Source organism: Neorhizobium fuzhouense (assembly GCF_042611105.1).
GTDB lineage: Bacteria > Pseudomonadota > Alphaproteobacteria > Rhizobiales > Rhizobiaceae > Neorhizobium > Neorhizobium galegae_A.
Map to the genome: position 1 here is coordinate 1 of NZ_JBHFFP010000015.1, position 53,667 is coordinate 53,667.

General features: G+C 61.5%; 63 protein-coding genes and 1 tRNA gene (1 of these 64 only partly in view). 47 read left to right on the forward strand and 17 right to left on the reverse strand.

Features of this window, described 5'->3' with window-relative positions:
* The 28 genes from ACEXP3_RS21740 to rplQ all read left to right on the forward strand — a co-directional run.
* A partial coding sequence (locus ACEXP3_RS21740) for an EF-Tu C-terminal domain-related protein (protein WP_508436202.1) occupies window positions 1–159 on the forward strand: 159 nt, incomplete at its 5' end.
* Window positions 160–489: 330 nt separating this feature from the next.
* Entirely contained in the window at window positions 490–798 is a 309-nt protein-coding gene (rpsJ, locus tag ACEXP3_RS21745) for a 30S ribosomal protein S10 (RefSeq protein ID WP_003547547.1), read from the forward strand.
* 37 nt (window positions 799–835) lie between these two features.
* Window positions 836–1,477 carry a 50S ribosomal protein L3 gene (gene rplC, locus ACEXP3_RS21750; RefSeq protein WP_210102774.1) on the forward strand — a complete coding sequence of 214 codons (642 nt, stop codon included), beginning with the start codon at window positions 836–838 and terminating at the stop codon, window positions 1,475–1,477.
* Between the two features lie 13 nt (window positions 1,478–1,490).
* On the forward strand, window positions 1,491–2,111 hold the full coding sequence (gene rplD, locus ACEXP3_RS21755; protein ID WP_210102773.1) for a 50S ribosomal protein L4: 621 nt from the start codon (window positions 1,491–1,493) through the stop codon (window positions 2,109–2,111).
* On the forward strand, window positions 2,108–2,401 hold the full coding sequence (locus ACEXP3_RS21760) for a 50S ribosomal protein L23 (protein ID WP_137131958.1): 294 nt from the start codon (window positions 2,108–2,110) through the stop codon (window positions 2,399–2,401). The genes rplD and ACEXP3_RS21760 overlap by 4 nt, the downstream gene beginning before the upstream one ends.
* Before the next feature lie 17 nt (window positions 2,402–2,418).
* Window positions 2,419–3,255 (forward strand): 50S ribosomal protein L2, encoded by an 837-nt coding sequence (gene rplB, locus ACEXP3_RS21765; RefSeq protein WP_210102772.1) that lies wholly within the window; start codon window positions 2,419–2,421, stop codon window positions 3,253–3,255.
* Between the two features lie 15 nt (window positions 3,256–3,270).
* Entirely contained in the window at window positions 3,271–3,549 is a 279-nt protein-coding gene (gene rpsS, locus ACEXP3_RS21770) for a 30S ribosomal protein S19 (protein WP_028735901.1), read from the forward strand.
* Window positions 3,550–3,551: 2 nt separating this feature from the next.
* Window positions 3,552–3,941 (forward strand): 50S ribosomal protein L22, encoded by a 390-nt coding sequence (gene rplV / locus ACEXP3_RS21775; protein WP_306838472.1) that lies wholly within the window; start codon window positions 3,552–3,554, stop codon window positions 3,939–3,941.
* Window positions 3,941–4,663: a 30S ribosomal protein S3 gene (gene rpsC / locus ACEXP3_RS21780; protein WP_210102770.1), complete on the forward strand. Its 723-nt coding sequence runs from the start codon at window positions 3,941–3,943 to the stop codon at window positions 4,661–4,663. Before rplV ends, rpsC begins: the two co-directional genes overlap by 1 nt.
* 38 nt (window positions 4,664–4,701) lie before the next feature.
* Window positions 4,702–5,115 carry a 50S ribosomal protein L16 gene (gene rplP / locus ACEXP3_RS21785; protein ID WP_210102769.1) on the forward strand — a complete coding sequence of 138 codons (414 nt, stop codon included), beginning with the start codon at window positions 4,702–4,704 and terminating at the stop codon, window positions 5,113–5,115.
* Window positions 5,116–5,127: 12 nt separating this feature from the next.
* Window positions 5,128–5,328 carry a 50S ribosomal protein L29 gene (gene rpmC, locus ACEXP3_RS21790; protein ID WP_016553554.1) on the forward strand — a complete coding sequence of 67 codons (201 nt, stop codon included), beginning with the start codon at window positions 5,128–5,130 and terminating at the stop codon, window positions 5,326–5,328.
* Window positions 5,329–5,340: 12 nt separating this feature from the next.
* Window positions 5,341–5,577, forward strand: coding sequence for a 30S ribosomal protein S17 (gene rpsQ / locus ACEXP3_RS21795; protein ID WP_210102768.1), 237 nt, complete (start codon window positions 5,341–5,343; stop codon window positions 5,575–5,577).
* A gap of 234 nt (window positions 5,578–5,811) precedes the next feature.
* Window positions 5,812–6,180, forward strand: a complete 369-nt coding sequence (rplN, locus tag ACEXP3_RS21800) for a 50S ribosomal protein L14 (protein ID WP_007770138.1) — start codon at window positions 5,812–5,814, stop codon at window positions 6,178–6,180.
* A gap of 14 nt (window positions 6,181–6,194) precedes the next feature.
* Complete coding sequence (rplX, locus tag ACEXP3_RS21805) at window positions 6,195–6,503, forward strand: 50S ribosomal protein L24 (RefSeq protein ID WP_377299327.1); 309 nt, start codon at window positions 6,195–6,197, stop codon at window positions 6,501–6,503.
* On the forward strand, window positions 6,496–7,053 hold the full coding sequence (gene rplE, locus ACEXP3_RS21810) for a 50S ribosomal protein L5 (protein ID WP_210102766.1): 558 nt from the start codon (window positions 6,496–6,498) through the stop codon (window positions 7,051–7,053). Before rplX ends, rplE begins: the two co-directional genes overlap by 8 nt.
* Window positions 7,054–7,085: 32 nt before the next feature.
* Complete coding sequence (gene rpsN / locus ACEXP3_RS21815; RefSeq protein WP_210102765.1) at window positions 7,086–7,391, forward strand: 30S ribosomal protein S14; 306 nt, start codon at window positions 7,086–7,088, stop codon at window positions 7,389–7,391.
* Window positions 7,392–7,403: 12 nt separating this feature from the next.
* On the forward strand, window positions 7,404–7,802 hold the full coding sequence (rpsH, locus tag ACEXP3_RS21820; RefSeq protein ID WP_210102764.1) for a 30S ribosomal protein S8: 399 nt from the start codon (window positions 7,404–7,406) through the stop codon (window positions 7,800–7,802).
* 41 nt (window positions 7,803–7,843) lie between these two features.
* Window positions 7,844–8,377: a 50S ribosomal protein L6 gene (gene rplF, locus ACEXP3_RS21825; RefSeq protein WP_210102763.1), complete on the forward strand. Its 534-nt coding sequence runs from the start codon at window positions 7,844–7,846 to the stop codon at window positions 8,375–8,377.
* Window positions 8,378–8,389: 12 nt separating this feature from the next.
* On the forward strand, window positions 8,390–8,752 hold the full coding sequence (rplR, locus tag ACEXP3_RS21830; protein WP_210102762.1) for a 50S ribosomal protein L18: 363 nt from the start codon (window positions 8,390–8,392) through the stop codon (window positions 8,750–8,752).
* Window positions 8,753–8,906: 154 nt separating this feature from the next.
* A complete protein-coding gene (gene rpsE / locus ACEXP3_RS21835) occupies window positions 8,907–9,476 on the forward strand; it encodes a 30S ribosomal protein S5 (protein ID WP_210102761.1) in 570 nt (189 codons plus the stop codon).
* An 11-nt stretch (window positions 9,477–9,487) separates the two neighbouring features.
* Window positions 9,488–9,682 (forward strand): 50S ribosomal protein L30, encoded by a 195-nt coding sequence (rpmD, locus tag ACEXP3_RS21840; protein WP_210102760.1) that lies wholly within the window; start codon window positions 9,488–9,490, stop codon window positions 9,680–9,682.
* A 16-nt stretch (window positions 9,683–9,698) separates the two neighbouring features.
* On the forward strand, window positions 9,699–10,172 hold the full coding sequence (gene rplO, locus ACEXP3_RS21845) for a 50S ribosomal protein L15 (RefSeq protein WP_210102759.1): 474 nt from the start codon (window positions 9,699–9,701) through the stop codon (window positions 10,170–10,172).
* 233 nt (window positions 10,173–10,405) lie between these two features.
* A complete protein-coding gene (secY, locus tag ACEXP3_RS21850; protein ID WP_210102758.1) occupies window positions 10,406–11,746 on the forward strand; it encodes a preprotein translocase subunit SecY in 1,341 nt (446 codons plus the stop codon).
* A complete protein-coding gene (locus tag ACEXP3_RS21855; RefSeq protein WP_210102757.1) occupies window positions 11,743–12,393 on the forward strand; it encodes an adenylate kinase in 651 nt (216 codons plus the stop codon). The genes secY and ACEXP3_RS21855 overlap by 4 nt, the downstream gene beginning before the upstream one ends.
* A 240-nt stretch (window positions 12,394–12,633) precedes the next feature.
* A complete protein-coding gene (rpsM, locus tag ACEXP3_RS21860) occupies window positions 12,634–13,002 on the forward strand; it encodes a 30S ribosomal protein S13 (RefSeq protein WP_210102756.1) in 369 nt (122 codons plus the stop codon).
* Window positions 13,003–13,132: 130 nt separating this feature from the next.
* The gene (gene rpsK, locus ACEXP3_RS21865) at window positions 13,133–13,522 is read left to right on the forward strand and encodes a 30S ribosomal protein S11 (protein WP_015915761.1); all 390 of its coding nucleotides are present in this window, start codon (window positions 13,133–13,135) and stop codon (window positions 13,520–13,522) included.
* Between the two features lie 179 nt (window positions 13,523–13,701).
* Window positions 13,702–14,712, forward strand: coding sequence for a DNA-directed RNA polymerase subunit alpha (locus tag ACEXP3_RS21870; protein ID WP_210102755.1), 1,011 nt, complete (start codon window positions 13,702–13,704; stop codon window positions 14,710–14,712).
* Between the two features lie 101 nt (window positions 14,713–14,813).
* A complete protein-coding gene (gene rplQ / locus ACEXP3_RS21875; protein ID WP_137131939.1) occupies window positions 14,814–15,239 on the forward strand; it encodes a 50S ribosomal protein L17 in 426 nt (141 codons plus the stop codon).
* 95 nt (window positions 15,240–15,334) lie between these two features.
* Here the strand turns inward: rplQ and msrQ are convergent, their stop codons facing one another.
* Window positions 15,335–15,973 (reverse strand): protein-methionine-sulfoxide reductase heme-binding subunit MsrQ, encoded by a 639-nt coding sequence (msrQ, locus tag ACEXP3_RS21880; RefSeq protein WP_377299335.1) that lies wholly within the window; start codon window positions 15,971–15,973, stop codon window positions 15,335–15,337.
* A gap of 2 nt (window positions 15,974–15,975) precedes the next feature.
* The gene (msrP, locus tag ACEXP3_RS21885) at window positions 15,976–16,923 is read right to left on the reverse strand and encodes a protein-methionine-sulfoxide reductase catalytic subunit MsrP (RefSeq protein WP_210102752.1); all 948 of its coding nucleotides are present in this window, start codon (window positions 16,921–16,923) and stop codon (window positions 15,976–15,978) included.
* A 258-nt stretch (window positions 16,924–17,181) separates the two neighbouring features.
* Between msrP and ilvD the strand changes: the two genes are divergently transcribed.
* The gene (gene ilvD / locus ACEXP3_RS21890) at window positions 17,182–19,017 is read left to right on the forward strand and encodes a dihydroxy-acid dehydratase (RefSeq protein WP_377299337.1); all 1,836 of its coding nucleotides are present in this window, start codon (window positions 17,182–17,184) and stop codon (window positions 19,015–19,017) included.
* 70 nt (window positions 19,018–19,087) lie between these two features.
* Here the strand turns inward: ilvD and ACEXP3_RS21895 are convergent, their stop codons facing one another.
* On the reverse strand, window positions 19,088–20,038 hold the full coding sequence (locus tag ACEXP3_RS21895) for a LysR family transcriptional regulator (protein WP_377299339.1): 951 nt from the start codon (window positions 20,036–20,038) through the stop codon (window positions 19,088–19,090).
* Between the two features lie 91 nt (window positions 20,039–20,129).
* Between ACEXP3_RS21895 and ACEXP3_RS21900 the strand changes: the two genes are divergently transcribed.
* Window positions 20,130–20,564, forward strand: a complete 435-nt coding sequence (locus tag ACEXP3_RS21900) for a DMT family transporter (RefSeq protein ID WP_377299341.1) — start codon at window positions 20,130–20,132, stop codon at window positions 20,562–20,564.
* A complete protein-coding gene (locus ACEXP3_RS21905; RefSeq protein ID WP_210102748.1) occupies window positions 20,561–21,013 on the forward strand; it encodes a DMT family transporter in 453 nt (150 codons plus the stop codon). The genes ACEXP3_RS21900 and ACEXP3_RS21905 overlap by 4 nt, the downstream gene beginning before the upstream one ends.
* Before the next feature lie 20 nt (window positions 21,014–21,033).
* On the opposite strand, the gene ACEXP3_RS21910 is transcribed toward ACEXP3_RS21905, so the two are convergent.
* Window positions 21,034–21,405, reverse strand: coding sequence for a lysozyme inhibitor LprI family protein (locus ACEXP3_RS21910; RefSeq protein WP_377299344.1), 372 nt, complete (start codon window positions 21,403–21,405; stop codon window positions 21,034–21,036).
* Between the two features lie 285 nt (window positions 21,406–21,690).
* Between ACEXP3_RS21910 and ACEXP3_RS21915 the strand changes: the two genes are divergently transcribed.
* Both ACEXP3_RS21915 and ACEXP3_RS21920 read left to right on the forward strand, forming a co-directional pair.
* The gene (locus tag ACEXP3_RS21915) at window positions 21,691–23,091 is read left to right on the forward strand and encodes a DegQ family serine endoprotease (RefSeq protein WP_210102747.1); all 1,401 of its coding nucleotides are present in this window, start codon (window positions 21,691–21,693) and stop codon (window positions 23,089–23,091) included.
* Window positions 23,088–24,404: a replication-associated recombination protein A gene (locus ACEXP3_RS21920; RefSeq protein WP_377299346.1), complete on the forward strand. Its 1,317-nt coding sequence runs from the start codon at window positions 23,088–23,090 to the stop codon at window positions 24,402–24,404. Before ACEXP3_RS21915 ends, ACEXP3_RS21920 begins: the two co-directional genes overlap by 4 nt.
* A 19-nt stretch (window positions 24,405–24,423) precedes the next feature.
* On the opposite strand, the gene ACEXP3_RS21925 is transcribed toward ACEXP3_RS21920, so the two are convergent.
* The gene (locus tag ACEXP3_RS21925) at window positions 24,424–24,744 is read right to left on the reverse strand and encodes a DUF1883 domain-containing protein (RefSeq protein ID WP_377299348.1); all 321 of its coding nucleotides are present in this window, start codon (window positions 24,742–24,744) and stop codon (window positions 24,424–24,426) included.
* A 407-nt stretch (window positions 24,745–25,151) separates the two neighbouring features.
* On the opposite strand from ACEXP3_RS21925, the gene ACEXP3_RS21930 reads away from it, so the two are divergent.
* The 6 genes from ACEXP3_RS21930 (at window position 25,152) to ACEXP3_RS21955 (ending at window position 30,604) form a co-directional block, all read left to right on the forward strand.
* Window positions 25,152–25,508 (forward strand): hypothetical protein, encoded by a 357-nt coding sequence (locus tag ACEXP3_RS21930; RefSeq protein ID WP_377299350.1) that lies wholly within the window; start codon window positions 25,152–25,154, stop codon window positions 25,506–25,508.
* Between the two features lie 92 nt (window positions 25,509–25,600).
* Window positions 25,601–25,942, forward strand: coding sequence for a c-type cytochrome (locus ACEXP3_RS21935; RefSeq protein ID WP_377299351.1), 342 nt, complete (start codon window positions 25,601–25,603; stop codon window positions 25,940–25,942).
* 224 nt (window positions 25,943–26,166) lie between these two features.
* Window positions 26,167–26,808 carry an outer membrane protein gene (locus ACEXP3_RS21940; RefSeq protein WP_377299353.1) on the forward strand — a complete coding sequence of 214 codons (642 nt, stop codon included), beginning with the start codon at window positions 26,167–26,169 and terminating at the stop codon, window positions 26,806–26,808.
* A gap of 334 nt (window positions 26,809–27,142) precedes the next feature.
* Window positions 27,143–28,108, forward strand: coding sequence for a cell division protein FtsZ (ftsZ, locus tag ACEXP3_RS21945; RefSeq protein ID WP_210102743.1), 966 nt, complete (start codon window positions 27,143–27,145; stop codon window positions 28,106–28,108).
* Window positions 28,109–28,215: 107 nt separating this feature from the next.
* Entirely contained in the window at window positions 28,216–29,028 is an 813-nt protein-coding gene (locus ACEXP3_RS21950) for an SDR family oxidoreductase (RefSeq protein WP_377299356.1), read from the forward strand.
* 757 nt (window positions 29,029–29,785) lie between these two features.
* Window positions 29,786–30,604, forward strand: coding sequence for an alpha/beta fold hydrolase (locus ACEXP3_RS21955; RefSeq protein ID WP_377299358.1), 819 nt, complete (start codon window positions 29,786–29,788; stop codon window positions 30,602–30,604).
* 78 nt (window positions 30,605–30,682) lie between these two features.
* Here ACEXP3_RS21955 and ACEXP3_RS21960 read toward each other — a convergent pair whose 3' ends face one another.
* Together ACEXP3_RS21960 and ACEXP3_RS21965 are read right to left on the reverse strand one after the other, a co-directional pair.
* Complete coding sequence (locus ACEXP3_RS21960) at window positions 30,683–30,967, reverse strand: GIY-YIG nuclease family protein (protein WP_377299360.1); 285 nt, start codon at window positions 30,965–30,967, stop codon at window positions 30,683–30,685.
* A gap of 252 nt (window positions 30,968–31,219) precedes the next feature.
* Entirely contained in the window at window positions 31,220–35,035 is a 3,816-nt protein-coding gene (locus ACEXP3_RS21965) for a vitamin B12-dependent ribonucleotide reductase (protein WP_377299362.1), read from the reverse strand.
* Window positions 35,036–35,714: 679 nt separating this feature from the next.
* On the opposite strand from ACEXP3_RS21965, the gene ACEXP3_RS21970 reads away from it, so the two are divergent.
* Window positions 35,715–37,622 (forward strand): methyl-accepting chemotaxis protein, encoded by a 1,908-nt coding sequence (locus tag ACEXP3_RS21970; protein WP_508436201.1) that lies wholly within the window; start codon window positions 35,715–35,717, stop codon window positions 37,620–37,622.
* Window positions 37,623–37,698: 76 nt separating this feature from the next.
* On the opposite strand, the gene ACEXP3_RS21975 is transcribed toward ACEXP3_RS21970, so the two are convergent.
* The 6 genes from ACEXP3_RS21975 to ACEXP3_RS22000 form a co-directional block, all read right to left on the reverse strand.
* Complete coding sequence (locus tag ACEXP3_RS21975; protein ID WP_377299364.1) at window positions 37,699–38,373, reverse strand: spermidine synthase; 675 nt, start codon at window positions 38,371–38,373, stop codon at window positions 37,699–37,701.
* A gap of 340 nt (window positions 38,374–38,713) precedes the next feature.
* Window positions 38,714–39,292 carry a hypothetical protein gene (locus tag ACEXP3_RS21980; RefSeq protein WP_377299366.1) on the reverse strand — a complete coding sequence of 193 codons (579 nt, stop codon included), beginning with the start codon at window positions 39,290–39,292 and terminating at the stop codon, window positions 38,714–38,716.
* An 84-nt stretch (window positions 39,293–39,376) separates the two neighbouring features.
* Window positions 39,377–41,161 (reverse strand): methyl-accepting chemotaxis protein, encoded by a 1,785-nt coding sequence (locus ACEXP3_RS21985; RefSeq protein WP_377299368.1) that lies wholly within the window; start codon window positions 41,159–41,161, stop codon window positions 39,377–39,379.
* A 281-nt stretch (window positions 41,162–41,442) separates the two neighbouring features.
* The gene (gene gpt, locus ACEXP3_RS21990) at window positions 41,443–41,940 is read right to left on the reverse strand and encodes a xanthine phosphoribosyltransferase (protein ID WP_377299369.1); all 498 of its coding nucleotides are present in this window, start codon (window positions 41,938–41,940) and stop codon (window positions 41,443–41,445) included.
* A gap of 141 nt (window positions 41,941–42,081) precedes the next feature.
* Complete coding sequence (locus ACEXP3_RS21995) at window positions 42,082–42,924, reverse strand: putative universal stress family protein (RefSeq protein WP_377299370.1); 843 nt, start codon at window positions 42,922–42,924, stop codon at window positions 42,082–42,084.
* Window positions 42,925–43,087: 163 nt separating this feature from the next.
* Complete coding sequence (locus tag ACEXP3_RS22000) at window positions 43,088–43,858, reverse strand: competence/damage-inducible protein A (protein ID WP_377299371.1); 771 nt, start codon at window positions 43,856–43,858, stop codon at window positions 43,088–43,090.
* 276 nt (window positions 43,859–44,134) lie between these two features.
* Between ACEXP3_RS22000 and wrbA the strand changes: the two genes are divergently transcribed.
* Entirely contained in the window at window positions 44,135–44,734 is a 600-nt protein-coding gene (wrbA, locus tag ACEXP3_RS22005; protein ID WP_377299372.1) for an NAD(P)H:quinone oxidoreductase, read from the forward strand.
* Window positions 44,735–44,825: 91 nt separating this feature from the next.
* Here wrbA and ACEXP3_RS22010 read toward each other — a convergent pair whose 3' ends face one another.
* Both ACEXP3_RS22010 and ACEXP3_RS22015 read right to left on the reverse strand, forming a co-directional pair.
* The gene (locus ACEXP3_RS22010) at window positions 44,826–45,242 is read right to left on the reverse strand and encodes a response regulator (RefSeq protein WP_377299373.1); all 417 of its coding nucleotides are present in this window, start codon (window positions 45,240–45,242) and stop codon (window positions 44,826–44,828) included.
* Between the two features lie 127 nt (window positions 45,243–45,369).
* Window positions 45,370–45,645 (reverse strand): hypothetical protein, encoded by a 276-nt coding sequence (locus ACEXP3_RS22015; protein WP_377299374.1) that lies wholly within the window; start codon window positions 45,643–45,645, stop codon window positions 45,370–45,372.
* 236 nt (window positions 45,646–45,881) lie between these two features.
* On the opposite strand from ACEXP3_RS22015, the gene ACEXP3_RS22020 reads away from it, so the two are divergent.
* Window positions 45,882–45,966, forward strand: a tRNA-Leu gene (locus ACEXP3_RS22020).
* Window positions 45,967–45,995: 29 nt separating this feature from the next.
* On the opposite strand, the gene ACEXP3_RS22025 is transcribed toward ACEXP3_RS22020, so the two are convergent.
* Window positions 45,996–47,450 carry a TrkH family potassium uptake protein gene (locus tag ACEXP3_RS22025; protein ID WP_377299375.1) on the reverse strand — a complete coding sequence of 485 codons (1,455 nt, stop codon included), beginning with the start codon at window positions 47,448–47,450 and terminating at the stop codon, window positions 45,996–45,998.
* A 102-nt stretch (window positions 47,451–47,552) separates the two neighbouring features.
* On the opposite strand from ACEXP3_RS22025, the gene ilvA reads away from it, so the two are divergent.
* Both ilvA and ACEXP3_RS22035 read left to right on the forward strand, forming a co-directional pair.
* Window positions 47,553–48,803, forward strand: a complete 1,251-nt coding sequence (ilvA, locus tag ACEXP3_RS22030; protein ID WP_377299418.1) for a threonine ammonia-lyase — start codon at window positions 47,553–47,555, stop codon at window positions 48,801–48,803.
* A gap of 65 nt (window positions 48,804–48,868) precedes the next feature.
* Window positions 48,869–49,186, forward strand: coding sequence for an HlyU family transcriptional regulator (locus ACEXP3_RS22035; RefSeq protein ID WP_377299376.1), 318 nt, complete (start codon window positions 48,869–48,871; stop codon window positions 49,184–49,186).
* A gap of 69 nt (window positions 49,187–49,255) precedes the next feature.
* Here ACEXP3_RS22035 and ACEXP3_RS22040 read toward each other — a convergent pair whose 3' ends face one another.
* Entirely contained in the window at window positions 49,256–49,870 is a 615-nt protein-coding gene (locus tag ACEXP3_RS22040; RefSeq protein ID WP_210105200.1) for an FMN-dependent NADH-azoreductase, read from the reverse strand.
* 131 nt (window positions 49,871–50,001) lie between these two features.
* Between ACEXP3_RS22040 and ACEXP3_RS22045 the strand changes: the two genes are divergently transcribed.
* From ACEXP3_RS22045 to ACEXP3_RS22055, 3 genes are all read left to right on the forward strand, one after another.
* Window positions 50,002–50,967 (forward strand): LysR family transcriptional regulator, encoded by a 966-nt coding sequence (locus ACEXP3_RS22045; RefSeq protein WP_377299377.1) that lies wholly within the window; start codon window positions 50,002–50,004, stop codon window positions 50,965–50,967.
* A gap of 176 nt (window positions 50,968–51,143) precedes the next feature.
* Window positions 51,144–52,481 carry an extensin family protein gene (locus ACEXP3_RS22050; protein WP_377299378.1) on the forward strand — a complete coding sequence of 446 codons (1,338 nt, stop codon included), beginning with the start codon at window positions 51,144–51,146 and terminating at the stop codon, window positions 52,479–52,481.
* A gap of 174 nt (window positions 52,482–52,655) precedes the next feature.
* A protein-coding gene (locus ACEXP3_RS22055) for a D-alanine--D-alanine ligase family protein (RefSeq protein WP_377299379.1) crosses the window boundary here: on the forward strand, window positions 52,656–53,667 show its 5' portion. It continues 68 nt past the right edge of the window; only the first 1,012 of its 1,080 coding nucleotides appear in the window; the start codon lies at window positions 52,656–52,658; the stop codon falls past the right edge of the window.

Below are 53,667 nucleotides of genomic sequence, written 5' to 3' on the forward strand. Positions count from 1 at the left end.
TCGCTTCCGGAAGGCACGGAAATGGTTATGCCGGGCGACAACGTCACGGTTGCCGTTGAACTGATCGTTCCGATCGCCATGGAAGAAAAGCTGCGCTTCGCAATCCGCGAAGGCGGCCGCACCGTTGGCGCGGGCATCGTCGCTTCGATCATCGAGTAATTCAAAGCCTGCCGGGCGAGGGGTTTTCTCTCGCCCGGTGCTTTTTAACCGATGATCCACGAAATTTCATGCGCAGCGCCGGTTGGCGCTTGCGTATGACATGAAAATGTTGCAAATGGCGCGCGAGCAAGATTTGCGGCCTGCTTCGCTTTTGCGAGGCGGGTAAAACAATCCAAAAGGTGGGCTTTTGGGCCCGAAGACTGGATGAGGATGTCGCATCGCGGCGTTCTCCTCGATCTTTGACACCGGTGGTCCCGCCTTTTCAGATAAAGAACACCCCCTGCCGTGCTGTTGGCACCGGGGAGAACAAGATAACAAGGATAACGTCGAATGAACGGCCAAAATATCCGCATTCGCCTGAAGGCGTTCGATCACCGAATTCTCGATGCTTCCACGCGCGAGATTGTGTCGACGGCGAAGCGCACCGGAGCTAGCGTCCGGGGCCCCGTTCCGCTTCCGACTCGCATCGAGAAGTTTACGGTTAACCGGTCCCCTCACATCGATAAGAAGAGCCGCGAGCAGTTCGAAATGCGCACGCATAAGCGTCTGCTCGACATCGTCGATCCCACCCCGCAGACGGTAGATGCGCTGATGAAGCTCGATCTCGCCGCCGGCGTCGACGTGGAAATCAAGCTCTGAGACTCGCGTCTTGAGCTGAGTGAGAAGGATTGAACCGATGCGTTCAGGTGTAATTGCACAGAAAGTGGGAATGACCCGCGTCTATAACGACGCTGGCGAGCATGTCCCGGTGACGGTTTTGCGCGTTGAGAACTGCCAGGTTGTCGCGCACCGCACAGATGAAAAGAACGGCTACACGGCTGTTCAGCTTGGCGCTGGCGTTGCCAAGGTCAAGAACACGACGAAGGCCCTGCGTGGTCACTTTGCCGTGGCTCAGGTCGAGCCGAAGGCAAAGGTCGTCGAATTCCGCGTCGATGCCGACAATCTCGTCGATGTTGGTTCCGCCATCACCCCGAGCCACTTCACGGCTGGCCAGCTGGTCGACGTGACGGGTACCTCGATCGGTAAGGGTTTTGCCGGTGCCATGAAGCGCCATAACTTCGGCGGTCTTCGCGCCACGCACGGTGTGTCCGTTTCGCACCGCTCGCATGGTTCGACCGGTTCCAACCAGGATCCGGGTCGCGTCTGGAAGGGCAAGCGCATGGCTGGTCACATGGGCCAGACGCGCATCACCACCCAGAACCTCGAAGTGGTTTCGCTGGATGACGACCGTGGCCTGATCCTCGTCAAGGGCGCCGTCCCCGGTTCGAAGGGTTCCTGGATCATCGTCCGCGACGCCGTCAAGTCGGCCGCGAAGTAAGGGAGCCAAGAACATGGAATTCAACGTCAAGACCCTCGAGGGTAAAGACGCCGGCAAGGTCTCCCTGTCGGACGAGATCTTCGGCCTCGACCCCCGCCAGGACATCCTGGCCCGCATGGTGCGCTGGCAGCTTGCCAAGAAGCAGCAGGGCACGCACAAGACCAAGACCCGCGCCGAAGTTTCGCGCACGGGCGCCAAGATGTACAAGCAGAAGGGTACGGGCCGCGCTCGTCACCATTCGGCACGCGCTCCGCAGTTCCGCGGCGGCGGCAAGGCTCATGGTCCGGTTGTTCGCAGCCACGAGCATGACCTGCCCAAGAAGGTTCGTGCACTTGCTCTGCGTCACGCGCTCTCGGCAAAGCTGAAGGCTGAAGACCTGATCATCGTCGATCAGCTGGTTGCTGCCGAAGTCAAGACCAAGGCACTGGCCGGCACGTTCGAGACGCTCGGCCTCACCAATGCTCTCGTGATCGGCGGCGCCGAACTCGACAGCAACTTCAAGCTCGCTGCCCAGAACATCCCGAACGTCGATGTTCTGCCGGTTCAGGGCATCAATGTTTACGACATCCTGCGTCGCGGCAAGCTCGTCCTGTCGAAGGCTGCAGTGGAAGCTCTAGAGGAGCGTTTCAAGTGACCGATCTTCGCCACTATGATGTGATCGTCTCTCCTTCGATCACCGAAAAGTCGACGCTTCTGTCTGAACAGAACCAGGTCGTCTTCAACGTCGCCAAGGACGCTTCCAAGCCTGAAATCAAGGCTGCCGTGGAAGCTCTGTTCGGCGTCAAGGTCAAGGCCGTCAACACGCTCGTCCGTCTGGGCAAGACCAAGCGTTTCCGCGGCTTCATCGGCAAGCAGAAGGACGTCAAGAAGGCGATCGTGACGCTTGCTGAAGGCCAGTCGATCGACGTATCGACCGGCGTCTGAGGTAGGGAACAAGAACAATGGCATTGAAAAGCTTTAACCCGACGACCCCCAGCCAGCGTCAGCTGGTCATCGTCGACCGCTCTGGCCTCTGGAAGGGCAAGCCGGTCAAGGCGCTGACGGAAGGTCTCTCCAAGAGCGGCGGTCGTAACAACCTCGGTCGCATCACCGCCCGCTTCATCGGCGGCGGTCACAAGCGCACCTACCGTCTTGTTGATTTCAAGCGTCGCAAGTTTGAAGTCGAAGGCACGGTCGAACGTCTGGAATACGACCCGAACCGTTCGGCCTTCATCGCGCTCATCAACTACGCCGATGGCGAACAGGCCTACATCCTGGCTCCGCAGCGTCTGGCTGCCGGCGACAAGGTGATTGCCTCCGACAAGGCTGTGGACGTCAAGCCCGGCAACGCCATGCCGCTGCAGTACATCCCGGTCGGTTCGATCGTCCACAACGTCGAAATGAAGCCCGGCAAGGGCGGTCAGATCGCACGTTCGGCTGGCACCTATGTCCAGCTCGTCGGCCGCGATGCCGGCATGGCGATCCTGCGCCTCAATTCGGGTGAACAGCGTCTGGTTCCGGGCTCGTGCCTGGCAACCGTTGGCGCCGTGTCCAACCCGGACCACGGCAACACCAACGACGGCAAGGCCGGTCGCACCCGCTGGCGCGGCAAGACCCCGCATAACCGCGGTGTCGTCATGAACCCGGTCGACCACCCGCACGGCGGTGGTGAAGGCCGCACGTCCGGTGGTCGCCACCCGGTTTCCCCGTGGGGCAAGCCGACCAAGGGCAAGCGGACTCGCTCGAACAAGTCGACCGACAAGTTCATCATGCGCTCGCGCCACCTGAAGAAGAAGTAAGAGAGGTAGTCAGAAATGGCTCGTTCAGTATGGAAAGGTCCGTTCGTTGACGGCTATCTTCTCAAGAAGGCTGAGAAGGTTCGTGAAGGCGGTCGTAGCGAAGTGATCAAGATCTGGAGCCGTCGCTCCACGATCCTGCCGCAGTTCGTCGGTCTCACCTTTGGTGTCTACAACGGCAGCAAGCATGTTCCGGTCAGCGTCAACGAAGACATGGTCGGCCACAAGTTCGGTGAATTCTCTCCGACCCGGACCTACTACGGTCACGGTGCGGACAAGAAGGCAAAGAGGAAGTAATCATGGCGAAGGCAAAGACCGAACGCCGGCTGAAGGACAATGAAGCGCAGGCTGTTGCCCGCACGCTTCGCGTCAGCCCGCAGAAGCTGAACCTGGTTGCCGCCATGATCCGCGGCAAGAAGGTTGAGCGCGCGCTTGCAGAACTCGAGTTCTCCCGCAAGCGCATTTCCGGCCAGGTGAAGAAGACCCTTGAGTCTGCAATCGCCAACGCCGAAAACAACCATGACCTCGACGTCGACAGCCTTGTCGTCGCCGAAGCCTATGTCGGCAAGTCCATCACCATGAAGCGCTTCCACGCTCGTGGCCGTGGTCGTGCATCCCGCATCGAAAAGCCGTTCGCGCATCTCACGATCGTCGTGCGCGAAGTCGAGGAAAAAGGGGAGGCCGCATAATGGGTCAGAAAATCAATCCGATCGGTTTCCGCCTCGGCATTAACCGGACCTGGGACAGCCGTTGGTTCGCCGACAACGCCGAATACGGCCAGCTGCTCCATGAAGACCTGAAGATCCGCGCATACCTGATGTCCGAGCTGAAGCAGGCCGGCATCGCCAAGGTGATCATCGAGCGTCCGCACAAGAAGTGCCGCGTCACGATCCACTCGGCTCGCCCGGGTCTGATCATCGGCAAGAAGGGTGCGGACATCGAGAAGCTTCGCAAGAAGATCTCCACGATGACCAATTCCGAAACGCACCTCAACATCGTTGAAGTGCGCAAGCCGGAAGTGGATGCCACGCTGGTCGCTCAGTCGATCGCCCAGCAGCTGGAACGCCGCGTGGCGTTCCGTCGTGCCATGAAGCGTGCCGTTCAGTCGGCCATGCGTCTTGGCGCCGAAGGCATCAAGATCACCTGCGCAGGTCGTCTCGGCGGTGCGGAAATCGCGCGTACCGAATGGTACCGCGAAGGCCGCGTGCCGCTTCACACGCTGCGCGCCGACATCGATTACGGGACGGCGGAAGCCGAAACCGCATTCGGTATCTGCGGCATCAAGGTCTGGATCTTCAAGGGCGAAATCCTTGAGCATGATCCGATGGCTTCTGAACGCCGCGCTCTCGAAGGTGACGCACAGGGTCCGGCAAGCCGCGACCGTGGTGATCGTCGTCGCGAGAACGCTTGATTAGCGCTGGCGAAAGATAAGCTCGGAGAAGTAAGAAAATGTTGCAGCCAAAGCGTACCAAGTACCGCAAGCAGTTCAAGGGCCGCATCAAGGGCGTCGCCAAGGGTGGCTTCGACCTGGCATTCGGTGAATTCGGCCTGAAGGCACTCGAACCGAACCGCGTCAATGCACGCGAGATCGAAGCGGCCCGCCGCGCGATCACGCGTTACATGAAGCGCGCCGGTCGCGTATGGATCCGCGTCTTCCCGGACGTTCCGGTCACGGCAAAGCCGACCGAAGTGCGTATGGGTAAGGGCAAGGGTTCGGTTGAATACTGGGCTTGCAAGGTCAAGCCCGGCCGTATGATGTTTGAAATCGACGGTGTGTCCGAGGAAACGGCGCGCGAGGCCCTGCGTCTCGGCTCCGCCAAGCTCTCGGTCAAGACGCGCTTCGTTCAGCGCATCGCAGAGTAAGGGGTAAGGCACATGAAAGCCGAAGAAGTACGCGGCCTGACGGCCGACCAGCTCAAGGACAAGCTTGCGGACCTGAAGAAGGAGCAGTTCAACCTGCGCTTCCAGAAGGCAACCGGTCAGCTCGAAAAGTCCTCGCGCGTCAACGAAGTCCGCAAGGATATCGCCCGCGTGAAAACCATTGCCCGCCAGAAGGCGGCAGAAGCAAAGGCCTAAGGGAAGAACAATATGCCGAAGCGCATTCTGCAGGGCGTCGTGGTCAGCGACAAGAACGACAAGACGGTAGTGGTTCGGGTTGAGCGTCGTTTCGCTCACCCGCTGCTCCAGAAGACGGTTCGTCGTTCCAAGAAGTACAAGGCTCACGACGAAAACAATCAGTACAAGACCGGTGATGTGGTTTCCATTCAGGAATGCGCACCGATCTCGAAAGACAAGTGCTGGACGGTCATCTCCGCCCAGGCTTAATTTACAGCTCGATGCGTTCCGGGCCTTGTGTTCGGCGTAGAAATCTGTATGAAGCAGCGCATTGGCGCAGAACGCCCGGTCACGGGCGTTCTTTTGCTTTGCAGCGCAGGGAAGGTCTCTTGACGAGAAACCACCTTGGCAAGATCCATCCCGCGCGAAAAACAAATATGTCCATGAGCTGGAAGAGGGGGCCAAGGCCCAACCGTTCCAGTCATTACGAGAAGGCGACCTGACATGATTCAGATGCAAACAAACCTCGACGTTGCCGATAATTCCGGCGCGCGTCGTGTCATGTGCATCAAGGTGCTGGGCGGCTCCAAGCGCAAGTACGCTTCCATCGGCGACATCATCGTGGTGTCGATCAAGGAAGCCATCCCGCGCGGCCGCGTCAAGAAGGGCGACGTTATGAAAGCCGTCGTTGTTCGCACCGCCAAGGACATCCGCCGCCCCGACGGCAGCGTCATCCGCTTCGATAACAACGCAGCGGTCCTCATCGACAATAAAAAAGAGCCGATCGGCACCCGTATCTTCGGACCGGTTCCGCGCGAACTTCGCGCCAAGAACCATATGAAGATCATCTCGCTGGCTCCGGAAGTACTCTAAGGGGGCGGATAGCCATGCAGAAAATTCGTAAGGGCGACAACGTCGTCGTACTCACCGGCAAGGACAAGGGCCGTACCGGTGAAGTCGTTCAAGTGATGCCGAAGGAAGACCGCGCCGTCGTGCGTGGCGTCAACATGGTCAAGCGCCACCAGCGCCAGACCCAGACGCAGGAAGCCGGCATCATCAACAAGGAAGCCTCCATCCATCTGTCCAATATCGCGCTCGTCGCGAAGGACGGCAAGCCGACCCGCGTTGGCTTCTCCGTGGTCGATGGCAAGAAGGTCCGTGTGGCCAAGCGTACGGGAGATGTGATCGATGGCTGAGGCAAAGTACACGCCGCGTCTCAAGGCAGAATACGTATCCCGCATTCGCAAGGCGATGCAGGAGCAGTTTTCCTACGCCAACGAGATGCAGATTCCGCGGCTCGAGAAGATCGTCATCAACATGGGCGTCGGTGAAGCTACGGCTGATTCGAAGAAGCCTTCCGTTGCTGCCGCCGATCTCGCAGCGATTGCCGGCCAGAAGCCGGTCATCACCCGCGCCCGCAACTCCATCGCCGGCTTCAAGGTCCGCGAAGGCATGCCGATCGGCGCCAAGGTGACGCTGCGCGGCGCTCGCATGTATGAATTCCTGGATCGCCTGGTCAACATCGCGCTGCCGCGCGTTCGCGACTTCCGCGGCCTGAATCCGAAGAGCTTTGACGGCCGTGGCAACTTCGCCATGGGCATCAAGGAACACATTGTGTTCCCGGAGATCAACTACGACAAGGTTGATCAGATGTGGGGCATGGACATCATCGTTTGCACGACGGCCACCAAGGACGACGAAGCGCGGGCTCTTCTGAAAGAGTTCAACTTCCCGTTCCGTCAGTAACCGTAACGACGAGCGTAGAAAAGGAACTCGATATGGCGAAAACAAGCGCAATCGAAAAGAACAAGCGCCGCCGCAAGACGGTTTCCGAACAGGCTGCCAAGCGCGCAGCCCTGAAGGCAACCGTCATGAACCAGGACCTGCCCATCGAAGAGCGGTTCCAGGCTACTCTGAAGCTCGCTTCGCTGCCGCGTGACGGTTCGAAGACGCGCATCCGCAACCGTTGCGAAGTCACCGGTCGCCCGCGCGCCTTCTACCGCAAGCTCAAGATGTCCCGTATCGCGCTTCGCGAACTGGGCAACCTGGGCAAGGTTCCCGGCATCGTTAAGTCCAGCTGGTAAGGAGACGGTTCAATGACCATGACTGATCCTCTGGGCGATATGCTCACCCGCATCCGCAACGGCGCTGCCCGTCGCAAGTCTTCCGTGACCACGCCGGCTTCCAAGCTGCGCGTTCGCGTGCTCGACGTGCTGCAGGCGGAAGGCTACATCCGCGGTTACACCCAGACCGATTACGGTAACGGCAAGTCCGAGATCGAAATCGAACTGAAGTACTATGAAGGCGCGTCCGTCATTCGTGAGATTGGCCGCGTGTCCAAGCCGGGCCGCCGAGTTTATGTCTCGGTTAAGTCCATTCCGCAGGTCGCGAACGGCCTCGGCATCACCATCCTTTCGACTCCGAAGGGTGTGATGGCCGATCACCAGGCTCGCGAACAGAATGTTGGTGGCGAGGTACTTTGCTCGGTCTTCTAAGGCTGATGCAACGTTCTCCAGCGAAACAGACAGGTTGAACAATGTCTCGTATCGGTAAGAAGCCCGTTCAGGTACCTGCAGGGATCACGGCCTCGGTTGAAGGCCAGACAGTGACTGCAAAAGGCCCGAAAGGCGAACTCGTCTTCGTTGCAAACGACGAAGTGAAGGTTACCTTCGACAATAACGCCGTATCGGTGGTTCCGGCCAACGACAGCAAGGATGCTCGGTCCAAGTGGGGCATGTCCCGCACGATGATCGAAAACATCTTCAAAGGCGTGAAGGACGGTTTTGAGCGCAAGCTCGAAATCAACGGCGTCGGTTACCGCGCGGCCATGCAGGGCAAGAACCTGCAGCTGTCGCTCGGTTTCAGCCATGACGTCGTCTATGAGCCCCCGCAGGGCATCACCATTGCCGTGCCGAAGCCGACGGAAATCGTCGTCACCGGCATCAATAAGCAGCAGGTCGGTCAGGTAGCAGCGGAAATCCGCGAATACCGCGGTCCAGAGCCCTACAAGGGCAAAGGCGTCAAGTACGCCGAGGAACGTATCGTCCGCAAGGAAGGCAAGAAGAAGTAAGGTTGACGCGAAATGGCTAGCAGGAAACAAGCACTTGCAAAGCGCGCGAGCCGCGTGCGCCGCCAGATCAAGGCGGTTGCGAACGGTCGCCCGCGTCTGTCGGTTCATCGCTCGTCGAAGAACATCTATGCCCAGGTCATCGATGACGTGGCTGGTCGCACGCTTGCGGCCGCCTCCACGCTCGATGGCGGTCTGCGCACGTCCCTGAAGACGGGTGCCGACATCGCTGCTGCTGCCGCAGTCGGCAAGCTCGTTGCAGAGCGCGCCGTCACGGCTGGCGTGAAGGAAGTGGTCTTCGACCGCGGCGCCTTCATTTTCCACGGCCGCATCAAGGCACTTGCCGATGCTGCCCGCGAAGGCGGTCTGAGCTTCTAAGGCATTCGTCCGGTCCTTTCGGGGACCGGACGTTTCGGTGTCCGGGACCTTGGTCTCGTGCGCCATCACCGGCCGGTGGATATCCCTCAAGGCGGGGATCCGTCGGCTATTCGAATGTTGCCGTTCGAACCGGAAAAGAAAAAGGAAAAGGACAATGGCACAGGAAAAGAGAGGCTCGCGCGACGATCGCTCGAACCGCGAAGAGCGCGATAGCGAATTCGTTGACAAGCTGGTCGCGATCAATCGCGTTGCCAAGGTTGTCAAGGGTGGCCGTCGTTTCGGTTTCGCTGCACTCGTCGTCGTTGGCGACCAGAAGGGCCGCGTTGGCTTTGGCCATGGCAAGGCACGTGAAGTGCCGGAAGCTATCCGCAAGGCAACTGAAGCTGCCAAGCGCGACCTGATCTTCGTACCGCTGCGCGATGGCCGTACGCTTCATCATGACGTCAATGGCCGTCACGGCGCTGGCAAGGTTCTGCTGCGTGCCGCCAAGGCCGGTACCGGTATCATCGCCGGTGGCCCGATGCGCGCCGTTTTCGAAACGCTCGGCGTTCATGACGTCGTTGCAAAGTCGACCGGTTCGTCGAACCCGTACAACATGGTTCGCGCAACGTTCGACGCCCTGAAGCACCAGGTGCATCCGAAGGACGTGGCAGCACAGCGCGGCATCAAGTATGCAACGCTTCAGGCTCGCCGTGCCGCTTCCGGCAATGCTCAGGAAGAATAAGGAGTTCGTCGATGGCCAATGAAACCAAGACGGTAACGGTCGAACAGATCGGAAGCCCCATTCGCCGGCCCGCCGTACAGCGCCAGACGCTGATCGGCCTCGGCCTCAACAAGATGCACCGGGTTCGCACGCTGGAAGACACCCCGTCTGTGCGTGGCATGATCCGGTCTGTCCAGCATCTCGTTCGCGTCGTCGACGAGAAGTGAGACGGAGGAAGACATCATGAAACTGAATGAAATCAAGGACAACGAAGGCTCCACCAAGGACCGTATCCGCGTTGGTCGCGGTATCGGTTCTGGCAAGGGCAAGACCGGTGGTCGCGGCGTCAAGGGTCAGAAGGCCCGTTCCGGCGTTGCCGTCAACGGCTTCGAAGGCGGTCAGATGCCCATCTACCGTCGTCTGCCGAAGCGCGGCTTCAACAACATCTTCGCGTCCGAATTTGTTGTCGTGTCGCTCGGCCGCATCCAGACCGCCATCGACGCCAAGAAGCTCGACGCTTCTGCACCGATCGATGCGGCAGCCCTCAAGGCCGCCGGTGTCATCCGTCGCCTGAAGGACGGCATCCGCATTCTGTCGGATGGCGAACTGACGGCCAAGGTTTCGATCGAAGCCGCCGGCGCCTCCAAGGCTGCCGTCGAGAAGATCGAAAAGGCCGGTGGCTCGATCAAGCTGCCGGAAGTTGCTTCCGCCGAATAATGAACTGAAGAATCGCCCGGGGTGCTTCACACCGGGCGATTTTGCTCCCATATGTGAGCCTCACGATTCCGGACCCGATTTGCGGGCACGTCCGGGACATCGCGGAAAACGGGGTGAGGCATAAGGTTGCATGGCAGCCCTTCCGTCTCCCGGTTTTATGAACCTGAATATGGACTGCTTTCCGGATCTGGCCGCAGGGGCGCGCCGCCGGAATTGGTCAGGCGGAGAAATGCATGGCTTCTGCAGCTGAACAACTGGCCTCCAATCTTAATTTTTCAACTTTTTCCAAAGCGACGGATCTCAAGAAGCGCCTGTGGTTCACACTGGCGGCTCTGCTTGTCTATCGTCTCGGGACGCATATTCCGCTGCCGGGTCTCAACCCTGAAGCCTATGCGCAGGCCTTCCGCGGCCAGGCGGGCGGCATTCTCGGCCTCTTCAACATGTTTGCCGGCGGTGCTGTCGAGCGCATGGCGATCTTCGCGCTCGGCATCATGCCGTATATCTCCGCGTCGATCATCGTGCAGCTGATGACCTCCGTCGTGCCTTCTCTGGAAAACCTGAAGAAGGAAGGCGAACAGGGCCGCAAGATCATCAACCAGTATACCCGTTACGGCACGGTCCTTCTCGGCACGCTGCAGGCCTATGGCATTGCCGCCGGCCTTGAGAGCGGGCAGGGGCTGGTGATTGATCCGGGCTGGTTCTTCCGCATCTCGACGGTCGTGACGCTGCTCGGCGGCACCATGTTCCTGATGTGGCTCGGCGAGCAGATCACCTCGCGCGGCATCGGCAACGGCATTTCGCTGATCATCTTCGCCGGCATTGCCGCAGGCCTGCCGAAGGCGCTGGCCGGAACGCTGGAACTCGGCCGTACCGGTGCGCTGTCGACCGCGCTCATCCTGACCGTCGTCGTCGTTGCCATCGGCGTCATCGCGCTCATCGTCTTCGTCGAACGCGCCCAGCGCCGGCTGCTGATCCAGTATCCGAAGCGCCAGGTCGGCAATCGGATGTTCCAGGGCGATACGTCGCACCTGCCGCTGAAGCTGAACACCGCGGGCGTCATCCCGGCGATCTTTGCCTCGTCGCTTCTGCTTCTGCCGGCGACGGCTGCGGGTTTCGCCGGCAATACGAACCTGCCGTCCTGGGCAACGGCCGTCATCGGCTCGCTGCAGCACGGCCAGCCGCTGTTCATGCTGTTCTATGGCGCGCTGATTGCCTTCTTCTCGTTCTTCTACACGGCCATCGTCTTCAATCCGAAGGATACGGCCGACAATCTGAAGAAGCATGGCGGCTTCATTCCGGGCATTCGTCCGGGCGAGCGCACCGCGGAATACATCGACTACGTCCTGACGCGCATCACCGTCATCGGCGCCATCTACCTCGTGTTCGTCTGCATTCTTCCCGAAACGCTGATCGCAAGGACGGGTATCCCATTAGCCCTTGGTGGTACTTCGCTTTTGATCGTTGTCAGTGTTACCCTTGATACGGTAGCACAGATCCAGGGCCATCTGATTGCACAGCAATATGAAGGTCTGATCAAGAAGTCCAAGCTGCGTGGAGGAAAGAGGGGACGATGAGATTGATTCTTTTGGGGCCGCCGGGGGCGGGTAAGGGGACCCAAGCCCAGCGGATCGTTGAAAAGCACGGCCTTCCGCAATTGTCGACGGGTGACATGCTGCGTGCAGCGATCCTGGCGGAAACCGAAGTGGGCAAGCGCGTCAAGGCGGTGCTCGATTCGGGCAAGCTCGTCTCCGACGACATCGTGATTGCGATCGTCTCGGAGCGGATCGACCAGCCGGACTGTGCCAACGGCTTTATTCTCGATGGCTTTCCGCGCACGCTGGTGCAGGCCGATGCGACCGAGGCCATGCTTGCGGCCAAGGGCATCGACCTCTCGGTGGTGATCGAGCTTCGGGTCAACGACAAGGAGCTGGTGCGCCGTGTTTCGGGTCGCTACAGCTGCGCAAGCTGCGGTTCCGTCTACCACGACACGGACCACAAGCCGGGCGTCGAAGGGGTTTGCGACAAGTGTGGTTCGACCCACTTCAAGCGCCGTCCGGACGACAATGCCGAGACGATGACGCAGCGACTCGAGGTGTACTACAAGGAAACCTCGCCGCTCATCGGCTACTACTATGCCAAGGGCAAGCTGAAGAGCGTCGATGGCATGGCAGAAATGGACGTCGTGACGTCGCAGATTGAAGCGATCCTGGCAGACCTTTGAGGTTTGCCCGGGCGTTACCCCAAGAATCTTGGCGGGGCCGGTTGCTATTTTCGACTGATTCCGCTAAAGACCGCGCCAACTCGCGACATTGCTGCGATCGGCGCGGAACATCCGCAAGGATGTCCGGTCCGGTCGTTTTGACTTGTCACGGATGAGATTTGAACTGGCGGCCCTCTATGGCTGCTCTCATGGAAGAAGCACCACTTGCCGGATGGCAACTGGAACGCAAGGAGAATAGGCGTGGCACGTATCGCTGGCGTCAACATCCCGACTGCGAAGCGCGTCGTTATCGCGCTGACCTATATTCACGGGATCGGCCCTAAATTCGCACAGGAAATCGTCGAGAAGGTCGGTATTCCGGCTGAACGTCGCGTTCATCAGCTGACGGACGCAGAAGTCCTCTCGATCCGCGAAACCATCGACCGCGATTACCAGGTTGAAGGTGACCTGCGTCGCGAAACCGCGATGAACATCAAGCGTCTGATGGACCTCGGCTGCTACCGCGGCCTGCGCCATCGTCGCGGCCTGCCGGTCCGCGGTCAGCGCACGCACACCAATGCCCGCACCCGCAAGGGTCCGGCAAAGGCGATCGCCGGTAAGAAGAAGTAATTTTTCAGGCATGAGCCGATAGGCAGTAGGCGGTAGCAGGGAAAGCTATTGGCTACTGCCTCGTTTCTGTTGCCTGAAAAGGTGGAGCCGCTGGTGCTACGGCGGTGACGATATCAACGAAAGGAAGACCATGGCCAAGGAAGCCACACGCGTCCGCCGTCGCGAACGTAAGAACATTTCGTCGGGCGTTGCACACGTCAACTCGACGTTCAACAACACCATGATCACCATCACCGATGCGCAGGGCAATGCGATTGCCTGGTCGTCTGCTGGTGCCAAGGGTTTCAAGGGTTCGCGCAAGTCGACGCCGTTTGCTGCCCAGATCGCTGCTGAAGACTGCGCCAAGAAGGCTCAGGAACACGGCATGAAGTCTCTCGAAGTCGAAGTCTGCGGCCCGGGTTCCGGTCGTGAATCGGCTCTGCGCGCCCTCCAGGCTGCGGGTTTCATGATCACCTCCATCCGTGACGTGACGCCGATCCCGCACAATGGTTGCCGTCCGCGCAAGAAGCGCCGCGTCTAATTCGCCTTCGGAGGCTGCTCTTGGCGGCGGCCTCGGTTCGAATTCGTGTGATGCCGCCTTACTTCGTCAATCGGGGTATGGCGGCTTTGCCGTAACGCCCAAGAAGAGTGTTTCTCCTTGGCGCTTCTCATGCTCGGTTGCCACGATTGGATAGTGGCAGCGAACGGAAGGTTTTAATCATGATCCAGAAGAACTGGCAGGAACTGATCAAGCCGAACAAGGTGGAGTTCACCTCGTCCGGTCGCACCAAGGCCACGCTCGTCGCGGAGCCGCTGGAACGCGGTTTTGGTCTGACGCTCGGCAACGCGCTGCGCCGCGTTCTCTTGTCGTCGCTGCGTGGTGCCGCCGTCACTGCTGTGCAGATCGACGGCGTTCTGCACGAATTCTCCTCCATCCCCGGCGTGCGGGAAGATGTGACGGACATCGTGCTCAACATCAAGGAAATCGCCATCAAGATGGATGGCGACGATGCAAAGCGGATGGTCGTGCGCAAGCAGGGCCCGGGTGCGGTGCTTGCCGGCGATATCCAGACGGTTGGTGACATCGAGATCCTCAATCCGAACCATGTCATCTGCACGCTCGACGAGGGTGCGGAAATCCGCATGGAATTCACGGTGAACAACGGCAAGGGCTATGTGCCTGCCGATCGCAACCGTGCCGAAGATGCGCCGATCGGCCTCATTCCGGTCGACAGCCTCTACTCCCCGGTCAAGAAAGTGTCCTACAAGGTGGAAAACACCCGCGAAGGCCAGGTTCTCGACTATGACAAGCTGACCATGACCATCGAAACCGATGGTTCGGTCACGGGCGAGGATGCCGTGGCGTTTGCCGCTCGCATTCTTCAGGACCAGCTGTCGGTCTTCGTCAACTTCGACGAGCCGCAGAAGGAAGCAGAAGAAGAATCGGTCACTGAACTGGCGTTCAACCCGGCTCTCCTCAAGAAGGTCGACGAACTGGAACTCTCTGTCCGTTCGGCCAACTGCCTGAAGAACGACAACATCGTCTACATCGGCGACCTCATCCAGAAGACCGAGGCGGAAATGCTGCGCACGCCGAACTTCGGTCGCAAGTCGCTGAACGAGATCAAGGAAGTGCTCGCTTCCATGGGCCTGCATCTGGGTATGGAAGTTCCTGCCTGGCCGCCGGAAAACATCGAAGATCTCGCCAAGCGCTACGAAGATCAGTATTAACCGCCCAACCGTTCCGGGCGGGCCCGCAAGGTGGCCCGCTTCGCGAATTGGAAAGCATGTTTAAACTGCAGGCGGATGCCTGCAAGTAAAGGAGACCAGAGATGCGCCACCAGAAAGCCGGCCGCAAGCTCAACCGTACCGCCAGCCATCGCAAGGCAATGTTTGCCAACATGGCGGCTTCGCTCATCACCCATGAGCAGATCGTAACGACGCTTCCGAAGGCCAAGGAAATCCGTCCGATCGTCGAAAAGCTGGTCACGCTCGGCAAGCGCGGCGACCTGCACGCTCGCCGTCAGGCCATTTCGCAGATCCAGGATCAGGACGCTGTGAAGAAGCTGTTCGATGCCATCGCTTCGCGCTACGCAACCCGCAACGGCGGTTACCTGCGTATCATGAAGGCTGGCTTCCGCCAGGGCGACAACGCTGCCATGGCCGTCATCGAGTTCGTTGAACGCGATGTGAACGCCAAGGGCGCTGCCGACAAGGCTCGCGTTGCCGCTGAAGCAGAAGCTGCCGAAGCCGCATAAGGTTTTGCCCTGACAAGGGGCAGACACGGAAAAAAGGCCGGGTGAGCGATCACCCGGCCTTTTGCGTTTATCCTCAAAGAGATTGAGGCGAAGTCTCAGTTACGCTGAAAGGCGGCGGCCTTTCTTGCCCTCTTGCGCTCCATCAGCTTTGGCCGCACCAGGCGGTAGCCCAAGAGAACCGTCACCACGGCGATATAGAAGGCCGGCTCCAGCGTCAGGCTCTTGCGTGACAGCACGAAATGCAGAATGGCAACGAGCAGGATGGGATAGGCGAGTTTGTGCAGCGTGTTCCAGCGGCTGCCAAGTTTTCTGATCGACCAGCGGTTGGAGGTGAGCGCGAGCGGCGTCAGCATCACAAGTCCCGCCATGCCGAGCATGATATAGGGCCGCTTCAGAAGATCGCCGAGGATCGAGGAAAAGACGAGCGCCCGGTCAAGCGTCAGGTAGACGGCAAAATGCGCCAGCACATAGTAGAAGGCGATGAGCCCCAGCGCCCGCCGATAGGCGATCAGGTTGACACCGAAAAGATCGCGGATCGGCGTGACGGCGAGGCCGAGGCAGAGAAAGCGCAGAGCCCACAGCCCAAGCAGATGTTCGAATGTGCGCACCGGGTCGGACCCGAGGTCGCCAAACACGCCCTGATAAAAGGCATAGAGGCCAGGCAGCAGTCCGAGTGCATACAGCACCCAGACGGAACTGGATCGATAGCGCGCGGGCAGGGCAAGGCTTGCCATGGTCAGTAGAACTTCTTCAGGTCCATGCCGGCATAGAGGCTGGCCACCTCGTCGCCGTAACCGTTGAAGGGAAGTGTGTCGACGGTGCGGCCGCCAAACAGGCCGCTGCCTTCGCCGATGCGCCGTTCGGTTGCCTGGCTCCAGCGGGGATGGTCGACCTTCGGGTTCACATTGGCATAAAAGCCGTATTCGTTCGGCGCGGAAATATTCCAGGTCGACGGCGGTTGCTTGTCGGTCAGCGTGATCTTGACGATCGACTTGATGCCCTTGAAGCCATATTTCCAAGGGGTGACGAGGCGGATCGGCGCGCCGTTCTGGTTGGGCAGGGTTTCGCCATAAACGCCGGTGGCGAGGATTGCCAGCGGATGGCGGGCCTCGTCCAGCCGCAGGCCTTCGACATAGGGCCAGGGCAGGGCCTGGAAGAAGCCGCGCTGGCCGGGCATCTGCTCGGGGCGCACGACGGTTTCGAAGGCGACATATTTGGCGCTGCCGAGCGGCTCGACCCGGTCGAGAATGGCGGAGATCGGAAAGCCGACCCAGGGGATGACCATGGACCAGGCCTCGACGCAGCGCATACGGTAGACGCGCTCTTCCATCGGGATTTCCGCCATGATCTTTTCCATGTCGATCACCTGCGGTTTTGCCACCATGCCGCCGACGGTAATCGCCCAGGGGGTCGGCTTGAAGTCGCCGGAATTCTGGGCCGGATCGGCCTTGTTGACGCCGAACTCGTAGAAATTGTTGTAGGTGGTGACGTCCTTTTTCGGCGTCAGCTTGTCGTTCACCTTGTAGGTGCTCGGCGTCGTGGCGATGGGGGCTGCGAGAGCACCGCTAGCACCGGTGAGCGCCATGCCGGCGGCAGCGCCGGCGATAAAGCCGCGCCGCGACAGATAGAGCGACTGCGGCGTGATCTCGGAAGCGGGGATGCGGGGCGGACGATAGGCCGGCATGGACAGTCTCCTGCAGAGCGGCGGGTGTTTATGATCATCTCTATACGTAACGGCAAGGAAGCCGGTTTCACAGAGGGTGTAGAAAGTGCGGCAGCCACGTTCTCGTGATGCTGAAGACGGGGCGAGGCGTACCGCTTTGGCCTGTCGTGATAGTGACACAGCAGGCCGTTTCCGCTAGGAAAAGCCCAAAAGCAGGGCATTATGGCCAGCAAAGCAGCGGTCATGCCCCTCCCACGTTCAAGACCTGAGGATAATACCATGCCTGCATACCGTTCGAGAACGACGACCCATGGCCGCAACATGGCGGGCGCCCGCGGTCTCTGGCGCGCCACGGGCATGAAGGACAGCGATTTCGGCAAGCCGATCATTGCCGTGGTCAATTCCTTCACGCAGTTCGTGCCGGGCCATGTGCACCTCAAGGATCTCGGTCAGCTGGTGGCGCGCGAGATCGAGGCGGCCGGCGGCGTTGCCAAGGAATTCAACACGATTGCCGTCGACGACGGCATCGCCATGGGCCATGACGGCATGCTCTATTCGCTGCCGTCGCGCGAGATCATCGCAGACAGCGTCGAATATATGGTCAATGCGCATTGCGCCGATGCCATGGTCTGCATCTCCAACTGCGACAAGATCACGCCCGGCATGCTAAATGCCGCCATGCGCCTCAACATTCCGGCCGTCTTCGTGTCCGGCGGTCCGATGGAGGCCGGCAAGGTGGTCATGCATGGCAAGACCGTCGCGCTCGACCTTGTTGATGCCATGGTGGCGGCGGCCGACGAAAAATATTCCGACGCGGATGTGCAGGCAATCGAACGCTCGGCCTGTCCCACCTGCGGCTCGTGCTCGGGCATGTTCACCGCCAATTCCATGAACTGCCTCACCGAAGCGCTCGGCCTGTCGCTGCCCGGCAACGGTTCGACGCTTGCCACCCATTCCGACCGCAAGCGCCTGTTCGTCGAAGCCGGCCACCTGATCGTCGATCTCGCCCGCCGCTACTACGAGCAGGAGGACGACAGCGTCCTGCCGCGCACCATCGCCTCCAAGGAAGCGTTTGAAAACGCCATGACGCTCGATATCGCCATGGGCGGATCGACCAATACGGTTCTGCATATCCTGGCGGCGGCCTATGAGGGCGGCGTCGATTTCACCATGGACGATATCGACCGCCTGTCGCGCCGGGTTCCGTGCCTCTCCAAGGTGGCGCCGGCCAAGCAGGACGTCCACATGGAAGACGTCCACCGGGCCGGCGGCATCATGCGCATTCTGGGCGAACTGGAACGCGGCGGCCTCATCAATACCAATTGCAAGACAGTGCATGAGGCAACGCTTGGCGATGCCATCAACCGCTGGGATATTACCCGCACCAATTCGGAAAGCGTGCGCACCTTCTTCAAGGCAGCCCCCGGCGGCGTGCCGACGCAGGTTGCCTTCTCGCAGTCCTCGCGCTGGGACGAGCTGGATACCGATGGCGAAACGGGTGTCATCCGCTCGGTCGAAAAGCCGTTTTCCAAGGATGGCGGTCTCGCGGTGCTCTACGGCAATATCGCGCTCGACGGCTGCATCGTGAAGACGGCGGGCGTTGACGAATCGATCCTGAAATTCACCGGTCCGGCGCGCGTCTTCGAGAGCCAGGATGCATCGGTGAAGGCCATCCTCAACAATGAGGTGAAGGCCGGCGATGTCGTCGTCATCCGTTACGAAGGCCCGAAGGGCGGCCCCGGCATGCAGGAAATGCTCTATCCGACGAGCTATCTGAAGTCGAAGGGGCTCGGCAAGGCCTGCGCGCTGATCACCGATGGACGCTTTTCCGGTGGCACATCCGGCCTTTCCATCGGCCATGCCTCGCCGGAAGCGGCCAATGGCGGTGCGATCGGTCTCGTGCGCGAAGGCGACATGATCGAGATCGATATTCCCAACCGCACGATCAACCTTCTGGTTCAGGACAGCGAACTGGCGAGCCGCCGTGCCGAACAGGACAAGCTCGGCTGGAAGCCGGCCGCGCCGCGCAAGCGCAATGTCACGACGGCACTCAAGGCCTATGCCGCCTTCGCCTCCAGCGCCGACAAGGGCGCCGTGCGCATCCTGCCGGAATAAGGGCTGAACCGGAGCCATGACGAAAAGGCCTGCCGGCGCAATTCGGCAGGCCCTTTCAGTTTGTGGGCCCTTACGGCGCGGGCGCTACCGGGTGATCCCAGTAGGGCGGCGTCCCGATCCGGCCAAGCAGATAATCGCGGAAGGACAGCACCTTGAAGGAGCGCAGGCGGTTTTCCGGATAGATCAGGTGAATGTCGTGAATGCTGGTATCGACGGCCGCCTCGACATCGGCCATCACCGGCACCAGCCTGCCGCTTGCCAGATGCTCATGCAAGAGCCAGGTGGGAAACAGCACGAGCCCCTGGTGCTGGAGGGCGGCCTCCACAAGGCTATCGGCATTGTTGCTGGTGAGATTGCCGCGCACGAGATGGGGGCGCAATTCTCCACCACCTGCTGCCGTTCGAAAATACCATCTCTGCGCGCCGTTGATGCCCTTGTAGAGCAGGCAATTGTGGTCGGTGAGTGCGTCCGGCCCCTGCGGCGCGCCGTGTTGCGCGAGATACGCGGGAGAGGCGCAGACGACGTAGCGCTGCGGCGTCAGCTTGCGCCCGCTGAGGCTTGAATCCTTCATCTGCCCGATGCGGATGGTGATGTCGGCGCCCTCGGCCACCGGATCGATGAAGGTATCGGAAAGCGTGAGGTCCACCTCCACCCGCGGGTGCAGGCCCTGATAGGCGGAAAGCAGCGGCGCGATATGGCGGCGCCCGAACGCAACGGGCGCATTGATGCGCAGGAGGCCGCGTGCCTCGCCGGCTGCCCCGCGGGCCTGTTCGCTCGCAAGGTCGATCTGCGACAAGGCCTCTCGCACCTCGCGCAAATAGGCCGATCCCGCATCCGTCAACGTCACCGCGCGTGTGTTGCGAAACAGCAGGCGCTGGCCGAGCAGCTCTTCCAGGCCGCTGATATGGCGGGAGACGGAGGAGGGTGGCAGGCTGTGGCGTCGCGCTGTCGCGCTGAAACTGGCGGTCGCTGCGAGATCGACGAACAGCCGCAGCGACAGAAGCGTCAGATCATTGCTCATGGGACAAACTTCATTTGCTCTGAGGCATCATTGTTGTTTTTCGGACACTAGCCTACCTCCGTTTCCTTCAACAAGAAGGGAGAGCCGCCGTATGGGGCACATTGTCATTCTTCTGCTGGTCGTCGCTTCCGGCATGGGGCTGTCCGTCGAGGCGGGGCTGCTCGGTCCCCTCGGCGAGGAGGTGGGGCATATGGCGGCAACCCTGTCGATCTTCCTGGTCGGCGGCCTCCTGATGTCGGTGGCGCTTGTCTTTGCGCCGAAGCGCAGCCTGCCGGGCCTGTTTGCCCAACCGCGCTGGCTTCTGGTCGGCGGCGTTCTCGGCCCGGTCTATGTCATCGTGCTGACGCTTGCGACGCCGGTCATCGGCGTCGGAACCACCATGGTCGGCATTCTGTGCGGCCAGGTCGCGGCAAGTCTCGCGATCGACCATTTCGGTTTCTTCGGCACGCCGCGCCGCGCCATGGACCGTTATCGCCTCGGTGCACTCCTGCTCATTGTTCTGGCTCTTGGGATTCTCAACCGATGATCTTCGTGCTTGTCACTCTTCTGGCGCTGGCCGGCGGTATTTCGCTTGCGGCGCAATCCTCCATTAACGGGCGTCTCGGCCGTGCGGCGGGCGTGATGGAAACGGCCTGGCTCACATTCGTGCTGGGCGCCGCCATTTCCTTCCTGCTATTCTTCTTCTTCGAGCCGGCCCACGCGCAGACGCTGTTCACGGCACCGAAATGGCAGCTGATCGGTGCCCTGTTCGGCGTGGTCTATATTCTCGTCAACGTAGTGGCCGTGCCGCGCGTCGGGATTGCAGCGGCAACCGTTGCCGTCATCACCGGCCAGCTGGCGATGAGCCTGCTGATCGATCACTTCGGCTGGTTCGGCAATGCCGTCATTCCGCTCGACGGCGGACGGTATCTGGCAATCGCGCTTCTCGCCGGGGCGCTTGCGCTCATCTATATCGGCAACAGCCGCAAGGCCTGACGAGCCCGCAGATCCGTCCGTCAGAGCGGGCGGATCAGCGTCTTTGTCGCCTCGTTCAGCTGCGTCATGCGCTCCTCATAGGCCGCGCGAATGCAGGCCGCGTCGGCCCCGCACTCCTGACGCTTCTTCAGCCAGGCCAGTTGCGTTTCCTTCAACTGGTCTCGGTTACCCATCGCCATGAGCGAAGTCAGGATGTCGAAGGTGGTTGCCATCTTCACATCGAGATCGTTCAGCGACCGGTCCTCGCAGATCACCTTCTCGCCGCCCGAAAGATCGGCCTTCTGGCAATCAAAGCTTGCGGCAAACGCCGGGGCGGCGGGAAGGGCGGCAAAGCCCATGAGCGCAGCGGCGCCGGCGGCAAGGGTGTGGGCAAGGCGGTTCGTCTTCATCATTTTGGTCTCCATGAACCCCCACTACGAAGCGCGGGCCAAATGGTTCCCACCGAAAGCCGAGCATTCCGGCTTCGGTGGTGCGCGCGTGCTGCGACAAAGGGGCTGCTGCGCCGGGCAATGAGGGAGAAGGCTCGCCTTTTCAACGTCTGGATCTATGTCTTCATCACATGAACATAGTTTAATGCGCGGGCAGCATTCGCCGTCCTTGCATCCCCATTTTCGGCCACCTTTCATTTCTAGCGTTTACAGATAGAAATCATCCTACCCGTCAAAGTGAGGAATCACATGCTGAGCATGCCGAAAAGCATCTCCCTCTGCCTTCTGGCGCTGTCGCTGATCCTGCCGTCGCAGGGTTTTGCGCAGGACAAGACCGTGCCGCAGAGCCGCCCGGAGATGCAATTGTCCTTTGCGCCACTGGTCAAGCAGACATCGGGCGCCGTGGTGAACGTCTATGCCGAGCGCGTCGTGCAGCGACAGAACCCGTTTGCCGGCGACCCCTTCTTCGAGCAGTTTTTCGGCCAGCGCATGCCGAACCGTTCGGAAAAGCAGTCGTCGCTGGGCTCTGGCGTCATCGTCTCGCACAACGGCCTCGTGGTGACCAACAACCACGTCATCCAGGGAGCCGACGACATCAAGATCGCGCTGCCGGATGGCCGCGAGTTTCCCTGCGAGGTACTGCTGAAGGACGAAAACATCGATCTTGCCGTCCTGAAGATCAAGGCCAAGGAAGAGTTCCCGGTTCTTGCCATCGGCAATTCGGATGCGGTCGAGGTCGGCGACCTGGTGCTCGCCATCGGCAATCCCTTCGGCGTCGGGCAGACGGTGACCAGCGGCATTGTCTCGGCGCTGGCCCGCAACCAGGTCTCGAGCGGTGATGTCGGCTTCTTCATCCAGACCGATGCCTCGATCAATCCCGGCAATTCCGGCGGTGCGCTCATGAACATGAGGGGCGAACTGATCGGCATCAATACGGCGATCTTTTCGCGCGGCGGTGGCTCGAACGGTATCGGCTTTGCCATTCCGGCCAATCTCGTCAAAGTCTTCGTGGCCGCAGCCGAGGAGGGCAAGACAAGCTTTGAAAAGCCCTATGTCGGGGCGACCTTCCAGCCGGTGACATCGGAAGTTGCCGAGGCGCTGGGTCTCAAGACCGCGCGCGGCGCCATCGTGGTGAGCGTCACCGAAGGCGGACCGGCCGACAAGGCGGGGCTGAAGCCCGGCGAAGTGATTACCGCGGCCAACGGCATTGCCGTCGAGCATCCGGATGCGCTCTGGTATCGCCTGACGACGGCCGGTCTTGGCAAGCCGGTGCATCTGACCGTGTCGCAAAACGGTGGCGAACGCCAGTTGACGATGGTGCTGGGCACCGCGCCGGAAACGGTGCCGCGCGATGAACGACTGATCGAGGGACGCAACCCGTTTGCGGGCCTGCGCGTCGCCAATCTGTCGCCGAAGCTTGCAACCGAGCTGCGCCTTCCCACCGACAAGACTGGCGTCGTCGTCTCCGAGGTGGTGCGTGGTTCGCCGGCGGCCCGGCTGGGATTCCAGGCCGGCGATATCGTCGTATCGCTGAACGGAGATGCGGTGTCGTCCACCAAGGTGCTGCAGACGCTCGCGGCTAGCAATCCGTCGCTGTGGCGCGTCGAGATCGAGCGCGACGGACAGCGCATTCGTCAATTCTTCCGATGAGCGAGGATCTGTTCCGCAAAAGCCTGCCGGAGGCGGTCGCATCGAAGCGACCGCTTGCCGATCGCCTGCGCCCGACTTCGCTTGCCGAGGTGACGGGCCAGCCGCACCTGACGGGCGAGGACGGCGTTCTTCGCCGCATGATCGCCTCGGGCTCGCTGGGCTCGATGATCTTCTGGGGGCCGCCGGGCACGGGAAAGACCACGGTGGCACGGCTCCTGTCCGGCGAGGCGGGGCTTGCCTTCGAACAGATTTCGGCGATCTTTTCGGGCGTGGCGGATCTGAAGAAGGTGTTCGAGGCCGCGCGGCTTCGCCGGATGGATGGGCGCCAGACCCTGCTCTTCGTGGACGAGATCCACCGCTTCAACCGTGCCCAGCAGGACAGTTTTCTGCCCGTGATGGAAGACGGGACCGTCATCCTTGTCGGCGCAACCACCGAAAACCCGAGTTTCGAGCTGAACGCCGCTCTCCTGTCGCGGGCGCGGGTGCTGACCTTTCGTGCCCATGACGAAGAAAGCCTCGCCGAACTTCTGTCGCGCGCCGAGACGGTGGAGGGCAAGCCGCTTCCCCTCGATGAGGAGGCGCGTGCTGCCCTTGTCCGTATGGCCGATGGCGATGGCCGTGCCGTGCTGACGCTTGCCGAAGAGGTGTGGCGGGCGGCCCGCGAGGGCGAGCGGTTCGACACAGAGGGCCTGTCGCGCATCGTCCAGCGCCGCGCGCCGGTCTATGACAAGGCGCAGGACGGCCATTACAATCTCATCTCTGCGCTGCACAAATCGGTGCGTGGCTCCGACCCCGATGCGGCGCTCTATTATCTCGCACGCATGTTCGATGCCGGAGAGGATCCGCTCTATATCGGCCGCCGGCTGGTGCGCATGGCGGTCGAGGATATCGGCCTTGCCGATCCGCAGGCGCTGGTCATCTGCAATGCCGCCAAGGATGCCTATGATTATCTGGGCTCGCCGGAGGGGGAACTGGCGCTCGCTCAGGCCTGCGTCTATCTCGCCACCGCGCCCAAATCCAACGCCGTCTACGTCGCCTTCAAGGCGGCGATGCGCACGGCCAAGGAAAACGGCTCGCTTCTGCCGCCAAAGCGCATTCTGAACGCCCCGACCAAGCTGATGAAGGGCGAGGGCTATGGCGACGGCTACCGTTACGACCACGACGAGCCGGATGCGTTTTCGGGACAGGACTATTTCCCCGACAAGCTTGGCCGGCAGGTGTTTTACGACCCGCCGGAGCGCGGGTTCGAGCGCGAGATCCGCAAGCGCCTGGACTGGTGGGCAAAGCTGCGCCGGGAGAGGGGCGGGGCCTGAAATCTATCGCTACGGGCCATCAGGCCTGTTTGCGCGCCGGCGGAGCGGTGCCGGCGGACGGGGCGCTCACCATCCTCACCGCTGAATCGGCCAGGCCATGATGGCCTTCGCCATCCACCACCAGATGCCAGTGGCCGCCTTCGGGAATGACCAGCCGGATGGGCGATTTCTTCGCCACGCCGCCGATGAATTTGAAATCCAGCTTTTCCGTAAAGCGCTGGTAATTGACCGCCGACATCAGCCGCACATTGTTGACGGCCGACAGCGTCACCTCGATGATCGTGCCGGCGCGCTGTGCCTTCAGGTCGAAATGGGTGAAGCGAAAAGAAGGGGCCGCCATCCTTGTCTCCATGCTCTGTGAGGGAGAGACGGTAGGGGGAGGAAGTTAATGCTTGGTGGAACCAGAATGCGAGAAATCCGTTAACAGAGCGAACAAGATGGTCGCTGCAGACCTCCCAGATGCGGTGACCCGGCTGTGATCCACCACGGCCCGACAAGAACAAGACTTTTATCTCCAGTCTGTTTCAGGCCTTGTCCCGTTTCCCCTGCCGGACAAGGCCTTTTCTTTGGCTGAAACCAGTCAAAAAGCGACGTTCTATCAGCACCTTACGGTGCTTGGATGAATCGATCCGGCAAGGCGTTGATTCAATCTGTGAAAGCCCGATCCTTTTTCCGGAGACAGCAAGGTCTGGCCTCGGGTCGATGATCGATGGTAGGACGCGTTCCAGCGCGTGCGGGGACGATGTCATGTATGGCGAGATGAAGCAGATAGTGCTCGACGTGACCCGTCTTGGACCTGAGAGCCTCCATGTCTTGGTGGCGCTCGGCACGTTTCTCATGTGTCTGCTCGTCTCGCGCCGTATCGCGTTCAGCCTGCTTCTGGTCGCTGCCCTCCAGATGACAAACGAAGTGCTCGATCTCTTCGATGATCTCGCCGACGGCAACCCGCTGCGGTGGTCGGACATGTGGAGCGATACCTATGCCTCTCTTCTCTTGCCAACCTTGCTTTCGGGCCTACTGTTTCTCGGGCGCGTCATGGCCGGCAGTCGTGCGTTGCGCCGCCATCGTGAGACAGGGCGAATGGGGGGCGGCAGGGTAACGTGACAGGAAGAGCGTTTTTTCTTTTCGAACGAAACCACGCAGGGGGAAAATTTCCTCGGCGAGCGCGTGTGCGACAGGCGCTGCTCTTTGCTTTGTTGGCTTTCACCACTGCGCCGGCCGATGCCGCCGATGCGCAGAAGGGGCGTCGCACCTTCCAGCAATGCGCGTCCTGTCATGTGGTGGACAGCGACAGCAACGGCTTTGGTCCGAACCTGAAGGGCGTGGTCGGGCGGCGGGCCGCAAGCGTGGCGGGCTATGCCTATTCACCGGCGCTTCGAGAGGCGGGGGCGGCCGGCTTGGTGTGGGACGAGGCCGCACTTGGCGAATTTCTCGCAAGCCCGTCGAAAAAAATTCCCGGCACGAAAATGCGCTTTTACGGCTTCTGGTTTCAGTCGCAGATCGACGATGTGATTGCCTATCTTAAGGAAAATCCCTGACGCCTGCGAAGGCATTTCGAAAGGTCTTGTGTCAGACTGCCACAGACGGGTGCGCCGGCCCAGGCTCGGTTAATGGAATGTTTATGAATTGATGCGAATGAAAGGTATCTTTGGTGCGGGATCGGCGCTCGGTATGGGGCTTGGCCGTTTAGAGGATCCCGTGGTGACAGCCGAATGTATCGCCTGCGCATTCGCCACATGCAGGCTGTGTATGGAGTAGTATCATGACCTCGAAGCCTTATGCCGTGGCGCTTTTCGCCACCCTTTCCGCCACTGTTGCCTTTGCCTCGGCCACTTGCGCTGCCGATCTTGCCGCGCCCTATTCGGAGCCGCCGGTCTATAGCGAACCGTCGGTCTCGTCCGGCTGGGATGGCGCCTATGTCGGTGCGCATGCCGGCGTTGGGATGCCGAAACTGAACCCGTTCTCCAGCAACAACGGCGTCGCAGCCGGCGTGCAGGCAGGCTACAACACCACGGTCGGCCGCGCCGTCGTCGGCGGTGAAGTCGAAGCCTCCTACATGGGCGACACGGAAGTGCGCGTCAACGGCGGCGAGCTCAAGGAGCGTCATCGCCTGGCCGCCAAGGGCAAGGTCGGCATGCCGCTCGACCAGACGCTGATCTATGGCACGGCCGGCCTTGCCATGACCAGTTTCCGCGACAACGGCAACGTGTCCGGCCCGGATGGCTGGAAGCCCGGCTATATCATCGGCGCCGGCGTCGAGCAGAAGCTGACGTCCAACATTTCGGCCAAGGTGGAATACAACTACACCGGCACGCCGAACGTCCGCAGCTTCGACAATGGTGCGCCCTCCGAGCGCGACCTGCACGATCATTCGGTCAAGGCGGGCATCAACTACAAGTTCTAGTCTACACGCCGAAGAGGCGTAAAAGTCATGGCTTCCCCAGGTCCGGGGAAGCCATTTTTCGTTGGGGCAGGCATCTTTATGCGGGTGGCGATAGCCGGGAGACGGCCTGTCAAAACATCTCTCTCTTCAGCGCGTCTTCGCCCCGGCTTTGCCGCCTTGGCCATGCTAATGTGCCCCCGATTCGCCGTCGGCCCGTAAGCATCGGCCCCTCATCGGGATCGGTTACCGGAAGCACGATGCGTCTCATCACAGAATTGAAGCGTCCGTTTGCATCCGACAGGCTGCATGACGGCGCGATCGCCGGGCTGCAGGCTCTGCATAAAAGGAGAATACCATGAGCAATGCCAGGAGCGGCATTACCGGATTGCGGCCCCACATCACCGTCATCGGAGTGGGCGGCGGCGGCGGCAACGCGATCAACAACATGATCGCCGAAGATCTCGAAGGCGTCGAATTCATCGCCGCCAACACCGATGCGCAGGTGCTGGCCACCTCCAAGGCCTCGCGCCGCATTCAGCTTGGCGCGCATGTGACGGAAGGCCTCGGTGCCGGCTCGCTGCCCGAGGTCGGACGGGCGGCCGCTGAAGAATCCATCGACGAGATCATGGATCATCTGGCCGGTTCGCACATGTGCTTCGTCACCGCCGGCATGGGCGGCGGCACCGGCACGGGGGCCGCACCGGTGATTGCCGCTGCCGCGCGGGCCGCCGGCATCCTGACGGTCGGCGTCGTCACCAAGCCGTTTTCCTTCGAGGGCAACCGGCGCCTGAGGACGGCGGAGGCCGGCATCGAGGCCCTGCGGCTGGCGGCCGACACGGTCATCGTCATTCCGAACCAGAACCTGTTCCGCATTGCCGACGCCAAGACCACCTTTGCCGATGCTTTCATGACCGCCGACCGCGTGCTGTTTGCCGGTGTTGGCTGCATCACCGATCTCATCGTCAAGGAGGGTCTCATCAACCTCGACTTCGCCGACGTGAAATCCGTCATGCGCGGCATGGGCCGGGCGATGATGGGCACCGGCGAGGCGGAAGGCACGGGCCGGGCGATGAAGGCTGCGGAAGCCGCCATCGCCAATCCGCTCCTGGACGATATCTCGGTGCATGGCGCGCGGGGCGTGCTCATCTCCATCTCCGGAGGCTCCGACATGACGCTGTTTGAGGTGGACGAGGCCGCAAGCCGCATTCGCGACGAGGTGCAGGACGAAGCCGACATCGTCGTCGGCGCCATTTTCGACCGCAATCTCGATGGCCGCTTCCGCGTTTCGGTGGTGGCAACCGGGCTGGAAGGCAAGGCCTGAGTTTTTTAGGGTAAGCGGAGCGGGCGCGGGGAGGCGCCCGTCCGCAAAGAGATCCGGCAGATTGAACGGCCTGCCGGAGTGGCGACAGAGGAAGGGGAGGAGCGGCCATGAGCCGGATTGAAGGCAGGATCGCGGTTATCACGGGCGGCACGCAGGGTCTGGGTGCCGCCATTGCCACGCAGTTTGCGCAAGCGGGGGCGGCCGGCCTTGTGCTTGTCAGTCGCGACGCTCGAAAGGGCGAGGCGGTGGCAGAGCGCATTGCGGCCGATACGGGCGTGCCGGTCAAAATGGTCGCTGCAGACCTTGCCGATATCGATGCGGTGCGCACCGTGATCGCCGCTGCAGACCGGGAATTTTCCCGCCTCGATATCTTGGTGAATGCCGCTGGCCTCACCGACCGTGGCAATCTTCTCACCACCACGCCGGAGTTGTTCGACCGCATGTTTGCGGTCAATACTCGCGCCCCCTTCTTTCTGATGCAGGATGCGGTGAAGCTCATGATCCGCGACGGCATCGAGGGGCGGATCGTCAATATCGGCTCGATGTCGAGCCTGGCCGGCCAGCCGTTCCTTACCCCCTATTCGGCGTCGAAGGGGGCGCTGGCGACGCTGACGCGCAACGCCGCCTTCTCGCTGATGCGCCACCGCATCCACGTCAACCAGCTGGATATCGGCTGGATGAATTCCGACCACGAGCGCAAGCTCATCCTGTCGGAAACCGGCGACCCCGACTTCATCGACCGCAAGGCCGCCGAAAAACCCTTCGGCCGAATCCTTGATCCCAAGGAAGTGGCCCGCACGGTGCTCTGGATGGCGTCTGACGAGAGCGGCATGATGACGGGCGCGGTCATTCCCTTCGATCAGTCTGTTTACGGTGGTTACGACGACGCCCCGGTGCCGGCGGGGTGGCTGGAGGGGTAGGGCTGTTTTGCGGGGGCTTCCGCTGGATGGTGCCTTTGCGCCCAAACCCAAGCATCTGCCCCGATGCGCAAGCGCGCCCCCTCTGCCCTGCCGGGCATCTCCCCCACAGGTGGGGAGATCGGCAGAACGGCACCGGTTCGCCCAGCCATGAAGGTACAGGGAGCGCGATCCGCCATGCAAATCGCCCTCCCTGGGCCAACGAGGCTGGCCGCCTGTCAATCTGGAGACAAATTTTGCGTCGAGGTAGTTGCCGCCCACCTGCAATGGGAACGGCGACGCTGCGGCACGGTGATCTCCCCACCTGTGGGGGAGATGCCCGGCAGGGCAGAGGGGGGCGAACAGGCTCAAAGGCAGGTGGTAACATCAGGGCGTGCCCTGTTTAATTGATCGGTTATGATGGGGACATTGCGCGGTCTTGCGGGCAGCAGGCGGGGCAATGGATCCTCGAGTCAAGCGCAAGGATAACGTCGCCCGGCTCTTGTCGATACGAAATATGGGGCGTTGGCCCCACTTGGTCGTCATCCTCGGGCTTGACCCGTGGATCCAGCTTGTTGACTCCCCATCACCACGGTCTTCCGCGGGGCGTTCAAATTCTCGATCAATGACATCACGATCGGGGACAGTCGGCCTTTGGCCAGCCCCTTGAACCCGATTTTTGAGCGGACGAAATTTCGATTTTCTGCCCCCGCTTGACTGTCTGTGCCTCGCCTGCTGTGCTGCAGCATTGACCGCAGATAGCAAACAAGAGGCTTTCCCGATGCACGGTTCTGATTTGGAGACAAGCCACGGCCGCCTTGCCTATAGCGACACCGGAGGCGATGGGATGCCTGTGGTAATGGTTCATGCCAATTCTCTGTGCAAGGAAAGTTTTGCACCACAGATCGATGCACTGAAGGATCGATACCGCGTGCTGGCCATCGACCTGTTGGGCCATGGCGCCTCCTCCAATGCGATCGAGCCGCGGCGCAGTTACAGCATTCCGGGTTACGCCAGCGCTGTCGAGGAGCTCCTTCAGGGGCTCGGCGTGCTAGAGTTTGTCGGCGTCGGGCACTCCCTTGGAGGACATGTCGTGCTTGAGATGCTCGGATCAAGCCTGCCAATCCGGGGTGCGTTCCTGTTCGGGACGCCACCGATCGAGAATTCGCTCGCGGGTCTCGGAGCCGGCTTCAAGCCGAGCCCGGAGATGGCGTATACGGGGAGCGCTGATGTGTCTGATGACCAGATAAAAATGGTCGTCGGCATGGCGCTGGGAGAAGCTGCGGCAGAGGATGGCTTTTTTCTGGCTGCTGTGCGTCGTACGGATGGGCTGGCACGGCAGTATATGGTTGAAGCCGCAGTGGCCGGCGAAGGTTGCAACCAGCGCCACCTCGCCGAAACCTCACCCGTCCCGCTCGCCATCATCAACGGCGAAGATGATCCGGTCATCAATCTCGATTACATTGATACCATTGCTTACGCCAATATCCGGAGCGGCAAGCCGATCCGCATAGCCGGTGCCGGTCATGGCGTGCACCGTGAGCGCGCTGGCGAGTTGAACCAGCTTCTTTCGAAATTTCTGACGGATGTCCTGGTTTGATGCAGCTCCGACGGTGGTGTCGCTTGATCGCACACCCTTTGCGTCTTTTCCAATGAACCTGCCTTCGTTGGAAGGCTCCTACCAGAGTTCAGGGTAGAGGTCGCGCCAGTCCGGATTCATGCTTTCGATCAGCTGGATTTTCCATTTCCGGTACCAGCGCTTCAGTGATTTTTCGCGCTGGATAGCCGTCTCGATCCTGTCATGCTCCTCGTACCAGACCAGCATGCGGCAACCGTATTTGGTGGCAAATCCATCGTTGAGTCCTTCGCGATGCTCCCAGATCCGCCGCGCGATGTCGGACGTCACGCCGATATAGAGCGTCCCGTTTCTCTGATTGGTGATGATGTAGACATAACCCGTCATGCGTGTAGCATGCGTGGGGATGGATCCTCGGGTCAAGCCCGAGGATGACACTCTTCTCCTTGCCCGGCACGTGGAGACCTCATCCATATCTCAGAACGTCATCACTGAATGTCGGCACGCCAACCATTCCCTCCGTCATCCTCGGGCTTGACCCGAGGATCCATCGCCTCGCATGAACCGGCAGTCATCTTCCGGCAGCAAAAGGCCCGAGGTTTCCCCCGGGCCGCTGCATTCCTTCAATCGTGAGCGCAATCAGCTGCACCCGCTCGTCGCACCGCACGTGTCGCACTTCTCGCAGGTGCCATTGCGCACCATCGTGAAGTTCTGGCACTCGGAGCACATGTTGCCCGTGTAGCCTTGCGCGATGGAGCGCATGCGGCGTTCGGCTTCCACCTTCTTGGCGTCGGCCTTGGCAGCGGCTGCGTCGGCTTCGGCCTTGTCGGAGAAGAGGGCGGTTGCGGCCTGCTGGCTTTCGTCAGCGATCACTTCTTCGGCGATCTCTTCGGCCATTTCCTTGGCGCGCTCTTCGTAATCGCGCTTGAAGGAGACGACTTCCGAGGTCGAAATGGCAAGCGTGGTTTCGAGCTTGCGGGCGGCGGAGCCCGCAAAGGCCGTCACATTGCCGCCAGCCGATGCCTTGGCAGGGGCGGCGGTTGCCGAACCCTTGGCTTCCGAACCGCTCATGCCGCGCTCGCTGCTGGAGACCAGCGTCGGCTTGTAGCCGCGCGTCCAGCCGGTGGAGACGAGGTTCGTCTTGCCTTCCTGGATGCCCTTGCCGAGTGCCGTCTGCGAGAAGTCGGAGGTGTCGACATGGGCCAGATCGTGGCGGCCGAGATAGGAGACGGCGAGTTCGCGGAACACGTAGTCGAGGATCGACGTGGCGTTCTTGATCGCGTCATTGCCCGTCACGATGCCGGCCGGCTCGAACTTGGTGAAGGTGAAGGCCTCGACATATTCCTCGAGCGGCACGCCGTATTGCAGGCCGAGCGAGATGGCGATGGCAAAGTTGTTCATCATCGCACGGAAGGCAGCACCTTCCTTGTGCATGTCGATGAAGATCTCGCCGATGCGTCCGTCACCGAATTCGCCGGTGCGCAGATAGACCTTGTGACCACCGACATTCGCCTTCTGGGTATAGCCCTGGCGGCGGTTCGGCAGCTTTTCCCGCTCGCGGGTGACGCGCTCGATGACGCGCTCGACGATCTTTTCGGTGATCGTCACGGCCTGCGCGGCCTGTGGCTGCTGGATCAGCTCTTCCACCGCATCCTCGTCCTCCTCGTCCTCGATGAGCGAGGCGTTGAGCGGCTGCGACAGCTTCGAGCCATCGCGATAGAGGGCGTTGGCCTTCAGCGCGAGCTTCCAGGAGAGCATGTAGGCGGCGCCGCAATCCTCGACGGTTGCCTCGTTCGGCATGTTGATCGTCTTGGAAATGGCACCGGAGATGAAGGGCTGGGCCGCCGCCATCATGCGGATATGGCTTTCGACCGACAGATACCGCTTGCCGATCTTGCCGCAGGGGTTGGCGCAATCGAAGACGGGCAGGTGCTCGTTCTTCAGGAAAGGCGCGCCTTCCAGCGTCATTGCACCGCAGACATGGATGTTGGCAGCTTCGATGTCCTTCTTTGAGAAGCCGATATGCTCCAGAAGGTTGAAGCTCATGTCGGCGAGCTGCTCGTCGGAAACTTTCAGGGTTTCCTTGAGGAAGTCGGCGCCGAGCGTCCACTGGTTGAAGACGAACTTGATGTCGAAGGCGGCCTTGGTGGCGCCGTTGATCGCGTCGATCTTCTCGTCGGTAAAGCCCTTGGCCTTCAGCGAGCCGGGGTTGATGCCGGGCGCCTGGTTGATGTTGCCATGGCCGACGGCATAGGCCTCGATCTCGGCAATCTGGCTTTCCGTGTAGCCGAGCGTGCGTAGCGCTTCCGGAACGGCGCCGTTGATGATCTTGAAGTAGCCGCCGCCGGCGAGCTTCTTGAACTTCACCAGCGCGAAGTCGGGCTCGATGCCGGTCGTGTCGCAATCCATCACGAGGCCGATCGTGCCGGTCGGCGCAATCACCGTCGTCTGGGCATTGCGGTAGCCGTGCTGTTCGCCAAGCGCGATCGCCTTGTCCCAGGCCGCCTTGGCATGGGCCACGAGATCCTGGTCCGGGTTTTCCGCATGGACGAGCGGGACCGGGTTGACCGACAGGCCTTCATAGCCGGTCGCTTCGCCGTAGGCGGCGCGGCGATGGTTGCGCATGACGCGCAGCATGTTGTCGCGGTTCGGCGCAAAGCCGGGGAAGGGGCCAAGCTCGGAAGCGATTTCCGCTGACGTTGCGTAAGCCACACCCGTCATGATGGCGGTAAGCGAGCCGGCAATGGCGCGACCTTCCGCAGAGTCATACGGGATGCCCGAGGACATCAGGAGGCCGCCGATATTGGCGTAGCCGAGGCCGAGCGTGCGGTACTGGTAGGACAGTTCGGCAATCTGGCGCGACGGGAACTGCGCCATCATGACGGAAACTTCCAGCACGACGGTCCAGAGGCGAACGGCGTGTTCGTAATCGGCAATGTCGATGTTCTTGGTCTTGGCGTCCTTGAACTGCAGAAGGTTCAGCGAAGCAAGGTTGCAGGCCGTGTCGTCAAGGAACATGTATTCCGAGCACGGGTTCGATGCGCGGATCGGGCCTGCCGCCGGGCAGGTGTGCCAGTCGTTCATCGTCGTGTTGAAGTGCAGGCCCGGATCGGCCGATGCCCAGGCGGCGTAGGAAATCTTTTCCCAGAGGTCGCGGGCCTTCAGCGTCTTCATCACCTTGCCGTCCTTGCGGGCGGTCAGGTTCCACTCGCCGTCATTCTCGACAGCGCGCAAAAAATCGTCCTTCAGCGAGACGGAATTGTTGGAGTTCTGGCCGGAGACCGTCAGATAGGCTTCCGAATCCCAGTCCGTGTCATAGGTCTTGAAGTCGAGATCCTTGTAGCCCTGCTTGGCGAACTGGATGACGCGCTTCACATAGTTTTCCGGAACCTGGTCCTTCTTGGCCGCCTTGATCTCGCGCTTCAGGGCCGGGTTCTGGTTCGGATCGTAGCAGGCTTCGTTGTCGGCTTCACAGTTGACGCAGGCCTTCATGATGGCCTTGAGGTGCTTGGCAACCACCTTGGAACCGGTGACGAGAGCGGCAACCTTCTGCTCTTCCTTCACCTTCCAGTCGATATAGGCTTCGATATCCGGATGGTCGATGTCAACGACGACCATCTTGGCCGCACGGCGCGTGGTGCCACCGGACTTGATGGCGCCGGCTGCGCGGTCACCGATCTTCAGGAAGGACATGAGGCCGGACGAGCGACCGCCGCCCGACAGCTTTTCGCCTTCGCCGCGCAGATAGGAGAAGTTGGAGCCGGTGCCGGAGCCGTACTTGAACAGGCGCGCTTCACGCACCCACAGGTCCATGATGCCGCCCTCGTTGACGAGGTCGTCCTCGACGGACTGGATGAAGCAGGCATGCGGCTGCGGATGCTCGTAAGAGGATTTCGACTTCGTCAGCTTGCCGGTGAAGGGGTCGACGTAGAAATGCCCCTGGCCGGGACCGTCAATGCCATAGGCCCAGTGCAGGCCGGTGTTGAACCACTGCGGCGAGTTCGGCGCAACGCGCTGGGTGGCGAGCATGTAGGACAACTCGTCCATGAAAGCGGAGGCGTCTTCTTCGGACGAGAAATAGCCACCCTTCCAGCCCCAGTAGGTCCAGGTGCCGGCGAGACGCGAAAACACCTGGCGCGCATCGGTTTCCGACCCGTAGCGCTCGGCTTCCGGCAGATCCTTCAGCTTCTTTTCATCGGCCACGGAGCGCCAGAGAAAGGAGGGAACATCGTTTTCCTCGACCTTCTTCAAGAACTTCGGCACGCCGGCTTTGCGGAAATACTTCTGCGCCAGCACGTCGGTGGCGACCTGCGAAAACTGCGCGGGAACATCGATATCGGCCAGCCGGAAGACGATCGAGCCATCGGGATTGCGGATTTCGCTGACCCCCTTGCGGAAGGCGATATCGGCGTAGGCACCCTGACCCGGCTTGGTGAAACGACGTTCTATGCGCATCTTTTTCGTCCTCGCTATGCGCCATGAAAGGCGCAGAAAATCTCATCCGCGGCGGTTGCGTTTCAACCGGCGGCCGTTGCCCGTCATGCGAATGCGGCAAGCCATCCTTGGAGTGGTGACCTGATATATGGTGGTCACTGTGGCTGTAAACACTAAATATAGTATAAACGACAGTTTTCCACCAGCCCAATTTTGTCGTGACGGTGGCGCAAAAGGCACGCGAATACCGCCCAGCGTGCGTGCCTTCATGGCAAGCCGCCTGCAGACGGATGGGGTGATTTTGCGCTTGGAGAACCGGCCTCGTGCTCCGGTCCAGTCGCCGCCGCAACATGGAATTCAATCTCGGCCGAACCGATAGATTCGTCAAGGCGTAGTTTGCAACCGTTTTTTAACCACAAGATATTGTGTTTGTAAGCTGTGGAAAACGGGGAGAAAAAAATCCCCAAGGAAACTCAAAGGCTTGAGTAAGGAGGCCTTACGTCGAAGCTGCGCGGGTCGCTGCGCATACACGACCGTCACCGGTGTTGAGGGCGTCAAAATCGACGCATGAGGGTGCCATAATCCACACTGTTTGCAGCGCAAAAATTTAATATTCGAAGTTTAGGATTTCGGCAGATACTCAGTCTGCGTGATCCCGCGTGGACAGTTGATGTTGTTGTCCTGCCCGGAGATGCGTCTCGTGAAAATCAAGAACCTGTCCATCCTGAAGAAGATCGGCCTTGTCGTGGTGTTGATGGGCGTTGCGGCCGCGGCCATTGCCGGCGTCGGCACGCAAGGCCTTTTCCTGCTTGGCTCCTCGCTCAAAGACACGGGCCAGCGCGAGGAGGTTGCCCGCGAGGCGATGGATCTGCGCGTCGATATCATCGCCATCAGCCGCATGACCTATCAGCTGGCGCTTGCGCCGGAAAAATCCGCCGACTTTGCCGCAGAAACGGAAAAGCGCTCCAAGGAAATGCTGGAGCGTCTGCCGAAGATCGCAGCCACCGCCGATGCCAACGAGCAGAAGCAGCTGGCCGATATCCGCGCGAGCCTTGGCGCCTATTTCGATACCATCCGCGAGATGGTGAAGGTGGCCGGGACCGATGCGGGCAAGGATCCCAAGGTGATGGCCGCAGCGCTTGCCAAGGCGCTGGATGGCCAGAAGGCGGTGACGGCGACCGTCAAGGTCTACAGCACCTATTCCGCCAACACGCTGTCGCAGTCGCGCAGCCGTGCCATTGAAGATTCCCAGACGACCGTGCTGATCCTCGCCATCACGGCCGCCGTCTGCATCGCGCTCGGCGTCGCCCTCAGCCTCATCATCGCGCGGCGTGATATCGCCGGCCCGATCCGGCGGATGACGCAGGTCATGAGCAACATGGCCAAGGGCAACACCGACCAGCCGGTCACCGATACCGACCGCCTCGACGAAATCGGCGAGATGGCGCGGGCCCTTGAAGTGTTTCGTGCCAACGAAATCCAGATGCGTGCCATGGAAGCGCAGGAAGCCGCGCTCAACCGGCAGAGCAAGGATCTGCAGGTTTCGATCAGCGGTATCGTGGCCTCGGCCGCGGCCGGGGATTTCAGCCAGCGCATCACCAAGTCTTACGACGATGCCGATCTGCAGCGCTTTGCCGCGAGCGTCAACGAACTGGTGGAAAATGTCGATCAGGGCGTCACCGAAGTGCGCCGCGTGATTGCTGCCCTTGCCGAGCAGGACCTGACGCAGGACATGCGCGGCCAGTTCCAGGGCGCCTTTGCGGAACTCAAGGAAAACGTCAACGCGACCATGGCCACGCTGCGGGTGACGATGGAAAACGTGCGCAGCGCTGCCAGCACCATCACCGACAATTCCGGAGAACTGTCGACCGCTTCCAACCAGCTTGCCCGCCGCACCGAGCAGCAGGCTGCCTCGCTCGAAGAGACGGCGGCAGCGCTTGAGGAAATCACCACCACGGTGCGCACCTCCACGGATCGCGCCAATGAGGCGACCCGCATGGTTTCGGAAACCAAGGTGAGCGCCGGCCGCTCGGGCGGCATCGTGCGCGACGCGATCGATGCCATGGGCCGCATCGAGCAGTCCTCGCAGAAGATCAGCCAGATCATCTCCGTCATCGACGAGATTGCCTTCCAGACCAACCTCCTGGCGCTGAATGCCGGCGTCGAGGCAGCGCGTGCCGGCGAGGCGGGTCGCGGTTTTGCCGTGGTTGCCCAGGAAGTGCGTGAACTGGCGCAGCGTTCGGCCAATGCCGCCAAGGAAATCAAGACGCTGATCAATGCATCGGCCGACGAGGTGAAGGGCGGCGTGACGCTGGTTCTGTCCACCGGCGAGGCGCTGAAGGAAATCGAGGAGCAGGTCAACCGCGTCAACGAGCATGTGGCGATGATTGCGCGCGCCGCCGGCGAGCAATCCGCAGCGCTCGGCGAGATCAACACCTCCGTCAACCACATGGACCAGATGACGCAGCAGAATGCGGCCATGGTGGAAGAAACGACCGCCGCAAGCCAGGTGCTGGCCGCCGAAAGCCGCCAGTTGACGGCGATCCTGTCCAAGTTCCGCCTGGACGGCCATGGCGGCACCAGCCACGGTTATCGCAGCGCCGCCTGAGGCTCACAGGCACCGCATACGCAACAGGGGCGCTGCAGCGATGCGGCGCCTTTTTTCGTTTGAGCGTCGGACGTTGTCAGCGCTTCACGGCAAGCCAGATCACATGGCGGGCGCCGCTGCGTTTGGTACTGGCGCGCACCGTTTTTGCCTCGGCCAAAAATCCGCTGTCCTTGAGGCGGCGCGTGAAGGCAGCATCCGGGCCGGAGGACCAGACGGATAGCACGCCGCCGGGGCAGAGCGCCGCGCGCGTCGCGCGCAGGCCCTCATGATCGTAGAGCCGGTCGTTGGAGGGGCGCGTCAGCCCGTCGGGACCGTTGTCGACGTCGAGCAGGATGGCGTCGAACGTGGCCGGGGAGGCGGCGATCAGGCCACCGACATCGCCTTCGTGGATGGTGACCCGCGGGTCGTCGAGGCTCCCCTTGAACACCTCTGCCATGGGGCCGCGTGCCCAAGCAACGACGGCCGGCACCAGTTCCGCCACGGTGATCTTCGCGTCCGGCGGCAGAACGGCAAGCGCCGCGCGCAAGGTAAAGCCCATGCCGAGGCCGCCGATCAGCATATGCGGCTTTTTTCGACCGGCGATCTTTTCCTGCGACAGGACGGCGAGCGCCTCCTCCGATCCGCTGAGGCGGCTGTTCATCAGCTCGTTGGCACCGAGCATGATGGAAAATTCGCTGCCGCGCTGCTTGAGCCGCAACGTGCCGCCATCGCCGGGAATGTCTGCCTCGTCGATCTGTATCCAGGGAAGCATGGATCCGGGACGCCTTCTGTGCATGGCCGGCACTGGCCGACGCTTGGTCGCTGCCGGCCCCCGGCGGTGATCAGCAACGGGAACCGATGAAGCCGCCTCATCGCATGAGGCAGGCACAAGGACAAGCCTGCCGGTGGCGCAGAGGCGCGTGTCGGTCGAACGAGGTTGGGTGGGAGGAGGGGACATGTCGAGCGCACGCATCGCCGGCGGCTGCGGCATTCCGATGCGGGTGCCTGACGGCCGCCGCCGTGCGCGGGTCCCGCTTGCGGCGTGCGGCTGCCAGTTCAATAAGGAGGCCGCCCCGGAGGGCGGCCGCGAGGCGGTGCGGACGGGTGAGGTATCAAAGGGCGTCCATGTTGACGCCGACTGTGATGGCGCCGATCGGAGTGCCGGTTTCGTCCATGATGGTCATGGAGGCCTGCGACTGCAGCGCCTGGGTCGATTCGTCCTTTTCGATACCATCGACGAAGATGGCGCCCTTGCCGACGCCGAAGCTTTTCTGGAATTTTGCCTCGTCACCCTGCCAGTAGTCGGAGGTGATATCGCTCTGGCCGACATTCAGGCCCTTGTTGTCCATGACGAAGACTTCGGAAATTGCGCCCTTGGAGGCGGCCTGCTGGCTCTTCAGGAAGGTGGAGACGGCATTGCCGAGTGTCGCAGAGATCAGCGGCTTGTCGGAAGCCTCCACCTCGGCGCGCCACTTCTTGTCGAGCTTGATGATATCGGCTTCCGTCAGGCCGGCATGCTGGGCGTTCTGCGCCTTGATCGCGGAGATGATGATGGGATCGTTGACCCAGGGGCTGACCCCCGTCTTCAAGAAGGCGGTCACCGGGGCGACATGGGCATCTTCAGCCAGGAGCGGCTGAGCGCCGAAGGCAAGGAGGGCAAGGGCTGCAAGGCTTGTGACTGTGCGTCTCATCAGGTGGTCCTCTATTGCGGTTGAGGTTTTGAAGGGCAGCCCGCGTGTCGCGTGCCGGGCTGCTTGCGAAGCGGAAGAATGATTTCAGGCAACGTGGCGCGCGGCGTGTGCGGACGGGGCGCCGGGGCTCAGCTGGAAGCGGTTTGCCGCGTCCTGCATCAGCTGGCTCTGCGACAGAAGTTCGTGGCAGGCAGCACTGGTTTCTTCCACCATGGCTGCATTCTGCTGCGTCGTCTGGTCCATGTTGTTGAGGGCGCCGTTGATTTCCTGGAGGCCCGACGCCTGCTGGCGATACGCATCGACCAGGACCAGAATGCCGTCGTTGATGCGGGCGATATGCGATTCGATCTTGAGGAGTGCATCGCCCGTCTGGTTGACGAGCTCGACACCGCCGGAGACCTCGGAATTGGAAACGTCGATCAGCGTCTTGATCTGCTTGGCGGCATTGGCCGAGCGCTGGGCGAGTTCGCGCACCTCCTGGGCAACGACGGCAAAGCCCTTGCCGGCTTCACCGGCACGCGCCGCTTCCACCCCGGCATTGAGAGCCAGAAGGTTGGTCTGGAAGGCGATCTCGTCGATCACCGAAATGATCTGGCCGATCTGCGAGGAGGACTGTTGAATGCGGTCCATGGCGCCGATCGCATTGCGCACCACGTGGGCCGAATGCTGCGCCTCGGCCTTCGCTTCGGCAATCATCGCGCCGGTGGTTTCGGCATTGTGCGAGGACGTGCGCACGGTGCTGGTCACCTGGCCAAGGGCGGCCGCGGTTTCTTCAAGCGAGGCGGCCTGCCGCTCGGTGCGCTGCGCCAGCTGTTCGGCCTGACCTGCCAGTCCACTGGCGCCGGTTTCCACTGCAAATGAGGCCGTCTTGATGTCGCCGACGGCACGGGTGATCGAGGCCACCATGGCGTTGAAATCAAGCCGCAGCTTGTCGAATTCCGGTCCCAGATTGTCGAGGCGCGTATCGAGATTGCCCTTTGCCACCCGCTCCAACGCCAGGCCCAGCGTCTGCATCACGTGGTTCTGCGTGGCAGCCGTTGCCTGGGTCTGCGCCGCATTGCGCAGGCGCTCCTCATTCAGCGTTCGCTGCTGTTCCTCGGCAAGCCGGCGCTGCTCAAGCGTTGCCACGGCATCGTTGCGAAATCCTTCTAGAGCGCGGGCGAGAAAGCCGATTTCGTCGCCCCGGTCGCGGTAGGGGACGGGCGTGTCGAGATCACCGGCCTGAAGCCCGGTGATGCGGCCGCTCAAGGCCTTCAGCGGCTGGCCGATGATGCGGCCCATGGTGAGGATGAAGACGGCAATGGCGATGGCAATGATGGCAAACTGCAGGGAGAGCGCCAGCAATGTCTTATGCGTCGCTTCTGCCAGAATGCTCTCAGCCGACCAGGTGGTCACGACATAGCCACTCGCCTTGCCGCCCTTGTCGAGCGGAAGCGGCGCAACCACGGTGACATAGCCGTTGCCGACGGCGCTCATGTCCACGCGCGGCTTTTCCGGCCGGGTGCCTGCTGCCTTGGCAAGGTCAGCGTCTGTCGGCAGGTTCTGCGGACCGGATCGGCTCCAGCTGTTGACCGGTTTCAGATCCGCGCCGTAGGCCGTGAACTGGACAAGATTGAGATTGGCATCGTCGCGGTAGAGCGCATAGGTTTCTGCCACGGCCTCGGCCTTGCCCCATTTCACGCCACCGGAGGCAAGGCTTGCGAACTGGGCGCTGTCCTTGCTCCAACTCTCCGTGGCATCTTCCAGCATGGACGCGCTTTCGCTGCGCCAGGTGTAGAAGGAGAGGCCCAGCATGCCTGCGAGGTTGATGGCGACAATGATGGCGGCCAGTTTGGCCGTCAGGGTCAGAGATTTCGGCGATCGCTGCATCTGGCGTCTCTGCGTCGTGGCCGGCAAAACCGGAACATTGGCAACGCACCGTGTGCTCAAAAGCTCGATCGATCATGATCGGCGTTGTATCGCGCAGATACGAGAACACGCCCAAAATATGGGGCAGGAACGTGAAGGAAGGCTTAAACCTTAGCGAGCGCCCGCCCAAAAAGAAGCGGCTAAGGCTATGAAGAAAAATGAAAGTTAGTATCACCTCAGAAAGAGGGGCGGCCCAAGCGATCCGCAGTCGTGCGGATCGCCCCTGTCTGCTGGATGGTGGCTCAGCCCTTGCTGCCCTTGGCGATCGGCTCCTGATAGGTGAAGCCCATGTCCCAGGGAAAGTAGATCCAGGTGTCCTGCGAGACTTCAGTGACGAAGGTATCGACCGTCGGAACGCCCTTCGGCTTGGCGTAGACGCAGGCAAAATGGGCTTGCGGCATCATGGCGCGCACTTCCGATGCTGTCTTGCCGGTGTCGGTGAGGTCATCCACCACCAGAACGCCGCGGCCGCCATCGGTCGTCAGGTCGGCGGCAATACCCTTCAGCACATTCATTTCGCCCTGGTTCACATAGTCGTGGTAGGAGGCGATGCAGACGGTTTCGATGAGGCGGATGTTCAGTTCGCGCGAGATGATGGCCGCCGGCACGAGGCCGCCACGGGTGATGCAGACAATGGCGCGAAACTCCTGGCCAAGGCCTGCCAGTCGCCAGGCAAGGGCACGGGCATCGCGGTGGAACTGATCCCAGGAGACGGGAAAGGCTTTATCGGGTAGGGACATTCGGGGTGGCTCCGCAACGGCGCTTGAAGAAAGGTCAAGGGCTGGCCGTGACGCCGGAGCAGCCCGCGGGACCAAGGCGTGTCGTCCTCGTCCCGTTGGCCGTTGCTATTAGCTGCAAATCGCGTCTGCGCGCAAGCCGGATCAACGCGACAGAAGCGTCAGCGCCGTCATGCTGGTCAGGACATTGCGGGTGACGCCGCCAAACAGCATTTCCCACCAGCGCGAATGGCCGTAGCCGCCCATCACCAGAAGATCGATGCTGTTATCGGAGAGCCGGTTCTCGATGACGGCTTCCACCGAAAGCTCGCCCTTTTCCAGCGTGGTCAGCGTGACGTTGACGCCGTGGCGGGCAAGCGCTGCGGCCAGATCGGCACCGGCAAGGTCCGGCGCCTGGCGTGGCATGCCGGGCGGATCGATGGAGAGAATTTCGACGCTTTCGGCCCGGGTGAGGAAGGGCAGCGCGTCGAAGGCGGCGCGGGCCGCCTCTTTCGAGCCATTCCAGCCGATGAGCACGCGGCGAACGGGCTTGGGAGCCGAAAGGATATAGGGCACCAGCAGCACCGGGCGGCCGCTTTCAAACAGCAGCGTTTCGAGATCCGCGCTGTTGTCATTGCTCAAGGCCGGGTCGGTCTGCGCCGCAAGGATCAGATCGCTGGCGCGCGCGCATTCCAGAACGCTTTCGGAACTGTAGCCGGCCGAGGAGACAAAGGAACGCCATTCGAAGGATATGCCCTCGTGCTCCGCCTTTTCGCGAAACGCCGCGGCAATCTTGCCCGTCTCCACTTCCGCCGCCTGCTGCAGCATCTCCATGGCCGTCGGGTCGGGAATTTCCATCGGCGCGATCAGCGGCACCGTCGGCAGGATTTCGGCTCGAAGACCCACGACATGCGCGGAAAACTGGCGCGCCAGATCGATCGCGAACTCGGAAATGGGCCCGGTGTTCTTCGGGCTGTCGAGGACGGCGAGGATGGTCTTGTAACCCATGGCGATATCTCCTTTGCGCTCATGGCGGATGTTCTTCCACCATGCCCTTGGAGATGGGACGCGCCTTGCGCTGGGTCAAGCGCTGGCGTGTTCCATCAGCCTCACGCTGAGTCACCTGAAGATGTGGGGCGCGAACTCGCCTTTCCGCTTCAGGTTCAAGGCTTCAGGCTTCAGGGCCGGGATTGCCGGCGGCGCGCGCGGTATCGAGATCGCGGATCATGGCGCTGATCGCCTCTGACGCTGAGTCAAGGACTGCCGCGTCGCGAGCGCGCACCACCAGTTCGGTGGAGAAGCGCTGGCCGTCATACTTCGGATAGGAACCGATGCTGGTGTCCGGATGGGCCTTCTGGATGGCGCCCAGCAGCGTACCGATATCGCCTTCGCCATAGGGGCAGGCAAGCGAGCGGGTGAGCATCTTTGCCCCCGTTTGAAGCTCGGGCAGGATGTTGTCGATCATGGCCTGGAAGACCTGCGGCACGCCGGCCATCACATACACATTCTCGACGATGAAGCCCGGTGCCGTGGATACCGGATTGGCGATGTGGCGGGCACCCCTTGGCATGCGGGCCATCCGCTGGCGGGCATCGGTAAACTCCATGCCCCGACGCTCGTACATGGCTGCCAGCAACTGCATGGCTGCCGCATCATGCTCGCAGGGCAGGCCGAACGCCTTCGAGACCGCATCGGCGGTGATGTCATCATGCGTCGGGCCGATGCCGCCGGAGGTGAAGACGTAGGTGTAGCGGCGCCTCAGCGCATTCAGCGCCTCGACGATCGCGTCCTCCTCATCCGCGACAATGCGGACTTCCTTCAGGTCTATCCCCGACAACAGGAGAAGGTCAGCCAGGTGGCCAATGTTCTTGTCCTTCGTCCGGCCCGACAGAAGTTCATCGCCGATGGCGAGCATGGCAGCGGTTACGATCCGAGACGTCATGGCAGTCCTCATGGTGCGGGAATGATCAAGCAAGGCATGTCTTTTCTTCCTAGGCCAAACCCGCCGGCAGATGAAGACATATTCAGCGTGCAAGCCCACGTGGCAGCCAAGGACATCCTGCCGATTTGTTGCTGAAATGTGACCGAACTGTTGTTGTCGTTTTCAATAGGTGAACAGTGCGTGCTTCGATTAGGGGTAGATTCCAGCCCCATTGCGGGTAATCTCCTCACCAACACGAACGCCAGTCCGGCGTTGTCAACCAAGGGAGAAAACGACATGGCAAAGGTACTCGTACTTTATCATTCCACCTATGGGCATATCGAAACCATGGCTTACGCTGTGGCCGAAGGCGCCAAGTCCGAAGGCGCGGACGTGACCGTGCTGCGCGTGCCGGAACTGGTGCCGGAAGAGGTGGCCAAGGCCTCGCACTACAAGCTCGACCAGCCGGCCGCGATTGCCACGCCCGCTGATCTGGAAGCCTATGACGCGATCATCGTCGGTGCCGGCACGCGCTTCGGCACGGTGGCCTCGCAGATGCGCAATTTCTGGGACCAGACGGGTGGCCAGTGGTTTACCGGCAAGCTGATCGGCAAGGTCGGATCCGTCTTCACCTCGACCGCCACCCAGCACGGCGGCCAGGAATCGACCATCCTGTCCTTCATTCCGACCTTCCTGCACCACGGCATGGTCGTGGCCGGTCTTCCCTATTCGTTCCAGGGCCAGATGGGCACGGAAGAAGTCAAGGGCGGTTCGCCTTACGGCGCCTCCACCATCACCAATGGCGACGGTTCGCGCCAGCCTTCCGCAATCGAGCTGGAAGGTGCCCGCTTCCAGGGTGCCCACGTGGCCAAGATCGCCAACAAGCTCGCCGGCTGACCGGATCGTTTTTTAGCATAGGCACAGGAAAGGCGCGGTCATGTCCGCGCCTTTTTGCATGCTTTCAATGGCCTGGCGCTATTTTCGAACGTCAGTTTCCGGGAGTGGCAAGCGGCTTGAACAGGCGAAGGCGTCCTGGCGGATTGCGGGTGATGCCGTTTTTCCAGTCGACGGCAAACTGGATGACGTCGAGCGCGGCCTGATGCGTCAGCGGCTTGGCGATGACGCCGAGCGCGCCGGCGTCGCGACCTTCCACGAGCATCGGATTGCCGGTGACGAAGACCACAAGAATGCCGCGCTCGACAAGAATGCGCGCCAGTTGCGGACCCGTCTCGCCATCGGCCAGGCGCACATCGACAAAGGCGATATCGGCATCCTTGGCATAGTTCAGCGCCACCTTCATGTCCGGTGCAATGCCCACCACCTCATGTCCGCTGCGCTCGATGGCTTCTTCCAGATCCATGGCAATCAGCAGGCCGTCTTCGACGATGAGAAAGCGATATTTCACGAGAATTCCTTTCGATGCGGTGACGACATAGGGCCGCAGGCGAAGGATGCAAGGGGCGCGTGCATCCTGCGTCCGTAGCTTTGCGGCTCGTGTCCCGTTGGCCGCGGGCTCGGCCGCCCGTCGCCGGCTAATCGTTGAAATTCAGGATATCGGGCTGGAAAATGCGCCGGACGATCTTCAGGCTGCGATCCGGCTGGATCTTGTAGGTCTCGACATACTGCCCGCCATTGGCGGGAAATTCATGCGAGAAGGTGCTGCCGATCGGTGACTTCGTGAGCTTTGTGCGCGGCTGCCCGGTATAGGTGATGCTGCCGGGGATGGGATCGTAGCCCGGCCCATCGGTGACCGTGCTGCAGGCCGAAAGGGCAAGGGCGCCAAAAACGACAAGGGTGGAAATTTTCATCGGGTGCATTCCTTTGCTGGTGCGCGTCCAACTGCCGGCTACAAGCGCAAGTTCCGTGGCCGTCCGAGCTTATCCCGGCGGGGACGGGTGAGGGCCCGGCAGGCCAGATCATTGCAGGCGCGGGCAGCCGGAACAATTGTGACATGATATGTCGTCTTCTTCTTGCAAGGGCAGACCGAATCCGCCCAAACATGCCCTTGCATTTTTGTCGCAAGCCCTCGAAGAAGGCTTCGCATGCGGACGTGGCGAAACTGGTAGACGCAAGGGACTTAAAATCCCTCGGCCTTGGTCATGCGGGTTCGATCCCCGCCGTCCGCACCACCGGCCTTACTTTTCCCCAGCATACAGCCTCAGTTGCGCCAGAACAGCGGCAGGAGCAGCACCATCACGGTGAGGATTTCGAGGCGGCCCAGCAGCATCATCAGCGAGAGCAGGTTGAGGGCCGGGTCGCTGATCGTTGAAAAATTGCCGACGGGGCCGATGAGATGGCCGATGCCGGGGCCGGTGTTGGACAGGGCGGTGACGACGGCGGAGCTCGAGGTCAGAAGATCGTAGCCGATCAATGTCATGCCGAGCGTGCCGATGACCCAGAGGAAGATGAACAGCGTGACGAACAGGAAGACGCCGCGTTGTACTTCCATGTCAACGGGTGTGCGCCCGTAGCGCACCGGATAGATCGCATTCGGATAGATCAGCCGTTTCAGGCCGGCGCGCACCACGTTGAACAGGATGACGAAGCGATAGGCCTTGATGCCGCCGGCAGTCGAACCGGAGCAGCCGCCCATGAAGGTGGCAAACAGCGCCAGCGCCACGGCAAAGGGTCCCCAGAGCGTATAGTCGTCGCTGGCAAAGCCGCCGGTCGACAGGATCGAGGTGATGTTGAAGAAGGAATGGATGAGCGCACTGTCGATCGGCACGCCATTGCGCAGGTGGTGATAAATCCCGAGCGCCGTCCCCATGCCTGCCAGATAGCCGAGGAACACGGTAATCTGCGGGTCACGCAGCGTATCCAGCCGCCCCTTGATCGACAGCAGGATCAGCACGGAAAACGGTAGGCTGCAGACGGCAAGAAAGATGGTGCCGATGACCAGCAACTGCTCGTTGTCGAAATAGGCAAACGAGGCGTCATGCGTGGAGAAACCGGCGGTCGCCACGGTCGACATCGCATGGTTCAGCGCATCGAAGTGGCTCATGCCGGCCAAGTCATAAGCAATCGTGCATGACAGGGTCAGAGCCACGTAGATGGCCATGAAGGCGCGGGTAAAGCTTGCGAGCTTGGCAAACGGCTTGTCGTTGGTGTCAGACGATTCCAGCTTGAAGATCGACATGCCGCCGATATGCAATGACGGCAGGATGAACAGCCCCAGAGCCACGATGCCGATGCCGCCAAGCCAGCAAAGAAGCGAGCGCCACATCAGGATACCTGGTGCCGTGGTATCCAGTCCGGATATCACGGTCGAGCCGGTGGTCGTGATGGCGGAAATCGATTCGAACAGGGATTGCGAGAACGTGAGGCCGAGCGGCGAAAGATAAAAGGGAATGGCGCCGGCCAGCGAAAACACCGCCCACAGAAGGTTGACCAGCACAAAGCCGAGCCGCTTGGTGAAGACGGGTGGCGTGCCGCGCATGGCCATGGCGGTGGCACAGGACACACCGCCGACCAGCGATCCCGACAGGGCAAACAACCGCCAGTCCGGATTGCCGTAATAGAGGTCGACGAACGCCGGCACGAACATCGCGATGGAAATGTAGAGCCCGCAAAGAGCCGCCACATACAGGGAGGATCGGAACAGATTTGCGTTCAAAAGCTGGATGTCCTGATGGTTGGGTCCGGAAAGAAGCTTTTGTCTCTCTCGATCACCTATGGCATAGCGGGGGGCGAATGGAATTTCAACGGATGGAATATGATGAACCGCGCAGTTGTGGATGAGGCGATGGCCGCGATGCGGGAGATCTTTCCCGAGACCCCCCTGCAACTCAATGAGCATCTGAGCCGCCGTTTCGGGGCGGAGGTGTGGCTGAAGCGCGAGGATCTGTCTCCGGTGCGCTCCTACAAGATCCGCGGCGCCTTCAACTTTCTGCGCAAGGCCATTGCCGACGGTGCCCGCGGACGTACCTTCGTCTGCGCTTCCGCGGGCAACCATGCGCAGGGCTTTGCCTTTGTCTGCCGCCATTTCGAGGTGCCGGGCGTGGTCTTCATGCCGGTCACGACCCCGCAGCAGAAAATCGACAAGACCCGCATGTTCGGCGGTCCCTTCATCACTATCCGCCTGATCGGCGATATCTTCGACCAGTGCTATGCGGCCGCGCGTGCGCATGTGGAGGAGATCGGCGGCATGATGGTGCCGCCCTTCGATCATGCCGATATCGTCGAGGGACAGGCAACCGTCGCGGCTGAAATTGCCAACCAACTTCCAGACGGCGTGACGCCCGATCTCGTCATCATGCCGGTCGGTGGCGGCGGGCTGTCGTCGGGCATGACGGGTTATCTCCTGGACACGCTCCAACGCGATGCCTTCCTGATGGTGGAGCCGGCAGGGGCGCCAAGCCTCAAGGAAAGCCTGAAGGCCGGCCATCCCATAACCCTTTCGAAAGTCGACAATTTCGTCGATGGCGCAGCCGTCGCGCGCATCGGCGACCTGAATTTCGAGGCGTTGAAACAGTTTCCCGAAACCCAGGTGATGGCGGTGCCGGAAAACGCCATCTGCGTCACCATCACCGAAATGCTCAATATCGAGGGCGTGGTGCTGGAGCCGGCCGGTGCGCTTTCGCTGACGGCGCTTGCCGCACTTCCGGACGATGCAGTGAAAGGCAAGGTCATCATTGCCGTCGTCTCCGGCGGCAATTTCGATTTTGAGCGCCTGCCGGATGTCAAGGAGCGCGCCATGCGGTATGCGGGGCTGAAGAAATACTTCATCCTGCGGCTTGCCCAGCGCCCCGGCGCGCTGCGCGATTTCCTGAACCTTCTCGGCCCCGAGGACGATATTGCACGCTTTGAATATCTGAAGAAATCGGCGCGCAATTTTGGCTCGATCCTGATCGGTATCGAAACCATCCGGCCGGAGAATTTTGCCGGCCTTCTGGCCCGCTTCGAGGAGGCGGGCCTTGGCTACCAGGACATTACCGAGAACGAGATCCTGGCAAACCTCATCATCTGAACATTTCTTCAACCGACGCCGGCTGCCGGCGTTTCGTTTCACACGCGACACGGACAGGGACGACCATGGCCATTCTCTCCAAATTCCTCTCGATGTTTTCAGGCACCGACAAGCCGGCGGCCGCAGCCCAGACAGTCGAGCCGCAGGAGCATGCCGGCTGCATGATCTACGCCGAGCCGATGCGCGAGGGATCGCAGCTTCGGCTTGCCGGACGCATCGAGAAGGAAGTGAACGGGCAGGTGCTGGTGCGCACCTTCGTGCGCGCCGACATGTTTACCTCGATGGAAGATGCGCTCGACTGCACGTTTCGCAAGGCACGCCAGATCATCGATCAGAACGGGGCGGGCCTGTTTTCCGATGGCGCCGCATCGCGCAGCGCCTGATGCACGACACGCAAAGGGCCGCAGCGTGAGCGGCGGCCCTTCGGAAAGTACCAAGCGTCAGCGGACGGATCAGGCAGCCTTGGCCAGTTCTTCCGTGCGGCTCTTGGCGGAGGCCAGTGCATTTTCGACGGCTTCCGGACCGAAGGCCAGGCCTTCGACATAGATCACTTCCACATCCGTCATGCCCAGGAAGCCGAGAACGGTCTTGAGATAAGGAACGGCGTGGTTGAGCGGTGCGGCCGGGCCATCGGAATAGACGCCGGCTGCGGCAAGCACGATATAGACCTTCTTGCCCGTGACCAGGCCTTCCGGGCCTTCTGCCGTGTAGCGGAAGGTAACGCCGGCGCGCGCGACGTTGTCGATCCAGCTCTTCAGGCCGGAATAGACGTTGAAGTTGATGAGGCCGGTGGCGATGACGATTTCGTCGGCGGCAACCAGTTCGGCCACGAGGGCGTCGGAAATGGCAGCGGCAGCGGCTTCTTCGGCCGTGCGGTCGGCCGGAGCCTTGCGGATGGCCGAGGTCGTGACGGTATCGAGATGGGCGATCGGCTGAGCGGCAAGGTCGCGCACGACAACGTCGCCGCCGGTGCGGGTGGCCAGGGCGCTGGCCACATCGGTTGCGACCTTGGTGGATACGGACTCTTCGCCGCGCGGGCTGGAGGTGATGAGGAGGATCTTCGACATGGCAGTTATCCAAACCTGATTTCTGGCGGGAGGCTTGGGAGCGCCTCCATCGGTGCGGAACATAAGATTGGACAGCTATCGAGGAAATGGCGATAATATCGAAGAGATCCATCAACTCTCTGGATAATCCCATGGACGCCAATCCGACGCTCGATCAGTTGCAGGTGTTTCTTGCCGTTGCCGAAACCGGCAGTTTTTCGGCGGCGTCGCGCCAGTTGAACCGGGCGCAATCCGTGGTGAGCTATACGATCGGCAATCTGGAGGCGCAGCTGGAAGTGTCGCTGTTCCGACGCAGCGGCTCGCGCCAGACGCAGCTGACCGAGGCCGGCCGTGCGCTTCTGGCCGATGCACGCCGCATCCATTCCGATCTGCAGGTCATGCGCGCCCGGGCCAAGGCGCTGAAGCAGGGGCTTGAGGCGGATGTCTCGCTTGCCGTCAGCAACATGGTGCCGACCGACGCCATCGTGGAAACGCTGACGGATTTCGGCAAGCGCTTCCCCTCCGTTTCGCTCAGCCTTCATGCCGGAGAACTTGGCATGGTGATGGACATGGTGGCGGGAGGGCGCGCCACGATCGGCATCGGCGGCAGCCTTCTGAAGGAGGACGACACGCTGACGGCCGAGAAGATCGGTCATTCCTACATGGTGCCGGTGGCTGCGGCCGATCATCGTCTGGCGCAGATGGAGCGCCCGCTGACGCGCCGCGACGTGCGCGAAGACGTGCAGCTGGTGGTGACGGATGCTTCCGGCATTACCAAGGGGCGCGATTTCAACGTGCTGTCGTTCAAGGTCTGGCGCGTTGGCGATGTGGCGACGAAACACCAGCTGATCCGCGGCGGACTTGGCTGGGGCGGACTTCCCGCGCCGCTGGTGCGCGAGGATCTGGCGAGCGGCCGGCTGGTGGCGCTCGATATCGACGCCTATGAGACGGTGGAATATCCGCTCTATTACATCCGCCGCACTGCAAATCCGCCCGGGCCCGCCACGAGCTGGCTGGTCGAGGCGCTGGCGAAGCGGCTGAGCCAGTGCCCCAGCAGCCAGGATTTTCATCAGTTGATCGGTCGGCTGTCCGATCCGGCGCGGTTGGCCGCCGAATAAGCTCATTGGCAGGCCATCGCCGAAGGCTGCGCGACATGGCCGTTCCGCTGACGTGGCGGTGCCGCGCCGCAAAAAACGCCTTGAAAAGGCCCGATTGCGGAAAGCTTTCGTTTACCCTGGTCGCCTAGAATCGTCGCGTGTGGCTTTCCCGCACCACGAGATGTGACGAGCTTCGTATGGCGTATGCTTTTTCCTCCCGGCGGGCGATGGCCTTCCTGATGATTTCGACGATGCTGGTCGGATGCTCGGCAGACGGGCTGATGCCGCTCGAATCGGTCGATACCGGCGCGCGCGTCGGTTCGATCCGGCCCCTGGTGCCGCCGGCATCACTTCCAGCCACACCCGCCGAGCAGGGTTATGCGGCAGCGCCGCAGCCGATGGCGCAGACCTATAACCAGACGCAAGCAGCGGCGGGCGAAAGCCCATCCGGTTCCGTCCATGCCGGCGCGTCCGTGCCCCGTCAGGCGACAGACCGACCGGTCGTGATGGGGGCACCGCCGACATCGCTTGGCACGCTGACACTCTCTCCCGCCGGTCACCCGACATCCGCCGCAACCGCCGGAAAGGCCGCAGCCGGTGGGGACGGTGTCTTGCCTCCGGTCCCCGAGAGCGCCCGGGTCGTCGGGCTTGCCGAGGAGCAGGATCGGGATATTTCCGGGAACACCCCGTCAAGGCCGGTCGCGCCCGCACGCCAGGTGGCATCCGTGACGCCGGCCGGCGCGGTGCCATCGGTTGGCCTTGGGACTGGCGTAACCGTTTCCACACGCTCGGGCCGCATCACAAATGCCGGCGCTTCGGTGGCCGCGGTGCCGCGCTGGAGCGACCAGAGCCCGGTCGTGCCGCCAAGCCGTGCCGAGCCGGAGCCGGAGCCGGAGCAGGTGGCGATGCTGATGCCACGCAATCCGGCCGGGCCCATGGAAAGTCCCCGCATGGACGCTCCGGTTGACGGCCCGATGCCGGCCTCCGAGATTGCCTGCCGGCGCGAGCTGAAACGCATGGGCGTCGAGTTTCGCGACAAGCCGCGCATTTCGGACGGACCGAGCTGCGGCATCGATTATCCGGTGGAGCTCTCGGGCCTGTCCGGTGATATCGACGTCAGACCATCGGTTACGCTCAATTGCCAGACGACCCTTGCCTTTGCCAAATGGGTGAAGAACGAACTCGCCCCGTCCTCGCGCCTGCGCTATTTCACCAGCGTGAAGACGATCGAGCCGCTCGGCGGCTATTCCTGCCGGCGCATGAACAACAGCCGGCAGCGCTACAACCCGATGTCGGAACATGCCCGTGGCAATGCAATCGATGTCGGAAAGTTCGTGCTGAAGAATGGTCATGAGATCGATGTGCGCAAGAAGGGCCTGTTTTCGTTCCGCGAAGGGGCACTCCTGAAGGCCGTGCGCTCCGACAGCTGCAAATATTTCAACACCGTTCTCGGGCCTGGCAGCAATCCGGAACACTGGAACCATTTTCACTTCGACCTGCGCAGCCGCGCCACCGGCAACCGCTATTGCGATTGATTTATTGTCGACGCACGGTGGCTGCCCCTGCGTGCGGCCCGACTTTCGACATAGTGGCGATGATGCTCACGCATGCAACCGGAGCGGATTGAACCCTTCTGCTCCGCTGCACACGGCCCGACGTCTTCCCATCGCCCCTTTCATTGCTGTCAAAAATCCTTTTCCGGAGATCTCATGAGCCCAAAAATCCGCATCGGCGTCCTGTTCGGTGGCCGATCCGCCGAACATGACGTGTCCATTCTGTCTGCCACCAATGTGATGAAGGCGATGGACCGCAGCCGCTACGCAGTGGTGCCGATCGGCATTGCCCGCGACGGCGGATGGTGGCTGCAGGAGGATGACGAGACGGGGCGGGCGCTGGAAGCGCAACGCGGCATCAGGGTGGCGCTGGTTCCGGGCGGCGAGGGCCTTCTGGTAGCCGTCGAGCCCGGCGCGCCAAAGGACCTGCCGAAGCTCGATCTGCTGTTTCCGGTGCTGCATGGGCCGTATGGCGAAGATGGCACGGTGCAGGGTTATGCAGAGCTGGCGGGTGTCGCCTATACCGGCTGCGGCCTTCTCGGCTCGGCGGTTGCCATGGACAAGGATGTCGCCAAGCGGCTGCTGCGGGAGGCCGGCGTTCCCGTCGCGCCGGCACGCTGCCTTGCGGCTGGAGACGTGCCGGATGTGGCAGCGCTCGAGGCGGAGTTCGGTTATCCCTTCTTCGTCAAGCCGGCGCGGCAGGGATCATCCTTCGGCGTGTCGCGTGTCGATGGCGCGCAGGCGGCTCTGCCGGCGCTGACCAAGGCCTTCGAATTCGATGACAAGTTGCTGGTGGAGCAGTTTCTTGCCGGCCGCGAGATCGAATGCGCCGTGCTGGAACAGGCCGACGGCAGTCTCACCGTGTCGCCGCCCGGCGAAATCGTCACCTCCAAAAAACATGACTTCTACAATTACGAAGCCAAATATTTCGATCCGGACGGTGCGGCGATCCATGTGCCGGCACTGGTGTCGGACGAGATTGCGCAGGATGCGCGCAGGCTGGCGGCAAAAGCCTTTCGGGCGCTGGGCTGCGAGGGGATCGCGCGCGTCGATTTCTTCCTGCTCGAAGATGGAAGCCTCTACCTCAACGAGATCAATACTATGCCCGGCTGCACCGATCGCAGCATGTATCCGCTGGCACTTTCGCAGTGCGGCGTGAGCTATTCCG

What these genes read in the sequence shown, in the direction of transcription:
- rpsJ (WP_003547547.1), top strand. Translation starts at nt 490, where the DNA reads ATGAACGGCCAAAATATCCGCATTCGCCTGAAGGCGTTCGATCACCGA.
- rplC (WP_210102774.1), top strand. Translation starts at nt 836, where the DNA reads ATGCGTTCAGGTGTAATTGCACAGAAAGTGGGAATGACCCGCGTCTAT.
- rplD (WP_210102773.1), top strand. Translation starts at nt 1,491, where the DNA reads ATGGAATTCAACGTCAAGACCCTCGAGGGTAAAGACGCCGGCAAGGTC.
- rplB (WP_210102772.1), top strand. Translation starts at nt 2,419, where the DNA reads ATGGCATTGAAAAGCTTTAACCCGACGACCCCCAGCCAGCGTCAGCTG.
- rpsS (WP_028735901.1), top strand. Translation starts at nt 3,271, where the DNA reads ATGGCTCGTTCAGTATGGAAAGGTCCGTTCGTTGACGGCTATCTTCTC.
- rplV (WP_306838472.1), top strand. Translation starts at nt 3,552, where the DNA reads ATGGCGAAGGCAAAGACCGAACGCCGGCTGAAGGACAATGAAGCGCAG.
- rpsC (WP_210102770.1), top strand. Translation starts at nt 3,941, where the DNA reads ATGGGTCAGAAAATCAATCCGATCGGTTTCCGCCTCGGCATTAACCGG.
- rplP (WP_210102769.1), top strand. Translation starts at nt 4,702, where the DNA reads ATGTTGCAGCCAAAGCGTACCAAGTACCGCAAGCAGTTCAAGGGCCGC.
- rpmC (WP_016553554.1), top strand. Translation starts at nt 5,128, where the DNA reads ATGAAAGCCGAAGAAGTACGCGGCCTGACGGCCGACCAGCTCAAGGAC.
- rpsQ (WP_210102768.1), top strand. Translation starts at nt 5,341, where the DNA reads ATGCCGAAGCGCATTCTGCAGGGCGTCGTGGTCAGCGACAAGAACGAC.
- rplN (WP_007770138.1), top strand. Translation starts at nt 5,812, where the DNA reads ATGATTCAGATGCAAACAAACCTCGACGTTGCCGATAATTCCGGCGCG.
- rplX (WP_377299327.1), top strand. Translation starts at nt 6,195, where the DNA reads ATGCAGAAAATTCGTAAGGGCGACAACGTCGTCGTACTCACCGGCAAG.
- rplE (WP_210102766.1), top strand. Translation starts at nt 6,496, where the DNA reads ATGGCTGAGGCAAAGTACACGCCGCGTCTCAAGGCAGAATACGTATCC.
- rpsN (WP_210102765.1), top strand. Translation starts at nt 7,086, where the DNA reads ATGGCGAAAACAAGCGCAATCGAAAAGAACAAGCGCCGCCGCAAGACG.
- rpsH (WP_210102764.1), top strand. Translation starts at nt 7,404, where the DNA reads ATGACCATGACTGATCCTCTGGGCGATATGCTCACCCGCATCCGCAAC.
- rplF (WP_210102763.1), top strand. Translation starts at nt 7,844, where the DNA reads ATGTCTCGTATCGGTAAGAAGCCCGTTCAGGTACCTGCAGGGATCACG.
- rplR (WP_210102762.1), top strand. Translation starts at nt 8,390, where the DNA reads ATGGCTAGCAGGAAACAAGCACTTGCAAAGCGCGCGAGCCGCGTGCGC.
- rpsE (WP_210102761.1), top strand. Translation starts at nt 8,907, where the DNA reads ATGGCACAGGAAAAGAGAGGCTCGCGCGACGATCGCTCGAACCGCGAA.
- rpmD (WP_210102760.1), top strand. Translation starts at nt 9,488, where the DNA reads ATGGCCAATGAAACCAAGACGGTAACGGTCGAACAGATCGGAAGCCCC.
- rplO (WP_210102759.1), top strand. Translation starts at nt 9,699, where the DNA reads ATGAAACTGAATGAAATCAAGGACAACGAAGGCTCCACCAAGGACCGT.
- secY (WP_210102758.1), top strand. Translation starts at nt 10,406, where the DNA reads ATGGCTTCTGCAGCTGAACAACTGGCCTCCAATCTTAATTTTTCAACT.
- ACEXP3_RS21855 (WP_210102757.1), top strand. Translation starts at nt 11,743, where the DNA reads ATGAGATTGATTCTTTTGGGGCCGCCGGGGGCGGGTAAGGGGACCCAA.
- rpsK (WP_015915761.1), top strand. Translation starts at nt 13,133, where the DNA reads ATGGCCAAGGAAGCCACACGCGTCCGCCGTCGCGAACGTAAGAACATT.
- ACEXP3_RS21870 (WP_210102755.1), top strand. Translation starts at nt 13,702, where the DNA reads ATGATCCAGAAGAACTGGCAGGAACTGATCAAGCCGAACAAGGTGGAG.
- rplQ (WP_137131939.1), top strand. Translation starts at nt 14,814, where the DNA reads ATGCGCCACCAGAAAGCCGGCCGCAAGCTCAACCGTACCGCCAGCCAT.
- msrQ (WP_377299335.1), bottom strand. Translation starts at nt 15,973, where the DNA reads ATGGCAAGCCTTGCCCTGCCCGCGCGCTATCGATCCAGTTCCGTCTGG.
- msrP (WP_210102752.1), bottom strand. Translation starts at nt 16,923, where the DNA reads ATGCCGGCCTATCGTCCGCCCCGCATCCCCGCTTCCGAGATCACGCCG.
- ilvD (WP_377299337.1), top strand. Translation starts at nt 17,182, where the DNA reads ATGCCTGCATACCGTTCGAGAACGACGACCCATGGCCGCAACATGGCG.
- ACEXP3_RS21895 (WP_377299339.1), bottom strand. Translation starts at nt 20,038, where the DNA reads ATGAGCAATGATCTGACGCTTCTGTCGCTGCGGCTGTTCGTCGATCTC.
- ACEXP3_RS21900 (WP_377299341.1), top strand. Translation starts at nt 20,130, where the DNA reads ATGGGGCACATTGTCATTCTTCTGCTGGTCGTCGCTTCCGGCATGGGG.
- ACEXP3_RS21905 (WP_210102748.1), top strand. Translation starts at nt 20,561, where the DNA reads ATGATCTTCGTGCTTGTCACTCTTCTGGCGCTGGCCGGCGGTATTTCG.
- ACEXP3_RS21910 (WP_377299344.1), bottom strand. Translation starts at nt 21,405, where the DNA reads ATGATGAAGACGAACCGCCTTGCCCACACCCTTGCCGCCGGCGCCGCT.
- ACEXP3_RS21915 (WP_210102747.1), top strand. Translation starts at nt 21,691, where the DNA reads ATGCTGAGCATGCCGAAAAGCATCTCCCTCTGCCTTCTGGCGCTGTCG.
- ACEXP3_RS21920 (WP_377299346.1), top strand. Translation starts at nt 23,088, where the DNA reads ATGAGCGAGGATCTGTTCCGCAAAAGCCTGCCGGAGGCGGTCGCATCG.
- ACEXP3_RS21925 (WP_377299348.1), bottom strand. Translation starts at nt 24,744, where the DNA reads ATGGCGGCCCCTTCTTTTCGCTTCACCCATTTCGACCTGAAGGCACAG.
- ACEXP3_RS21930 (WP_377299350.1), top strand. Translation starts at nt 25,152, where the DNA reads ATGTATGGCGAGATGAAGCAGATAGTGCTCGACGTGACCCGTCTTGGA.
- ACEXP3_RS21940 (WP_377299353.1), top strand. Translation starts at nt 26,167, where the DNA reads ATGACCTCGAAGCCTTATGCCGTGGCGCTTTTCGCCACCCTTTCCGCC.
- ftsZ (WP_210102743.1), top strand. Translation starts at nt 27,143, where the DNA reads ATGAGCAATGCCAGGAGCGGCATTACCGGATTGCGGCCCCACATCACC.
- ACEXP3_RS21950 (WP_377299356.1), top strand. Translation starts at nt 28,216, where the DNA reads ATGAGCCGGATTGAAGGCAGGATCGCGGTTATCACGGGCGGCACGCAG.
- ACEXP3_RS21955 (WP_377299358.1), top strand. Translation starts at nt 29,786, where the DNA reads ATGCACGGTTCTGATTTGGAGACAAGCCACGGCCGCCTTGCCTATAGC.
- ACEXP3_RS21960 (WP_377299360.1), bottom strand. Translation starts at nt 30,967, where the DNA reads ATGACGGGTTATGTCTACATCATCACCAATCAGAGAAACGGGACGCTC.
- ACEXP3_RS21965 (WP_377299362.1), bottom strand. Translation starts at nt 35,035, where the DNA reads ATGCGCATAGAACGTCGTTTCACCAAGCCGGGTCAGGGTGCCTACGCC.
- ACEXP3_RS21975 (WP_377299364.1), bottom strand. Translation starts at nt 38,373, where the DNA reads ATGCTTCCCTGGATACAGATCGACGAGGCAGACATTCCCGGCGATGGC.
- ACEXP3_RS21980 (WP_377299366.1), bottom strand. Translation starts at nt 39,292, where the DNA reads ATGAGACGCACAGTCACAAGCCTTGCAGCCCTTGCCCTCCTTGCCTTC.
- ACEXP3_RS21985 (WP_377299368.1), bottom strand. Translation starts at nt 41,161, where the DNA reads ATGCAGCGATCGCCGAAATCTCTGACCCTGACGGCCAAACTGGCCGCC.
- gpt (WP_377299369.1), bottom strand. Translation starts at nt 41,940, where the DNA reads ATGTCCCTACCCGATAAAGCCTTTCCCGTCTCCTGGGATCAGTTCCAC.
- ACEXP3_RS21995 (WP_377299370.1), bottom strand. Translation starts at nt 42,924, where the DNA reads ATGGGTTACAAGACCATCCTCGCCGTCCTCGACAGCCCGAAGAACACC.
- ACEXP3_RS22000 (WP_377299371.1), bottom strand. Translation starts at nt 43,858, where the DNA reads ATGACGTCTCGGATCGTAACCGCTGCCATGCTCGCCATCGGCGATGAA.
- wrbA (WP_377299372.1), top strand. Translation starts at nt 44,135, where the DNA reads ATGGCAAAGGTACTCGTACTTTATCATTCCACCTATGGGCATATCGAA.
- ACEXP3_RS22015 (WP_377299374.1), bottom strand. Translation starts at nt 45,645, where the DNA reads ATGAAAATTTCCACCCTTGTCGTTTTTGGCGCCCTTGCCCTTTCGGCC.
- ilvA (WP_377299418.1), top strand. Translation starts at nt 47,553, where the DNA reads ATGAACCGCGCAGTTGTGGATGAGGCGATGGCCGCGATGCGGGAGATC.
- ACEXP3_RS22035 (WP_377299376.1), top strand. Translation starts at nt 48,869, where the DNA reads ATGGCCATTCTCTCCAAATTCCTCTCGATGTTTTCAGGCACCGACAAG.
- ACEXP3_RS22040 (WP_210105200.1), bottom strand. Translation starts at nt 49,870, where the DNA reads ATGTCGAAGATCCTCCTCATCACCTCCAGCCCGCGCGGCGAAGAGTCC.
- ACEXP3_RS22045 (WP_377299377.1), top strand. Translation starts at nt 50,002, where the DNA reads ATGGACGCCAATCCGACGCTCGATCAGTTGCAGGTGTTTCTTGCCGTT.
- ACEXP3_RS22050 (WP_377299378.1), top strand. Translation starts at nt 51,144, where the DNA reads ATGGCGTATGCTTTTTCCTCCCGGCGGGCGATGGCCTTCCTGATGATT.